39 protein-coding genes are annotated in these 51,311 nt (G+C 72.1%); 22 read left to right on the top strand and 17 right to left on the bottom strand.

Annotated features, from left to right (window positions below):
- Positions 1 to 199 precede the first annotated feature (199 nt).
- The 3 genes from ACFXGX_RS20070 (at position 200) to ACFXGX_RS20060 (ending at position 6,059) form a co-directional block, all read left to right on the top strand.
- Positions 200 to 3,364, top strand: coding sequence for a sacsin N-terminal ATP-binding-like domain-containing protein (locus tag ACFXGX_RS20070; protein WP_384792753.1), 3,165 nt, complete (start codon positions 200 to 202; stop codon positions 3,362 to 3,364).
- Positions 3,365 to 3,778: 414 nt separating this feature from the next.
- On the top strand, positions 3,779 to 4,582 hold the full coding sequence (locus ACFXGX_RS20065; RefSeq protein WP_384792750.1) for a hypothetical protein: 804 nt from the start codon (positions 3,779 to 3,781) through the stop codon (positions 4,580 to 4,582).
- Between the two features lie 544 nt (positions 4,583 to 5,126).
- Positions 5,127 to 6,059 (top strand): hypothetical protein, encoded by a 933-nt coding sequence (locus ACFXGX_RS20060; RefSeq protein ID WP_384792748.1) that lies wholly within the window; start codon positions 5,127 to 5,129, stop codon positions 6,057 to 6,059.
- Between the two features lie 14 nt (positions 6,060 to 6,073).
- On the opposite strand, the gene ACFXGX_RS20055 is transcribed toward ACFXGX_RS20060, so the two are convergent.
- Both ACFXGX_RS20055 and ACFXGX_RS20050 read right to left on the bottom strand, forming a co-directional pair.
- Positions 6,074 to 8,473 carry a cation-translocating P-type ATPase gene (locus tag ACFXGX_RS20055; protein WP_384792745.1) on the bottom strand — a complete coding sequence of 800 codons (2,400 nt, stop codon included), beginning with the start codon at positions 8,471 to 8,473 and terminating at the stop codon, positions 6,074 to 6,076.
- A gap of 111 nt (positions 8,474 to 8,584) precedes the next feature.
- Positions 8,585 to 8,860 carry a DUF2530 domain-containing protein gene (locus ACFXGX_RS20050; RefSeq protein WP_384792742.1) on the bottom strand — a complete coding sequence of 92 codons (276 nt, stop codon included), beginning with the start codon at positions 8,858 to 8,860 and terminating at the stop codon, positions 8,585 to 8,587.
- 235 nt (positions 8,861 to 9,095) lie between these two features.
- Here ACFXGX_RS20050 and ACFXGX_RS20045 point away from each other — a divergent pair, with 235 nt between their 5' ends.
- Positions 9,096 to 10,547 carry an NCS2 family permease gene (locus tag ACFXGX_RS20045; protein ID WP_384792739.1) on the top strand — a complete coding sequence of 484 codons (1,452 nt, stop codon included), beginning with the start codon at positions 9,096 to 9,098 and terminating at the stop codon, positions 10,545 to 10,547.
- A gap of 50 nt (positions 10,548 to 10,597) precedes the next feature.
- Here the strand turns inward: ACFXGX_RS20045 and ACFXGX_RS20040 are convergent, their stop codons facing one another.
- Positions 10,598 to 10,780 carry a ribbon-helix-helix protein, CopG family gene (locus tag ACFXGX_RS20040; RefSeq protein ID WP_075027057.1) on the bottom strand — a complete coding sequence of 61 codons (183 nt, stop codon included), beginning with the start codon at positions 10,778 to 10,780 and terminating at the stop codon, positions 10,598 to 10,600.
- Between the two features lie 143 nt (positions 10,781 to 10,923).
- On the opposite strand from ACFXGX_RS20040, the gene ACFXGX_RS20035 reads away from it, so the two are divergent.
- From ACFXGX_RS20035 to thpR, 3 genes are all read left to right on the top strand, one after another.
- The gene (locus ACFXGX_RS20035) at positions 10,924 to 11,361 is read left to right on the top strand and encodes a MarR family winged helix-turn-helix transcriptional regulator (protein WP_384792736.1); all 438 of its coding nucleotides are present in this window, start codon (positions 10,924 to 10,926) and stop codon (positions 11,359 to 11,361) included.
- Between the two features lie 293 nt (positions 11,362 to 11,654).
- Positions 11,655 to 13,019: an MFS transporter gene (locus tag ACFXGX_RS20030; RefSeq protein ID WP_384792733.1), complete on the top strand. Its 1,365-nt coding sequence runs from the start codon at positions 11,655 to 11,657 to the stop codon at positions 13,017 to 13,019.
- Positions 13,020 to 13,293: 274 nt separating this feature from the next.
- Entirely contained in the window at positions 13,294 to 13,884 is a 591-nt protein-coding gene (gene thpR / locus ACFXGX_RS20025) for an RNA 2',3'-cyclic phosphodiesterase (RefSeq protein WP_384792730.1), read from the top strand.
- A gap of 232 nt (positions 13,885 to 14,116) precedes the next feature.
- Here the strand turns inward: thpR and ACFXGX_RS20020 are convergent, their stop codons facing one another.
- The 3 genes from ACFXGX_RS20020 to ACFXGX_RS20010 form a co-directional block, all read right to left on the bottom strand.
- Positions 14,117 to 15,109 carry an aldo/keto reductase gene (locus ACFXGX_RS20020; protein ID WP_384792728.1) on the bottom strand — a complete coding sequence of 331 codons (993 nt, stop codon included), beginning with the start codon at positions 15,107 to 15,109 and terminating at the stop codon, positions 14,117 to 14,119.
- Between the two features lie 144 nt (positions 15,110 to 15,253).
- Positions 15,254 to 16,843, bottom strand: coding sequence for a recombinase family protein (locus ACFXGX_RS20015; RefSeq protein WP_384792725.1), 1,590 nt, complete (start codon positions 16,841 to 16,843; stop codon positions 15,254 to 15,256).
- 228 nt (positions 16,844 to 17,071) lie between these two features.
- Positions 17,072 to 17,755, bottom strand: coding sequence for an SGNH/GDSL hydrolase family protein (locus tag ACFXGX_RS20010; protein ID WP_384792722.1), 684 nt, complete (start codon positions 17,753 to 17,755; stop codon positions 17,072 to 17,074).
- A gap of 173 nt (positions 17,756 to 17,928) precedes the next feature.
- On the opposite strand from ACFXGX_RS20010, the gene ACFXGX_RS20005 reads away from it, so the two are divergent.
- Positions 17,929 to 18,927, top strand: coding sequence for a WD40 repeat domain-containing protein (locus tag ACFXGX_RS20005; RefSeq protein WP_384792719.1), 999 nt, complete (start codon positions 17,929 to 17,931; stop codon positions 18,925 to 18,927).
- 111 nt (positions 18,928 to 19,038) lie between these two features.
- On the opposite strand, the gene serC is transcribed toward ACFXGX_RS20005, so the two are convergent.
- From serC to ACFXGX_RS19970, 7 genes are all read right to left on the bottom strand, one after another.
- Complete coding sequence (gene serC / locus ACFXGX_RS20000) at positions 19,039 to 20,157, bottom strand: phosphoserine transaminase (protein WP_384792717.1); 1,119 nt, start codon at positions 20,155 to 20,157, stop codon at positions 19,039 to 19,041.
- 146 nt (positions 20,158 to 20,303) lie between these two features.
- Entirely contained in the window at positions 20,304 to 21,527 is a 1,224-nt protein-coding gene (locus tag ACFXGX_RS19995; protein ID WP_384792714.1) for a cytochrome P450, read from the bottom strand.
- A gap of 113 nt (positions 21,528 to 21,640) precedes the next feature.
- Positions 21,641 to 22,861, bottom strand: a complete 1,221-nt coding sequence (locus ACFXGX_RS19990) for a cytochrome P450 (protein WP_384792711.1) — start codon at positions 22,859 to 22,861, stop codon at positions 21,641 to 21,643.
- The gene (locus ACFXGX_RS19985; protein ID WP_384792708.1) at positions 22,858 to 23,496 is read right to left on the bottom strand and encodes an ATP/GTP-binding protein; all 639 of its coding nucleotides are present in this window, start codon (positions 23,494 to 23,496) and stop codon (positions 22,858 to 22,860) included. The genes ACFXGX_RS19990 and ACFXGX_RS19985 overlap by 4 nt, the downstream gene beginning before the upstream one ends.
- A complete protein-coding gene (locus tag ACFXGX_RS19980; protein ID WP_355764934.1) occupies positions 23,477 to 23,833 on the bottom strand; it encodes a DUF742 domain-containing protein in 357 nt (118 codons plus the stop codon). Before ACFXGX_RS19980 ends, ACFXGX_RS19985 begins: the two co-directional genes overlap by 20 nt.
- The gene (locus ACFXGX_RS19975; RefSeq protein ID WP_261701833.1) at positions 23,830 to 24,237 is read right to left on the bottom strand and encodes a roadblock/LC7 domain-containing protein; all 408 of its coding nucleotides are present in this window, start codon (positions 24,235 to 24,237) and stop codon (positions 23,830 to 23,832) included. The genes ACFXGX_RS19980 and ACFXGX_RS19975 overlap by 4 nt, the downstream gene beginning before the upstream one ends.
- Positions 24,234 to 26,108: an ATP-binding protein gene (locus ACFXGX_RS19970; protein ID WP_384792703.1), complete on the bottom strand. Its 1,875-nt coding sequence runs from the start codon at positions 26,106 to 26,108 to the stop codon at positions 24,234 to 24,236. Before ACFXGX_RS19970 ends, ACFXGX_RS19975 begins: the two co-directional genes overlap by 4 nt.
- Positions 26,109 to 26,631: 523 nt before the next feature.
- Here ACFXGX_RS19970 and ACFXGX_RS19965 point away from each other — a divergent pair.
- The 3 genes from ACFXGX_RS19965 to ACFXGX_RS19955 all read left to right on the top strand — a co-directional run bounded on the left by ACFXGX_RS19965 (position 26,632) and on the right by ACFXGX_RS19955 (position 31,846).
- Positions 26,632 to 29,577, top strand: coding sequence for an FAD-binding and (Fe-S)-binding domain-containing protein (locus ACFXGX_RS19965; RefSeq protein WP_384792765.1), 2,946 nt, complete (start codon positions 26,632 to 26,634; stop codon positions 29,575 to 29,577).
- Between the two features lie 46 nt (positions 29,578 to 29,623).
- Positions 29,624 to 30,748, top strand: coding sequence for a lipid II:glycine glycyltransferase FemX (locus ACFXGX_RS19960; protein WP_384792700.1), 1,125 nt, complete (start codon positions 29,624 to 29,626; stop codon positions 30,746 to 30,748).
- A 141-nt stretch (positions 30,749 to 30,889) separates the two neighbouring features.
- On the top strand, positions 30,890 to 31,846 hold the full coding sequence (locus ACFXGX_RS19955; protein WP_384792698.1) for a DMT family transporter: 957 nt from the start codon (positions 30,890 to 30,892) through the stop codon (positions 31,844 to 31,846).
- A gap of 483 nt (positions 31,847 to 32,329) precedes the next feature.
- On the opposite strand, the gene ACFXGX_RS19950 is transcribed toward ACFXGX_RS19955, so the two are convergent.
- Positions 32,330 to 33,100, bottom strand: coding sequence for an SDR family oxidoreductase (locus ACFXGX_RS19950; protein WP_384792695.1), 771 nt, complete (start codon positions 33,098 to 33,100; stop codon positions 32,330 to 32,332).
- Between the two features lie 150 nt (positions 33,101 to 33,250).
- Here ACFXGX_RS19950 and ACFXGX_RS19945 point away from each other — a divergent pair, with 150 nt between their 5' ends.
- The 8 genes from ACFXGX_RS19945 (at position 33,251) to ACFXGX_RS19910 (ending at position 43,446) form a co-directional block, all read left to right on the top strand.
- Positions 33,251 to 34,045 (top strand): TIGR03084 family metal-binding protein, encoded by a 795-nt coding sequence (locus tag ACFXGX_RS19945; RefSeq protein ID WP_384792692.1) that lies wholly within the window; start codon positions 33,251 to 33,253, stop codon positions 34,043 to 34,045.
- Complete coding sequence (locus tag ACFXGX_RS19940; RefSeq protein WP_384792689.1) at positions 34,042 to 35,715, top strand: acyclic terpene utilization AtuA family protein; 1,674 nt, start codon at positions 34,042 to 34,044, stop codon at positions 35,713 to 35,715. The genes ACFXGX_RS19945 and ACFXGX_RS19940 overlap by 4 nt, the downstream gene beginning before the upstream one ends.
- Positions 35,712 to 37,310 carry an acyl-CoA carboxylase subunit beta gene (locus ACFXGX_RS19935; RefSeq protein WP_384792686.1) on the top strand — a complete coding sequence of 533 codons (1,599 nt, stop codon included), beginning with the start codon at positions 35,712 to 35,714 and terminating at the stop codon, positions 37,308 to 37,310. Before ACFXGX_RS19940 ends, ACFXGX_RS19935 begins: the two co-directional genes overlap by 4 nt.
- 8 nt (positions 37,311 to 37,318) lie before the next feature.
- Positions 37,319 to 39,199, top strand: coding sequence for an acetyl/propionyl/methylcrotonyl-CoA carboxylase subunit alpha (locus ACFXGX_RS19930; protein ID WP_384792683.1), 1,881 nt, complete (start codon positions 37,319 to 37,321; stop codon positions 39,197 to 39,199).
- Between the two features lie 167 nt (positions 39,200 to 39,366).
- A complete protein-coding gene (locus ACFXGX_RS19925) occupies positions 39,367 to 40,527 on the top strand; it encodes an acyl-CoA dehydrogenase family protein (RefSeq protein ID WP_384792680.1) in 1,161 nt (386 codons plus the stop codon).
- Positions 40,528 to 40,544: 17 nt separating this feature from the next.
- Entirely contained in the window at positions 40,545 to 42,110 is a 1,566-nt protein-coding gene (locus ACFXGX_RS19920; protein WP_384792677.1) for a 4-coumarate--CoA ligase family protein, read from the top strand.
- The gene (locus ACFXGX_RS19915; protein WP_384792674.1) at positions 42,107 to 42,841 is read left to right on the top strand and encodes an enoyl-CoA hydratase family protein; all 735 of its coding nucleotides are present in this window, start codon (positions 42,107 to 42,109) and stop codon (positions 42,839 to 42,841) included. The genes ACFXGX_RS19920 and ACFXGX_RS19915 overlap by 4 nt, the downstream gene beginning before the upstream one ends.
- On the top strand, positions 42,829 to 43,446 hold the full coding sequence (locus ACFXGX_RS19910; protein ID WP_382792782.1) for a TetR/AcrR family transcriptional regulator: 618 nt from the start codon (positions 42,829 to 42,831) through the stop codon (positions 43,444 to 43,446). Before ACFXGX_RS19915 ends, ACFXGX_RS19910 begins: the two co-directional genes overlap by 13 nt.
- 55 nt (positions 43,447 to 43,501) lie before the next feature.
- Here ACFXGX_RS19910 and pdxH read toward each other — a convergent pair whose 3' ends face one another.
- On the bottom strand, positions 43,502 to 44,140 hold the full coding sequence (gene pdxH / locus ACFXGX_RS19905; protein WP_384792762.1) for a pyridoxamine 5'-phosphate oxidase: 639 nt from the start codon (positions 44,138 to 44,140) through the stop codon (positions 43,502 to 43,504).
- Positions 44,141 to 44,592: 452 nt separating this feature from the next.
- Here pdxH and ACFXGX_RS19900 point away from each other — a divergent pair, with 452 nt between their 5' ends.
- The gene (locus ACFXGX_RS19900) at positions 44,593 to 45,693 is read left to right on the top strand and encodes a citrate synthase 2 (protein WP_384792671.1); all 1,101 of its coding nucleotides are present in this window, start codon (positions 44,593 to 44,595) and stop codon (positions 45,691 to 45,693) included.
- A 41-nt stretch (positions 45,694 to 45,734) separates the two neighbouring features.
- Here the strand turns inward: ACFXGX_RS19900 and ACFXGX_RS19895 are convergent, their stop codons facing one another.
- On the bottom strand, positions 45,735 to 46,799 hold the full coding sequence (locus ACFXGX_RS19895; RefSeq protein ID WP_384792668.1) for an isopenicillin N synthase family dioxygenase: 1,065 nt from the start codon (positions 46,797 to 46,799) through the stop codon (positions 45,735 to 45,737).
- Between the two features lie 792 nt (positions 46,800 to 47,591).
- Between ACFXGX_RS19895 and ACFXGX_RS19890 the strand changes: the two genes are divergently transcribed.
- Complete coding sequence (locus tag ACFXGX_RS19890; protein WP_384792665.1) at positions 47,592 to 48,983, top strand: PAS domain-containing protein; 1,392 nt, start codon at positions 47,592 to 47,594, stop codon at positions 48,981 to 48,983.
- 73 nt (positions 48,984 to 49,056) lie between these two features.
- Here the strand turns inward: ACFXGX_RS19890 and ACFXGX_RS19885 are convergent, their stop codons facing one another.
- Positions 49,057 to 49,812: an SIS domain-containing protein gene (locus tag ACFXGX_RS19885; protein ID WP_384792662.1), complete on the bottom strand. Its 756-nt coding sequence runs from the start codon at positions 49,810 to 49,812 to the stop codon at positions 49,057 to 49,059.
- Between the two features lie 359 nt (positions 49,813 to 50,171).
- Between ACFXGX_RS19885 and ACFXGX_RS19880 the strand changes: the two genes are divergently transcribed.
- Positions 50,172 to 50,864 carry a metal-dependent transcriptional regulator gene (locus tag ACFXGX_RS19880; RefSeq protein ID WP_384792659.1) on the top strand — a complete coding sequence of 231 codons (693 nt, stop codon included), beginning with the start codon at positions 50,172 to 50,174 and terminating at the stop codon, positions 50,862 to 50,864.
- Positions 50,865 to 51,311 lie beyond the last annotated feature (447 nt).

Genomic DNA, 51,311 nt, shown 5'->3' with positions numbered 1-51,311 from the left:
CCGGTACATCGATGCCCGTCGCCACCGACGGTCACGTCTTGTCCAACGGCGACGGGCTGATGCACCGGCACGGCCCCGACCCACCCACCGACCCACGCACCCCGGACCCCGCCCGGAGCAGGCCAGAGCGCGCGGTACCTTCAAGCCGCGACCCGGTGCAGCATTCGCGGTCGCGTCAGGCGAGAGGGAGAGTGAACCCGTGAGTAAGTTCGTGCGGCCGGCTGCCGAGGGTGCGGACCCGTTCGGCACGGCCCGCCTGCGCCGCGGAGTACTGGACGCCTGGGCGGCCAGCCCGGCCAGGTTCCGCGAGGACGCCAACGCCGAGGAGGACCTCGTCCTCGGCGGGTACCGCGACCGCCTCGTCGTGGAACTCGCCCAGAACGCCGCCGACGCCTCGGCCCGCGCCGGGACCCCCGGCCGCCTGCGCCTCACGCTCCGCGACGGCGTCCTGGTGGCGGCCAACACCGGCGCCCCCCTCGACGCGGTCGGCGTCGAGTCCCTCGCCACCCTCAGGGCCTCAGCGAAGCGGGACGCCCACGACACGGCAGCCGTGGGCCGCTACGGCGTCGGCTTCGCCGCGGTCCTCGCCATCACCGACGAGCCCGCCGTCGTGGGCCGGCACGGCGGCGTCCGCTGGGCGCTCGCCGAGGCCCGCGACCTCGCCGCCGGCACCGCCGCGGACAGCCCCGGCCTCGGCGACGAGATCCGCCGACGGGACGGCCACGTACCGCTGCTGAGGCTGCCGTTCGCGGCCGAGGGCACGGCCCCGGACACGTACGACACCGCCGTGATCCTCCCGCTGCGCGACACCGCCGCCGAGGACCTCGCCGAGCGCCTCCTGCGCAACATCGACGACGCCCTCCTGCTGGCCCTCCCCGGCCTGGAGGAAGTGGTCGTGGAGATCGGCGACGCCGAGGTCCGCACCCTGCGCCGGACCGCCGCCGAGCACGGCGCCGTCATCGACGACACCCGTGACGGCACCACCCGTTACCGCACCGCCGAGGCGCACGGCCCCCTCGACACCGCCCTGCTCGCCGACCGCCCGGTCGAGGAGCGCCTGCGTCCGCACTGGTCCGTGACCTGGGCCGTCCCCGTGGACACCGAGGGAGCCCCGGGCCGCCCGAGGACCAGCCCCGTCGTGCACGCGCCGACGCCGAGCGACGAGGCCCTCGGCGTGCCCGCGCTCCTCATCGCCTCCTTCCCGCTCGACACCACCCGGCGCCACACCGCCCCCGGCCCGCTGACGGACTTCCTGGTGGAGCGCGCGGCGGACGCGTACGCCGAACTCCTCGCCGCCTGGCGGCCGGTGGACACCGGGATCATCGACCTGGTGCCCGGCCCGCTCGGCAAGGGCGAGCTCGACGGAGCGCTGCGCCAGGCGATCCTGGACCGGCTGCCGCGCACCGCGTTCCTGCCGCCCGCCGCCCCGCCGGCCCGGCTGCCGGCCGTCGACACCCCCGAGGACTGGCCCGGGAGCAGTCCCGCGGAGACCCCCGCCGCCCTGCGGCCGCGCGACGCCGAGGTGGTGGAGGGCGCGGGCGCCGAGACCGTCCGGGTGCTCGCCGAGGTACTGACCGGCCTGCTGCCCGCCGGGCTCGAACGGCGGGTGGAGCTGCGCACGCTGGGCGTCGCCCGGGTCCCGCTCGCCGAGGCCGTGGACCGGCTGGCCGGCCTGGAGAAGGACCCGGAGTGGTGGCACCGCCTGTACGACAGCCTCGCCGGGGTCGACCCGGACCGGCTGTCGGGCCTGCCGGTGCCGCTGGCCGACGGCCGTACGACGATCGGCCCCCGCCAGATCCTGCTGCCCACCCCCGAGGGGTCCCTGGTGGCCCCCGGGACGCTCGCCAGGCTCGGCCTCAAGGTCGCGCACCCCGACGCGGCCCACCCCCTCCTGGAGAAGCTGGGCGCGCTGCCGGCCTCGCCCCGCGCGGTGCTCACGACGCCGCAGGTGCGGGCCGCGGTGGCCGCCTCGCTCGACGACGAGGGCGGCGCGTGGGACGAGGACATCCTGGACGCGGAGGAGCTCGCGGACACCGTCCTCGCGCTGGTCCGTGACGCCGCGCTCGAACCCGGCGACGAGCCCTGGCTGGGCGCGCTCGCGCTGCCGGACGACGAGGGCGAACTCGTGCCCGCCGGTGAACTCGTGCTGCCCGGCAGCCCGTTCGCCCGGATCATGCGCGAGGACGAACTCGCCTTCGTCGACGCCGAGCTCGCCGACCGCTGGGGCGAGCAGCCCCTGGCGGCCTGCGGCGTGCTCGCCGGCTTCGCCCTGGTGCGCGCCACCGACGTCGTGCTCGACCCGGATGAACTGGAGCCGCGCGAGGGGGACTTCGCCGAGCCCGACGACGCGGGTCTGCTGGACGCGGTGGACGTGTGGTGCGAGGACGTCCTGGACCGGCTGCCCGACTCGCCGGTGCCGCCCGTCGCGACCGAGATCGTGGCCGTACGGGATCTGGACCTGGTGGACGACGACCGGTGGCCGCAGGCCCTGGCGCTGCTCGCCCAGCCGCCGCTGCGGGACGCGATCATCCAGCAGGTGCGCGTCCTGCTCCCGGACGGCACGCACGAGATCGTCCGGCCGCACACGGCGTGGTGGCTGCGCGGGCATCCGGTGCTCGACGGGCGCCGGCCGGCCGGTCTGCTGGCCGCCGGCGGCGATCCGCTGCTGCGCGGCCTGTACGACGAGGCCGACGCGACCGGCTTCGACGACGAGCAGGTCCTGCGGGCGCTCGGTGTCCGTACCTCCGTGGCCGCCCTGCTCGACGAGCCGGGCGGCGCGGCCGAACTGCTCGACCGGCTCGCGGAACCCGACCGTCCGGTCTCCGGTGCCCAACTGCACGGCCTGTACAGTGCGTTGGCCGATCTCGACCCCGAGCGGGTGACCCTGCCGGACGAGCTGCGGGCGGTCGTGGACGGCGAGGTGCGGGTCGTGGACGCGGCCGACGCGGTGGTCGTGGACTCCCCGGATCTGCTGGCCTTCACCGACGGGATGCCGCTGCTGCCGGTGCCTCCGGCGCGGGCCGCCGAGCTCGCCGAGCTGTTCCAGGTGCGCCGGCTCAGCGAGTCCGTCACCGGCGAGGTGACCTCCGAGGGCACCGAGCACGACGTACCGGAGTCCGTACGGGTCCTGCTGGGCCCCGCGACCCCCGCCTCGTACATGGAGCACGAGGAGCTCGTGGTCGACGGCACCGAACTGGACTGGCGCCGCACCCGGGACGGGGTCCTGCACGCTTCCACCCTGGAGGGTGTCGCCGCCGGACTCGCCTGGGCGGCGGGCCAGTGGCCGCGCCGCTTCGAGGTCGCCGCGCTGCTGGAGGACCCATCCCGCACGGAGGAGCTGGCCCGGGACCGCTGGTTCGACTGACCGCCCCCGACCGACCGTTCACGGCGGGCCGGGCGGTCGGGCCGGTCGGGTCGGTCGAGCCAGCCCGTCGGGCCGGTCGGGCGGGTCGGTCGGGCGGGTCGGTCGAGCCGGCCGGTCGGGCCGGTCGGTCGGGTTCCGACGTATTCGAGCCGGTCGGGTCCCGCCGTATTCGGACGGCACGTTTCGCCCGGTCACGGGAATTCCGGGGCCGGGCTTTTCTCCGTGTTTCGCCATCCCCGCGTAACGCGAACCTAAAAACTGCGACTTCTTCACCCCGCCCGTACAACCAGTCCCACCCCTCACTAATCTCACTCCTTGAGTCAACAGACTCACCGATCACTTGGGTCCCGTGCAGACGACGAGCCGTGAGGAACGACCACCGCCGGGACCCCCTTTCTCCACCTGGGGAACCCCATGCGTATACGAGCCACCGTGGCCGCCGTGACCGGCGCCCTGGCCCTTTCCGCTTTCGCCGTGCCGGCCGCGCAGGCCGCGGGCAACCCGCTGTCCGGCGTCACCGTCTCCAACGTCGTGATCAACGGCGGCAAGAACATCGTGGTCGGCGCCTCCGCGAAGGTCGAGGTCAGCGCGACCTACACCGTGACGCACCCCGCGAGCCTCAGCGCGAGCTCCTTCATGAGCGGTCCGCTGCTCTACCGCGGTACCTCGATCACCGAGCCGAGCGAAGCCCTCATCGGCGGCGACGACCCCGGCACCTGCACCGCCTCCTCCTCCACCGTGCTCAAGTGCACGGCCAAGATCCAGTTCCGTCCGGCCGCCACCGGCGACTACGACGACCTGGCCAACTCCCAGGCCGGTTCCTGGAAGGTCGGCGCGGTCGCGCTCGACAACAGCGAGCACTTCAAGTGGCAGAGCGACCTGGGCACCCAGAAGGTCCAGCGTCTGTCGAAGCTGACGGTCAACGCCGCGCCCGAGCCCGTCAAGAAGGGCAAGACCGTCACGGTCACCGGCGCCCTGACCCGCGCGAACTGGGACAACCACAAGTACCAGGGCTACACGGGCCAGCCGGTGAAGCTGCAGTTCCGCAAGGCGGGCAGCAGCACCTACACCACGGTCAAGACGGTCACCACGGACAGCTCCGGCAACCTGAAGACGACCACGACGGCCACCGCCGACGGGTACTTCCGCTACAGCTTCGCGGGCACCACGACCACCCCGGGCGTCAGCGCCGCGGGTGACTACGTCGACGTGCAGTAACACCGGAACACCCGGTAATACCTGAACACCCGATGCCACCAGGAATCCCCGGCCCCAGGGCCGGGGATTTCCGTTTGTCCCGGTCTCCGTCCCGATCCCCGTCCCGATCCCCGTATGCACCGCACAAAGATTTCGCTTCTCGTACGGCCATTCGAGAAGCGCCATCGGGACGGACAGCCACGGCAGCCTGAAGACGACCGCGACGGCCACCGTCGACGGCTCCTTCCGCTACGGCTTCGCGGGTACGGCGACCGCGGGTACGGCCACCATCCCGGCCGTCAACGCCACGGGCGACCACGTCGACGTCCGGTAGCCCATGAGCCGAGCTCGGCCCTGAGCCCGGCCGTGGATCCCCGGCCCACGGGCCGGGGATCCACGGCCGTTCGAAAGAGTCGTACAAAGATTTCATCTCCCGTACAACCATTCACTCGCCTGAGTGATCTCCTCTTCCGAGCCAACAGGCTCCACCAACACGTGGGCCCCGTGTGAAGACGAACCGTAAGGAACGACCACCGTCGGGGCCCCTTCTCCTCTTGGGGATTGCATGCGCATACGTGCCACTGTGGCCGCCGTCTCCGGCGCCCTGGCTCTCTCCGCCTTCGTCGTGCCGGGCGCCCACGCCGCCGACTCCTCCTCGTACCGCACCGACGTCGCCAAGGTGCGGGAGGCCGCCCACGCCGCGTCCGGCAAGACCGTCTACACCGGCTCGACCGGCGCTGTCGACGGCGTTCCGTACGACCTTGACGCCAGCTTCTCCAACATCAAGGTCAACGGCGGCAAGGCCATCACCGTCGGCATCAGCAACCACGTGGTCGTCCCGGTCACGTACACCCTGAACCACGGGGCCGACGTCGACATCACCGCCGACGACTTCCTGAACGGCCCCTACCTCTACAAGGGCTCGTTCGACACGCCGGACAACCTGCTCTTCGGCAACAACCCGGGGACCTGCACCGCCACCTCGGCGACCGCCGCCTCCTGCAAGGCGGTCATCGACATCTACCCGGCCGAGGGAGAGCTGTTCAATTCGGACGCGGGCGCCTGGAAGGCCGCCGGTCTGGCCATCGCGTACAACGGCGAGGACCCGGCCGACGAGAACATCGACCTGAGCAAGGTCGGAGTTGCGGACCAGGGCGGTTTCACCTCCCCCAACGTCCAGCGCTACTCCAAGCTGACCGTCAACGCCGCGCCGGAGCCGGTGAAGAAGGGCAAGACCGTCACGGTCACCGGCAAGCTCTCCCGCGCCAACTGGGAGGACAACGCCTACCACGGCTACACGGGCCAGTCGGTGAAGCTGCAGTTCCGCAAGAAGAGCAGCAGCACCTACACCACGCTCAAGACGATCAAGTCGGACAGCACCGGCAACCTGAAGACGACCACGACGGCCACCGTCGACGGTTACTACCGCTACAGCTTCGCGGGCACCTCGACCACCCCGGCCGTCAACGCCACGGGTGACTACGTCGACGTGCAGTAGTCGGTCACGTAGCTCTACGCGGGAACGCGGCGGTCGACCCATCTCCACAGGAACTCCAGGACGGCCGCCGCTGTCACCGAGATCAGCACCGCGATCCACGGCATCGTCGTGCCGACCAGCTTCAGCGCGAAGAAGTGCTGGAGCCCCGGCACCACGAGCACGAGCAGGAACGCCCCGCCCATCGAGGCGACGAGGCAGATCCGCCACCAGGTGTAGGGCCGGGCGATGATCGCGAGCACCCACATCGAGACCAGGAACAACGTCAGCGTCGCGGCGCTCGTCTCCGCCTCCAGCGAGCCCTCTCCCGTGTAGTAGTGGCGCGCGATCAGGTACATCGCGAAGGTCGCCGTGCCCGCGACCACGCCGCCCGGGATCGAGTACCGCATCACCCGCCGTACGAAGTGGGGCTGGGCGCGCTCCTTGTTCGGGGCGAGGGCGAGGAAGAAGGCCGGGACGCCGATCGTGAGGGTGGACAGCAGGGTCAGATGACGCGGCAGGAAGGGATACTCCACCTGCCAGCACACCACCAGCACGGCCAGCAGCACCGAGTAGACCGTCTTGACCAGGAACAGCGTCGCGACCCGGGTGATGTTCCCGATGACCCGGCGCCCCTCCCCGACCACCGAGGGCAGGGTCGAGAAGCTGTTGTTCAGCAGCACGATCTGGGCCACCGCGCGGGTCGCCTCGGACCCCGAGCCCATGCTCACCCCGATGTCGGCGTCCTTCAGGGCCAGGACGTCGTTCACGCCGTCGCCGGTCATCGCCACCGTGTGCCCGCCGGCCTGCAGGGCGCCGACCATGTCCCGCTTCTGCTGCGGGGTGACCCGCCCGAAGACCGTGCCCTTCTCCAGGGACTTGGCCATCTCCTCGCGCTCGTCCGGCAGCCGTCGCGCGTCCACGACCTCGCCGGTGAGTCCCAGCTTTCCGGCGACCGCTCCCACCGACACCGCGTTGTCGCCGGAGATGACCTTGGCCTTGACGTCCTGCTCGGCGAAATAGCGCAGGGTGTCGGCCGCGTCAGGACGCAGCCGCTGCTCCAGCACGATCAGTGCGGCGGGCCGGGCGGCCTCCGCGACGGCGGGGTCGTCGAGGTCCTTGGTGGTCCGCGCCAGCAGCAGCACCCGCAGGCCCGCCTCGTTGAGCCGCTCGGTCTCGGCGAGAGCCGCGTCCCCGGGTTCCAGCAGGACGTCGGGGGCGCCGAGCAGCCAGGCGCTGGACTCGCCGTTGCCCTCGCTGAAGCCGGCGCCGCTGTACTTGCGGGCGGAGGAAAAGGGCAGGGACTGGGTGCAGCGCCACTCCTCGCTGTCCGGGTAGGCGGCGATGATCGCCTGGAGGGAGGCGTTCGGCCGCGGATCCGACTCGCCGAGCGCGCCGAGGACCTTGCGCAGATACGACTCGTCGGTGTCTCCGAGCGGCCGTAGCTCGGTGACATCCATGCCGCCCTCGGTGAGGGTGCCCGTCTTGTCGAGGCAGACGGTGTCGATGCGGGCGAGGCCCTCGATGGCGGGAAGTTCCTGGACGAGGCACTGTTTTCGGCCGAGGCGGATGACGCCGATCGCGAAGGCGACGGAGGTGAGCAGCACCAGGCCCTCCGGGACCATCGGCACGATCCCGCCGACGGTCCGCGCGACGGAGTCCTTGAAGCCGTGCTGCTTGACGACGAGCTGGCTGATGACCAGGCCGATGGCGGTCGGGATCATCATCCACGTCACGTACTTGAGGATCGTGGAGATGCCGCTGCGCAGCTCGGAGTGGACGAGCGTGAACCGCGAGGCCTCCTCCGCGAGCTGCGCCGCGTACGCCCCCCGGCCCACCTTCGTCGCCGTGAAGGCGCCGCTGCCGGCGACGACGAAGCTGCCGGACATCACCGGGTCGCCGACGTGCTTGACCACGGGGTCGGCCTCGCCGGTGAGCAGCGACTCGTCGATCTCCAGCCCGTCGGCCTCCGCGCAGGTGCCGTCGACGGCGACCTTGTCGCCCGGCCCGATCTCGATGAGGTCGCCGAGCACGATCTGCGACGAGCGCACCTCGGAGGCGACGCCGTCCCTGCGGACGGTGGGTTTCACCTCGCCGATCACCGCGAGCGAGTCCAGCGTCTTCTTGGCGCGCCACTCCTGGATGATGCCGATCCCGGTGTTGGCGATGATCACGTAGCCGAACAGGCTGTCCTGGAACGGCGCCACGAACAGCATGACCAGCCAGAGCACGCCGATGATCGCGTTGAAGCGGGTGAACACGTTCGCCCGGACGATCTCGCCCACGGAGCGACTGCTGCGTACAGGGACGTCGTTCACCTCGCCGCGCGCGACCCGCTCGGCCACCTCGGCGGCCGACAACCCCTCGGCCCGCCGGGAGGCGGGTATGGGCACGGGGTGAACGGGATCCAGTCCGGCGCCCGCGTCGGTGTGGGTCATGCCTTCGACGGTACGTGCGGATATGCGGCTTCACCCGCCGAGTGCGCCAAAGTTCCGACCTGGGGAGGACTCGGAGCCGCGGGTCATGCTGCCGTGGGTGGAGAAGGTCCCCTACTCCGTCACGGGGGCGGCGGGGGAGCCGCCCGCCTGAGCGCGCTTGATCGCGGCGTCACGCTTGCGGACGTACCAGACGCCGATCAGCCCGAGGCCCGCGCCGGCCAGGCAGGTCCACAGCCACCACAGGTGTCCGTGGTCGTCGAACCAGCCGTAGAACGGGAGCTGCACCAGGAAGAGGACGAACCAGAGGATCGTGCCGCCCGTGATGGTGGCGACGACGGGGCCCTCCAGGGGCTCCGGCGCCTCGTGCTTGGGGGTCCACTTCGCCATGTGCACAGCTTACGAGGCTCGGCGATCGGTTGTGTTCGCACCCTGTCTCCCTTGTGCCACAGGGGTCTACGCGCGGAGATAGCGATTTCTGACTCATATGTTCATACTGAAACGGTCCGAGTCTGGCCAGTTGTATTCGTAGAAAACACCAACTGCGACCTGGGGGAACCTGCTGGTGTACGACCACTGACCAGGCTCGATCACGTCCCGTCCCCCTGCACGTTTGAGGACCCGCATGTCCACCTCGGCCGCCACCAAGGCCCCCGCCCCGCAGGAGCCGGAGTCCCGGCCCGCGCAGAGCGCTCTCGACCGCTTCTTCAAGATCTCCGAGCGGGGCTCCAGCCTTCCGCGCGAGATCCGCGGCGGTTTCGCCACCTTCTTCGCGATGGCGTACATCATCGTGCTGAACCCGATCATCCTGGGCAGCGCGAAGGACATGTACGGGCACCACCTCGACAACGGGCAGCTCGTGACCGCGACCGCGCTGACCGCGGCCTTCACCACGCTCCTCATGGGCGTCATCGGCAACGTGCCGATCGCGCTGGCCGCCGGCCTCGGCGTCAACACGGTCGTCGCCCTCCAGCTCGCGCCCCGGATGTCCTGGCCGGACGCCATGGGCATGGTGGTCCTCGCGGGCTTCATCGTGATGCTCCTGGTCGCCACCGGTCTGCGAGAGCGCGTCATGAACGCGGTGCCGCTCGGCCTGCGCAAGGGCATCGCGATCGGCATCGGCCTGTTCATCATGCTGATCGGCCTGGTCGACTCCGGCTTCGTCACCCGCATCCCGGACATCGCCCAGACGACGGTCCCGCTCCAGCTCGGCAGCGACGGCCATCTCCACGGCTGGCCCGTCCTGATCTTCATCCTCGGCACGCTGCTGACCCTCGCGCTCATCGTGCGCAAGGTGCCCGGTGCCATCCTCATCTCGATCGTCACCATGACGGTCGCCGCGGTGATCATCAACTCCGTCACCACCATCCCGTCCTGGGGTCTGACCACCCCGAAGTGGCCCGGCAACCCCGTCGCCAGCCCGGACTTCGGCCTGATCGGCCAGTTCAGCCTGTTCGGCGGCTTCGGCAAGGTCGGGGTGCTGACCGGCATCCTGTTCGTCTTCACCGTGCTGCTGTCGTGCTTCTTCGACGCGATGGGCACGATCATGGGCATCAGCGACGAGGCCAAGCTGACGGACGCGCAGGGCAACATGCCCGGCATCAACAAGGTCCTCTTCGTCGACGGCATCGCCGTCGCCGCGGGCGGCGCCTCCTCCTCGTCGGCCACCACGTGCTTCGTGGAGTCCACGGCCGGCGTCGGCGAGGGTGCTCGCACGGGCTTCGCGAACGTGGTCACCGGCGCGCTGTTCGCCGTCGCCCTCTTCCTGACCCCGGTCGCCACGATGGTCCCGTCCCAGGCGGCCACCCCCGCGCTGATCGCGGTCGGCTTCCTGATCATGTCCCACTCGGTCAAGGAGATCGACTGGGCGGACTACACGATCGCCATCCCGGCCTTCGTGACGATGATGATGATGCCGTTCACCTACTCGATCACCAACGGCATCGGGATGGGCTTCATCACCTTCGTCGTGCTGCGCCTCGCGGCGGGCCGGGGTCGTGACATCCCGGTCGCCATGTACGTGGTGGCGGCGGTGTTCACCTTCTACTACCTCATGCCGGCCCTCGGCCTGACCTGAGCGGCACCGGCCGTGCGGGGGTGATCCGACCCCCGGCGGCGCACGCGGGGTCAGGTGACCCCGTAGAACTTCTCCGTCTCCTCGACGGCGGTCTGGAACCGCTGGTCGAAGTCGTCGCGAATGAGCGTCCGGACCACATAGTCCTGGACGCTCATTCCGCGTTTCGCGGCATGGTCGCGGAGCCGGTCGAGCAGCTCCCCGTCGATACGCAGGCTGAGCACGCTGGTCCCCATGGAGTCGAGGGTCGCCGCTTCCCGACCGGATACGGGTCACTTTCCGGAGCGATCTCACTCGTATGAGTGATCCCCGCGTCCGATGGCGCGTTTCACAGGGCCCGGTTGTTCTTTAGCGAGGGTAATGAGTTACGCTAAAGAACATGCCTGACCTCACCCATGGCGACGACGAGGCCGCCGTGAACGCCTTGCGCTCCGCAGTGATGCGGTTGTCGCGTCGACTCAAGCATCAGCGAGTCGACGAGTCGCTGAGCCCCACCGAGATGTCGGTGCTCGGCACCCTCGCCCGTTGCGGCAGCGCCACGCCCGGCGAACTCGCCCGCAAGGAACATGTGCAGCCGCCGTCGATGACCCGCATCGTCGCGCTGCTCGAAGCCAAGGGGCTGGTCAGGCTGGAGCCGCACCCCGAGGACCGGCGCCAGAAGGTGGTGACGCAGACCGACAAGGCCGAGGTGATGCTCGAGGAGAGCCGCCGCCGCCGGAACGCGTTCCTGGCCGGACTGGTCGAGGTCCTCGACGAGGACGAATGGGCCAAGCTCCGCGAAGCCGCTCCCGTCCTGGAGAAGCTCGCGCACATCTGAACGACGACGGCCCTCTTTCGCTCCCCGATCCCGATCCCGGTCCGGATCACTGATCTCGGTTCGGATCGCTGATCTCGGTTCGGATCACCGGTCACGACTCGGACCACTGGTCTCGGCCGAGATCACTGATCTTGGTCCTGATCACCGGTCACGAATCGGATCACCGGTCTCGGCCGAGATCGCTGATCTCGGTTCGGATCGCCGATCTCGGAGCAACGGAGGGTCCGCCCTTCCCCGCAAGCGCCGACGCCCCATGACGCCGACGTCCTCGATCGCACTGGAGGCGAGCCCTTTTGAGTACGGGACCCGGAGCACACTCCGCCCCCGCACCAGCCACCCACGACTCCCCGGCCACCCGCGACTCCCCCCGCTCCTCCTCGATGTTCAGTTCGCTGAAGATCCGGAACTACCGCCTGTTCTTCCTGGGCCAGGTCGTCTCCAACACCGGCACCTGGATGCAGCGCATCGCCCAGGACTGGCTGGTGCTCAGTCTCACCGGCTCCTCCGCCGCGGTCGGTATCACCACCGCGCTGCAGTTCCTGCCGATGCTGCTCTTCGGCCTGTACGGCGGTGTTCTCGTCGACCGCCTCCCCAAGCGGCCCACACTCCTGGTGACGCAGACGGCGATGGCCCTCACCGGCCTCGCGCTCGCCGGCCTCACCCTCTCCGGACACGTCCAGGTCTGGCACGTCTATCTCGCCGCGTTCGCCGCCGGTATGGCCACCGTCGTCGACAACCCGGCACGCCAGTCCTTCGTCTCCGAGATGGTCGGCCCCGGCCAGCTCCAGAACGCGGTCAGCCTGAACTCGGCCAACTTCCAGTCCGCGCGGCTGGTCGGACCCGCCGTCGCGGGCCTCCTGATCACCGGCGTGGGCACCGGCTGGGCCTTCCTGCTGAACGGCCTGTCGTTCGTGGCCCCGCTGGCGAGCCTGCTGCTGATGCGGTCCCGTGAACTGCACGTCGTCGAGCGGGCGCCGCGCGCCAAGGGCCAGCTCCGCGAGGGCCTCCGCTACGTCGCGGGGCGCCCGGAACTGATCTGGCCGATCGTCCTCGTCGGCTTCATCGGCACCTTCGGCTTCAACTTCCCCGTCTGGCTGTCGGCGTACGCGGACGACATCTTCGACTCGGGCGCCGGGGCCTACAGCCTCTTCAACACGCTCATCGCACTGGGTTCGCTGGCCGGGGCGCTGCTCGCGGCCCGGCGCGGCACGGCCCGGCTGCGCGTGCTGATCGCGGCGGCGGTGGCCTTCGGCGCGCTGGAGGTGGTGGCCGCCATGGCTCCCACGCTCTGGCTGTTCTCGCTCCTGATGATCCCGATCGGCGTCTTCGGGCTGACGGTGAACGTCACCGCGAACACCTCGGTCCAGATGGCCACCGACCCGGCCATGCGCGGCCGGGTCATGGCGCTGTTCATGATGGTCTTCGTGGGCGGCTCACCGCTCGGCGCGCCGCTGATCGGCTGGGTCACCGACGTCTACGGGCCCCGTGTGAGCTTCGCGCTCGGCGGACTGGTCGCGATGGCCTCGGCGACGGCGATCGGTCTGGTCCTGGCCCGCCTCGGCGGGCTGCGGGTCTCCCTCGGGTGGCATCACGGCCGCCCCCGGATCCGTTTCGTCCCGCGTGTGCGGAGCGAGGAGCAGCTCGTCACCGCGGTGTGACCCCACCGCGGTGTGACCCCACCGCGGTGTGACCCCACGGCGGTGTGACCCCATCGCCATGTGACCCCACCGTCATGTGAACCCACCGCCGTGTGACGAGGCGGTTCGGAGGCGGTCGGCCCGCGCGCAGCGGCCGGCCGCCTCTCGCGCGTCTCCGGCCACCGCGCGGACCCGCGGCAGTGGCCCCGGCACGTTCCCGCGGGAAGGGCGGAAGCGCCCGGCCGCCTCGCATACTCCCGTGTGCCGACCGTCGTTCCCTGGAAGGCTGGGGCGCATGAGACTCTTCGCTGCGGTGCTGCCCCCCGCCGGTGCGGTGCGTGAACTGGCCCCGGACGTGGACGCGTTGCGGCGGATGCCGGGAGCGGACGCCTTGCGCTGGACGGGCCGCCCCGGCTGGCACTTCACGCTCGCGTTCTACGGCGAGGTCGCCGACGAGATCGTCCCGGACCTCACGGAGCGGCTGCTGCGGGCCGGCCGGCGCACCGACCCGTTCGCGCTGTCCCTGCGCGGCGGCGGGCACTTCGGCGGGCGGGCCCTGTGGGTGGGCGCCGCGGGGGACATCGCGACCATGCGGCTGCTGGCGGACCGGGCGGAGGCGGCGGGACGCAAGGCGGGCGTCGAGATGGAGGAGCACCGTCGCTACCGGCCGCATCTGACGGTGGCCCGCAGCCGCGACTCCGCGGACTTCAAGCCGTACGTCGCCGCGCTGGACGCGTTCGCCGGAAACCCCTGGACGGTGGGTGAGCTGTGTCTCGTCCGCAGCAACCTGCCGACGTCCGGAGTGCCCGGTGAGCAGCCCCGATACGAGACAGTGGCCGGTTGCCCGCTGGGGGCGGGCGACGGGACCGGCCCGGCGGCCCGTTAACCTCGGTGGCGTGAACCCGAAGACCCGTAACCGGATCATGGCCGGTGTGCTCGTGCTGATGTTCTTCGTCGTGGCCATGGCGGCGGCGGTCAGATAGCGACCGCCACCGCCGGACGCCGGACGCGCGGCCGCGCAGCGAGGCGAACGCCCTGCGGCCACCGCCCCGCTCCGAGGCGAACGCCCTGTGGCCGCGGCCCCGCCACGCGGCGAACGTCCTGCGGGGACGGTTCCTCTACCAGGCGAATGCCTCGGGGGACGGGCCCGGGCCCGGGAAGATCGCGTCGAGACCCTCCAGGACGTCCTCCGACAGTTCCAGCTCCACCGCGCGCAGCGCCGATGCGAGCTGTTCCGCGGTGCGCGGGCCCACGATGGGTCCCGTGACGCCGGGGCGGGTCAGCAGCCAGGCCAGCGCGGCCTCTCCGGGCTCCAGACCGTGCTTCTCGAGCAGATCCTCGTACGCCTGGATCTGGGCGCGTACGGCCGTGTCGGCGAGGGCGTCGGCGGACCGGCCGCTCGCCCGGCGGCCGCCCTCGATCTCCTTCTTGATCACTCCGCCCAGCAGGCCGCCGTGCAGCGGCGACCAGGGGATGACACCGAGCCCGTACTCCTCGGCGGCCGGGATGACCTCCATCTCGGCGCGGCGCTCGGCGAGGTTGTAGAGGCACTGCTCGCTGACCAGGCCGATGGTCCCGCCGCGGCGGGCGGCGATCTCGTTGGCCTGGGCGATCTTGTAGCCGGGGAAGTTGCTGGACCCCACGTAGAGGATCTTCCCCTGCTGTACGAGGACGTCGACGGCCTGCCAGATCTCCTCGAAGGGGGTGGACCGGTCGACGTGGTGGAACTGGTAGATGTCGATGTAGTCCGTCTGGAGCCGCTTCAGGCTCGCCTCGACCGCCCGCCGGATGTTCAGGGCGGAGAGCTTGTCCTGGTTGGGCCACGGGTCGCCCTCGGTGCCCATGTTCCCGTACACCTTGGTGGCGAGGACGGTCCGGTCCCGGCGGTCGCCGCCCTTGGCGAACCAAGCGCCGATGATCTCCTCGGTGCGGCCCTTGTTCTCGCCCCACCCATAGACGTTGGCCGTGTCTACAAAGTTGATTCCCGCATCGAGAGCGGCGTCCATGATGCCGTGGCTGGTTGATTCGTCTGTCTGCGGACCGAAGTTCATCGTGCCGAGAACGAGTCGGCTGACCTTGAGTCCGGTGCGTCCGAGCTGCGTGTACTTCATGGACCACAAGCCAACTGCTTCGAGTCCGCTCCAGGCAAGGGCATCCAGTGCTTCGTCGGGTGTCGCTTCCGAGAGTCTTTTCCGCCGCTGCTGCCTAGGGCTGCCCGGCCACGTTGCGCAGACGCTGCTTGAAGTCCGTCGGGATCAGGATCTGAACCCTCCCGACTGTGTGTTGCGACATCCCGTCATGGCCGTCGAGAGCGACGAGTTGCGCAGCGGCCGTCTCGGAAAGCGGCTCCGCGTGGATGATGGCCTTGACTCCCGCGGCGCGTAGCTCCCTGCCCTTTTCGTGCTGGCTCGACAGCGTGCTCCACCGTTCCCGGTAGGTCTCTCCTGTCGGGTCTCCTCCCAGGCGTCCGGGCGCGTGGGCTGCGCGATGAGCTGTTCACGTCGCGCGTCCAGGCGCTTGTACGCCTCCCGGTACTCCCGCTTGCCCAGTTCACTGGAGTAGAGGCCCGCCTCGCGGTCCTCCGTCAGGTCCGCCAGAGCGCGGCTCACTTCCTCGATGTCACGGGTGTAGTCCACGCCCGGCCGGAAGACCTTCCGGAGGATCTCGGTATCCCCCGCAGCGAGGAGGAACACCCTTTCCGCGGCGTTCTCCAGTGTGTGCGCCGCGATGCCCTTGCTTCCGGTCGGACACGGTCTGTGCGTGGTACGGGAGGCGCATCGGTAGTGGGGCCAGTTACGCCCAGGTCCGAGGTACGCCGGCTCCCCACATGCGCAGAACGCGACGCGGAGCAGGGGCGATCCGCCCTTGCGGTTGCCGTTGCGTTTGCTGGTGTTCTCGTCCAGCTTCTTGTTGGCCAGCTCCCATTCCTCCTGCGTGATCAGAGGTTCTGCGCGCTGGAGCGGCAGCCCGTCCCGGTCCCGGACGATCGAGCGTCGGGTCGCCTTCTTCCCGCCGACCGTCGTCTCCTCGGATACCTCCATCTGCCCCAGGACGCAGCGGGAGCGCACGACCTTGGCCGTGTTCGCCGCGGTCCAGCGGCTCCCCTTCGGAGGTCTTCCGGTGCGGATCATCTGAGCGTCGAGTGACGTCGGAGTCTTCGATGCGTCCCTGTTGAGCCACTGGGCGATGCTGTTCGCCGACTCGCCCGCGATGAGACGGCGGACGATCTCACGCAGCGTCCCGGCGGTGTCGGTCCCGTAGTCGTCAGGGACGAGCTTCCACCCACCGCCGGTCTCCTGTTTCTCCTGGCGGTAGCCGTACGGCGTGCGGCCGCCGCGCCAGCGTCCCTCCTTGACCAAGTGGTTGTACGAGGACTTGGCCCGCACTCTGATGGCCTCGAGCTCCCCTTCCGCGAAGGACGCGATCAGGCTGAGGAGGAGCTTCCCCATCTGGGTGTTGAGGTCGATCCCGTCCTCCACGGTCGCGACCTCCTTGCGGTTCTCCTGGCACCACTCCAGGAGGGCGTGCACGTGGAGCACGCGTCGCGAGAGACGGTCGATCCTCAGCGCGCAGACGATGTCGAACTCGTCGGCGCGCGACTCCTCCAACGCGATCCGATGCTCGATCGCGCTGACCTCTTTCCCGATGGTCGAGGGAAGCCACTTGCCGAACTCCGGACGCTTCCAGGGCTCGACCCCGCCGGACACGTCGATGTCCTCGGCCCACCCCACGACGACGTGCCCCTCGTGATCGGCCCATCGCTGGATGGACCGACGCTGACGCTCGGGCGATGTGGTCTCGTCGGACGCCCTCGACAGACGAACCACGCCCAGAACGCGCGCCATGCCCACCCTCACCCATGAGTAATCGGAGAATTACTCTATGTAGCGACAATCGCGATGTCAAAATTGATGCTTGGCGACGTCAAACGGGTGCGAATGGGGCGAGGCTGAGCGTCCCTCGGGATCGATCATCTATATCTGGTTCGCGAGGGCGGCCGCCGGGCGAGCGGCCGTGCCGCCGACGCCCTCGCCGGCACGACCGCACGCGGGGGAGGGTGCCGGACGCGGCTGTCAGGCCGGCTGGGCCGTGTACGGCTCGCACAGGTCCCAGGCCTGGTGCATCGCCTCGGCGAAACTCTCCGCGATCTTGTGCTCGCCGCTCGCGTTCGGGTGCGTGCCGTCGTAGGTGTCGAAGTCGACGTCGTACGAGGTGGGCGGGGACGCGAGCAGCAGCGGGGAGCGCGGTTCGTCGAGGTCGGCGACCGTCTTGGCGAGGAGTTCGTTGAACGCGGCCACCTCGGCGGCGAAGGGGGCGTCGTCCCGGGCGCGGACGTTCGGTATCACCGTGAGCAGGACCATGCGGACGCGCGGGTTCGCGGCGCGGGCCTCGGCGACGAAGACGCGGACGTTGTCGGCGGTCTGGACGGCGTTGGTGTAGAAGCCGAGGTCGATGAGGCCGAGCGAGACCAGCAGGACGTCGGCGCGCTGGGCGCGGACCGCCTCGCGGATCAGCGGGGCCATGTGCAGCCAGCCCTCGCCCCAGCCGGCCAGATGGGCGCGGGGGAACTCCGGGTCCGCGTACTCGTACGAGCCGGGGGAGTCCGTCGCCTTGTCGTGGAGCGTCTCGCGCGGGCCGACGATCTTGAACGGGCCCCCGTACGTCGCGCGCAGGTGCTGCCACATCCGGTAGCGCCACGTGTGTTCGCCCGCGCTACCGATCGTCATGGAGTCGCCGACGGGCATGAACCTGAGCATCCGATCATCATGGACGATCGGCCCGGGTGGCATGGGCCCGGACGGTGTGAGGCTGGACACGCCCGCGCGGGGTCCGGCGCGGCGCACCGGTCCGGGCGGGGAGCGGGGGCCGGGCGGTATGCGTCCGGGTGGGCGGCGGCGTGAACGGGCCGGTGGGATGGCAGGCTTGGGCCATGCGCCGATCCCACTCGTACGTGTCCGGAGCCGCCGCCGGAGCCCTTGCCGGAGCGGCCCTCGTCCTCGCTCTGGCGGCGCCCGCCCTCGCCGACGGAGGGGACGGGGGATTCACCGTCAAGGACCCCCGGATCAAGGAGTCCAGCGGCCTCGCCGCCTCACGCATCCACCCGGGCGTCTACTGGACCCACAACGACAGCGACGACGGGCCGTACCTGTACGCGGTCGACAGCCGTACGGGCGAGACCGTCGCCAGGATCACCATGAGCGGGGTCGGCGCGCCCCGGGACGTCGAGGCGATCTCCCTCGGCCCCGACGGCGATCTGTACGTCGGCGACATCGGCGACAACCTCGGCGGCAAGTGGGACCACGTGTGGGTCTACAAGCTCCCCGAGCCGAAGGTGCTCAAGGACCAGACGATCCGCGCCACCCAGTACGTCGTGAAGTACTCGGACGGTCCCCGCAACGCGGAGGCGCTGATGGTGCATCCCAAGACAGGGCGCGTCTACATCGCCGACAAGGACGAGGACGGCGGCCACCTCTACGAAGGTCCCGCCGAGCTCTCCGCCACCTCGACCAACGTCTTCAAGCCCGTCGCCACGATCGACCTGTGGGTCACGGACGGCGCGTTCTCCCCCGACGGCCGGCAGCTCGCCGTGCGCGGCTACTTCGGCGGTATCGCCTACGCGTGGAACGACGGCCGGATCAAACGCCTGGAGCGCCTGAACGCGCCCCTCCAGGGCCAGGGTGAGTCGATCACCTACACGCCCGACGGATCGAGGCTCATGTACGGCAGTGAGGGCGCGGACAGCCCCGTGGAGCCGGAGGACGCGCCGGGTGCCGCGGGCTCCGGCTCCAACTCGTCCTCCAAGGGCGGAGGTTCGGCCGCCGGGGGCGGGAGCGGCGACGGGATGAGCGGTGAGGTGAAGGTCGGCGCCATCGCGGTCGCGGCCCTCTTCGCCGTGGTGTTCGGCTTCAGGCGGCTGCGCCGCCGCTGACCCGCGGTCACGGGCCGTACGTACGGCCGAGGGGCGTCCGGCGGTCTGTGCGCACGGCGAAGGGGCGCCCCGCGCTCGCGCGCCGGACGCCCCTTCGCCGTCGTTCCGCGGTTACAGCTTCTCGATCACGTAGTCGATGCAGTGCGTCAGCGCCTCGACGTCCGCCGGGTCGATCGCCGGGAACATGGCGACGCGGAGCTGGTTGCGGCCGAGCTTGCGGTACGGCTCGGTGTCGACGATGCCGTTGGCGCGCAGCACCTTGGCGACGGCGGCGGCGTCGATCTCGTCGGCGAAGTCGATCGTGCCGATGACCTGCGAGCGCTTGGCCGCGTCGGTGACGAACGGGGTGGCGTACTTGCTGTCCTCGGCCCAGCGGTACAGGCGGGTCGAGGAGTCCTTCGTACGGGCAGAGGACCAGGCGAGGCCGCCCTGGCCGTTGATCCACTCGAGCTGCTCGTTGAGCAGGAAGATCGTGGCCAGCGCGGGGGTGTTGTACGTCTGGTTCTTGCGGGAGTTGTCGATCGCCGTGGGCAGCGAGAAGAACTCCGGGATGTGCCGGCCCGAGGCGTGGATCCGCTCGGCGCGCTCGATCGCGGCCGGGGAGAACACGCCGATCCACAGGCCGCCGTCGGAGGCGAAGGACTTCTGCGGGGCGAAGTAGTAGACGTCCGTCTCGGCGATGTCGACGGGCAGGCCGCCGGCGCCGGAGGTGGCGTCCACCAGGACGAGGGCGCCCTCGTCGGCGCCTGCGACCCGCTTGATGGGGGCGGCGACACCGGTCGAGGTCTCGTTGTGCGTGAAGGCGTAGACGTCCGCGCCCGCCTCGGCGACCGGCTCGGGGTGCGTGCCCGGGTCGGAGGAGACCACGGTCGGCTCGGCGAGCCACGGGGCGAGCTTGGCCGCCTTCGCGAACTTGGAGGAGAACTCGCCGAACGTGAGGTGCTGCGACTTGTTCTCGATCAGGCCGTGCGTCGCGACGTCCCAGAACGCGGTGGAGCCGCCGTTGCCGAGGACGACCTCGTATCCGTCGGGCAGGGAGAACAGCTCGCGCACGCCCTCGCGCACCTTGCCGACCAGGTTCTTGACCGGGGCCTGACGGTGGGATGTGCCGAGCAGGGAGGCGCCGGTCGCGGCCAGCGCGTCCAGTGCCTCCGTCCGCACCTTGGAGGGGCCGGCGCCGAATCGTCCGTCGGCGGGCTTGAGGTCAGCGGGGATCTGGATATCAGCCACGCCAGGAGCCTAGCCGTTCCGGGAAACCTCGGTGAAACGTCGTCCGTCGGCTGAGACGGCGCGTGTTGACGGGGCGTGCTGACGGCACGGCCGCCGGAGGGGCCGTGGCGGTTCCTCCGGCGGCCGTGCCGTCACACCTGGTCAGTTCACTCGGCGGTGAGCCGGACCGGCAGCTCGAACAGGTCGTTCTGCGTCACCACCGGCTTGTTGCGCAGTTCCGACACGGGGACGGCCAGGTCCAGGGACGGGAAGCGCTCGTACAGGGCGGGCAGGGCGACGCCCGCCTCCAGGCGGGACAGGGCGGCGCCGGGGCAGACGTGGGGCCCGTGGCCGAAGGAGATGTGCCGGTTCTTGCCGGTGCGGCTGACGTCGAACTCGCCCGCGGTGGGCCCGTGGGCGTTCTCGTCACGGCCGATCGCGCCGTACGACACGATGAGCGCGTCGCCCGCCGGGATCACCTTGTCGCCGACCGGGACGTCCTCCGTGGCGAAACGGATGAGGACGTGGGAGGTCGGAGTGGCGTAGCGCAGGGTCTCCTCGACGACCGCGGACCAGTCCGCCTCGCCGGACAGGACGAGGGCGCGCTGGTCGGGGTGGGCGGACAGGTTGACGACCGCGTTGACGATGAGGGAGATCGTCGTCTCGTGGCCGGCCGCGACCATGAGCTGGAGGGTGGAGACGATCTCGGCGTCGGTGAGGTGGTCGCCGTCCTCGGAGGCCAGGATCAGCGCGCTGGTCAGGTCGTCGCCCGGCTCGGCGCGCTTGGCCGCCACCGTCTCCGCCATGATCCCGGCCAGCTCGGTGAGGGTCGCGATGACCTCGGCGGGCGGGGTCTGCGTCGAGAAGAACTTCTCGAAGAGCTCCTTGAGGCGCGGCAGCCGGGATTCCTCGATGCCCATGAGGTCGGCGATCACGTACATGGGCAGGGGGTAGGCGAAGTCGGCCTTCAGGTCGACGACGTCCCCGGTGAGGTTGTCGAGCAGACTCTCCGTCAGCTTCGAGATCCGCTCCCGCATCTGCTCCACCCGGCGCGGGGTCAGCGCCTGCGCCACCAGGGTGCGCATCCGCCGGTGGTCCGCGCCGTCCACGGTGAGCATGGAGCGGCCGGGGTTGGCGAGGCCGATCAGCGGCCAGTCGGCGGCGATCTCGCCGCGCTGCCAGGCGCCCCAGACGTTGATGTCCTTCACCAGGCGGGGGTCCGTGAGCAGGGCGCGCGCCTCGGCGTGGTGGGTGACGGCCCACACCGGGACACCGCCGGGCAGTTCGACGGCGGCGAGCGGCCCCGCGGCGCGCAGCGCGGCGCTCTCGCCGTCCAGGTCGGCGACGAAGGGGTCCAGGACTATGCGGGTCTCTTCGGTACCGGTGGTCATGCGGGGGTGCCTCCAAGGGCTGGGGTGGGGGTGAAGCGTTTTCCCTCGGGGCATGGGGACAGCCCCGGGACCCGGCCGGACGAGGGGTGTGCCGGCCGGGTGGTGAAGGTGTCTCAGAGGACGGGTACGGGTGTGAACCGCACGGGCAGTTCGTTCAGCCCCCGCAGCCACGGGGAGGGACGCCGGGTCAGCGTCTCGGCGGGCACCGCCAGGTCGATGTCCGGCAGCCGGTCCAGGACGACCTCGATGCCGGTCCGCGCGATGACCTCGGCGACCTCCTGCGCCGGGAACGGGCAGCGGTGCTCCCCGTGACCGAAGGAGAAGTGGGCGTTGTTGCCGCCGGTGAGCGCCGAACTGTCGGTGCGGACCTGGGGGTCGGAGTTGGCGCCCTGGAGACCGAGGAGCAGCAGGTCGCCGGAGCGGATCCGGCGGCCGCCGAGCTGGGTGTCGCGGGAGGCCCAGCGCCCGGCCACGTTCTGGGTCGGGGTGTCCTCCCACAGGACCTCGTTCATGGCTTCGGCGACGCTGTGCCGGCCGCCGAACAGGGAGGCCGCGAACCGCTCGTCGGTGAGCATCAGCCGCAGCGAGTTGCCGATCCAGTCGGCCGTCGGCTGGTGGCCGGCGGCCATCATGACCATGAGGTCCTGGACGATCTCCATGTCGTCGAAGCCCGCGGTGTTGGCGAGCATCCGCGAGACGACGTCGTCGGCGGGCGTCTCCTTGCGGTCGGCGATCAACCGGGCCATGGAGGAGGCCAGATGCTGCTGTCCGGCCAGCGCGCCCTCACGCCCGTTGATCATGTCGTTCAGGGCGGTGACCAGGCCGGGACCCTGCTCGTCCGAGAAGCCGTAGAGCGTCGCGAGGACCCGTACGGGCAGCAGGGCCGCGTAGTCGCCGACGAGGTCGGTCTCGCCCTCGGGACAGACCGCGTCGATCAGCTCGTCGGCGAACTTCTCGGCCTGGGAACGCAGTTCGAAGGGGTCGACGGCTTCGAGGGCGTCGCTGATCATCGCGGCGCGCTCCCGGTGGCGCTCACCGACGGTGTACAGGATGGAGGGCTGCTTGCGGCCGATCATCGGCAGCAGCGGCCAGTCGTCGGGGATGCGCTCCCACTGGCTCCACAGCTCCGAGTCCCGGCTGAAGAGCTGGGGGTCGCCGGTGACCTGGTGCAGTTCGCGGTAGCCGAGCACGAGCCAGGCCGGGATGTCGCCGTCGAGGACGACGGGCACGACGGAGCCGTGGTCGCGCCGCATCTCCCGGTACAGCTCGGCGGGTTCGGTCTGGAACCGCGGTCCGCCGAGGGGGACGGGCGCGGTGGTGGAGGCGGGGGTCACAGCGCGGGCTCCGGTGATTGAAGGGCGCCTTCCGCGGCCGCGGCGCCGTGACGGGCGTAGTGGGACTGGAGGTGCTCCACCAGCGTGATCAGCACCTGCTTGCTGGACTCCCGGGAGCGGGCGTCGCAGTCGAGCAGCGGTACGTGCGGGTCGAGGTCGAGGGCCTCGCGGATCTGCGCCGGGGTGTGCGCGGGCCCGCCGAAGTCGTTGCAGGCCACGATGAAGGGCGTGCCGTGGTGCTCCAGCCGGTCGATGGCGTACCAGGACTCGTCGATGCGACGGGTGTCGACCAGGACGATCGCCCCGAGCGTCCCGGAGAACAGCCGGTCCCACAGGAACCAGAACCGCTCCTGCCCGGGTGCGCCGAACAGGTACAGGATGTTGTGCGTGTCCAGCGTGATGCGGCCGAAGTCGAAGGCGACGGTGGTCGCGGACTTGCCGCGCACCTCGCTGATGTCGTCGACGCTCTCGCCGGCCTGGGTCATCGTCTCCTCGGTGTTGAGGGGACGGATCTCGCTGACCGAGCGGACGAGGGTCGTCTTGCCGACACCGAAGCCGCCCACGATCACGATCTTGAGGCCGTTGTCGGCCGACGCGGACAGGGGCGCACGAGCGTCAGAGGTTACGGAGTCCAACGAGCACCTGCTCCAGGATGTCGGGATCGGGAAGACCGGAGGGAACCGTCGTGTGCGGGTGACGGGCGCTGACCCGGCCGGTGGAGAGCAGGTCGGAGAGCAGGACGCGGGTGATCGACACCGGCAGTTTCAGTTCCGCCGCGATCTCCACGACCGCCGTCGGCCGCTCGCACATCCGCAGGATCGCGGCGTGCTCGGACTGCATGCCCACCGCCGGATCGCACTCGGCGACCACCAGCGTCACGAGGTCGAAGGGGGTGTCCGGGCCGGACCGGGTGCGCCCTCCGGTGAGGGTGTACAGCCGGTCCGGCGCGTCGTCCCTGCCGGGACGGCTCATGACGACCGGGGCGGCGAGGTCAGGTGCTCGCCGAGTTGTTCCACGAGTTCGCTCATGTTGTGTCCCACCAGTCCGGCGTCGGCGTCCTCGGCGGTGACGACGGCGAGGTGCGCGCCGTCGCCGGCCTCCACGATGAACAGCACCCCTCCGTAGAACTCGGCCATCGCCGAGCGGACGCCGCCGCTGCCGTCGCCGAACTCCACGGAGGCGCCGTGGGACAGCGACTGGATGCCGGCGGCGATGGCGGCGAGCTGGTCGGCCTGGTCGACCGACAGCTCCGGGGTGCGGCACAGCTTCAGTCCGTCGCGGGAGAGCACGAGCGCGTGCCGTGCGCCCGGGGTGCGCTCAAGGAGGCCCTCGATGAGCCAGGTGAGCTTCTCGTCGGCGGTGATGGTGCCGGTCATGAAGTGGTGTCGCCTTCCGGGAGCGCGTGCGCGGTGGGGGTGGTGGGGGTCGGAGTGGGGGCGGTGGTGGACGCGGATGCGTGGTCCTCGGCCCGTGCCGGTGCTTCCGCCGGGGCCGGACCGTCGGCCGCCACGGGCCCGGGGGCGCCCGGCGCCGTGCCGCGGACCGCCTGGCGGAAGGTGCCGAAGCGGGCCGCCGGCCGGTTCTTGGGGTCGTCGCCGGTACGGGGTTCGGGGTCGGCCGGGGGTGTGACGTGCGAGCGGCTGCGCTCGGCGTGGGCGAGGGTGCGTCCGCGGCGGCGCTTGGGCAGGCCGCCGGTGGCCGCGAGGCCCTGCTCGTGCCGGGGCGAGTCGTGGGTCGGGACGGGGTCCGGGTCGAGATCGCCGGACGCGTGGGCCGCGGCGTACGACGCGGGGGACGCGGGCGACACGGGGAACTCGGGAGACCCGGCGGATTCCCGGTGCGTACGGGACTCCTGCGATCCCTGCGACCGCACGGGCTCCTGCGACCGCACGGGCTCCTGCGACCGCACGGGCTCCTGCGACAGCACGGGCTCCGGCGACTCCGGGCCGTCCGGGGGCCTCGGCGCGGACGTGTGGCCGTCGACGGCGGTCGGGGCGGCGGGGACGGGGTCGGGTCCGGCGGGCAGCGGGGCCGCGCCGAGGGGGATGCTGGGCTGCGTGAGGATGTCCTGCGGGATCAGGACCAGGACGCCGGTGCCGCCGCGGGCGGAGGGCCGGAAGGACACCTTCAGGCCGTGCTTGCGGGCCAGCCGGCCGACCACCGCGAGACCGAGGCGGGTGCCGGTGAGGCCGCCGAGACCCGCCGGGCCCACCGCCTCCCCGGAGACGGCGCGTTCGGCGCGGCGCAGTTGCACGTCGCCCATGACCAGGCCGCTGTCCTCGACGGAGACGATGACACCCGCCGGGACCTCCTCGACGTACACATGCACTTCGGCGGTGGGCGGCGAGAAGTTGGCGGCGTTGTCGAGGAGTTCGGCGAGCGCGTGCATGACGCCCTCGGCGGCGTGGCCGGAGACGGCGGCCTCGCTGGCGGAGTGGACGCGCACCCGCTGGTAGCCGCCGATGCGGCCCATGGCGCCGCGCAGGATGGACTCCATGACGATCGGGCGGGCCCAGCGGCGTCCCGAGCGCGCGCCGGTCAGGACGGCGACGGAGTCGGCGAGGCGGCCCGCCTGCGCGGTGCGGTGGTCGAGGTGGAGGAGGTCGGCGAGGACGTCCTCGTCGGAGTGCCGCTCCTCCATGGCCCGAAGGTCGGCGAGCATGCCGGTGGAGAGCGCCTGCATGCGGCCGGCCGCGTTGGCGGTCGCGGAGATCGCGGCGGCCCGGTCGCCGACGGCCCGCCGGGCGCGTTCGGAGAGTTCGGCGTTGCGCTCGGTGAGCCGGGCCCGGTCGCCGGTGAGCAGCGTCCGTTCCTCGGCGAACTGCTCGGTGAGGCGGGCTCGTTCGCGCTCGGCCGTCTCGGTCAGACGGATCCGTTCCTGGGCCGCGGCCTCGGCGGCGCGGGCTCGTTCGCGGGCGGCCTCGTCGGCGAGCCGGGCCCGCTCCTGGCCGAACTCCTCGGCCAGCCGGGCGCGTTCCTGCAGGAGCCGGCCGGTGTCCTTGGTCACGCTGTCGAGGCGGCGGAGCGCGATGCGTCTGGCCTGCACGGCGTGGGCGGCCACCGCGACGGCGGCGCACAGCAGTAGCGCGGCGGCGCCGGTGCCCCAGGCGAGGGGCACGCGGGCGGGCTCGGGGGCCAGCAGGACGGCGGCCACCACGGCCGCGGCGGCCGGGACGGCGGCGGTCAGCGCGGCTTTCGCCGTGGCGCGGGGGGTGGGTCGTTCGCCGGAGGGCTGGGGCGGGGTCATCAATGGGTCCTCGGTCGTGTTCCTGGGGGGAGAACGTGTCCTCGGTCGTGTCCTCGGTCGGTCCTGGGCGAGAAGCGACACATGATGCTCAACTCGCCGTCACTATATGAGAGTTCGTGATCCGATTGGGAAGCTTCGAAAAGCGGTTTCATGATCGCCCCCGCATATCGGGGCCTTTCGGGTGCGCGGCCGGAGGGCCGCCGCCGAGGCCCGGCGGCATTCTGGAGACATGACGGATCTGGGTGGACGGCCGGAAGGAAAGCCCGAGGGGAAGCCCGACGGGCAGGCCGGGGAGAGGCGGACCGGGCGCCCCGACGGACAGGCCGGGGGCGAACCGGGCGGGCGGTCTCGGCGGCGAGGGCGGGGCCGGGCCCCCGGACGGCTCGGCGGTCCGTCCGGGGACGGGCCGGACGGGCTCCCCGCAGGGGGGCCGCGAGCGCCGTCCGACGAGCTCCGGTCCGAGCTGGTGCGGGCCGTGCGCGGCGAGGTCTCCTTCGACGCGACGGCGCGGGCGCTGACCACCATGGACGCCTCCAACTACCGGCGCGTACCGCTCGGTGTGGTGGCCCCGCGGGACGCCGACGACGTGGCCGCCGCGCTCGCCGTGTGCCGCGCCCACGCGGTGCCGGTCGTGGCGCGCGGCGGCGGCACCTCGATCGCCGGGCAGGCCACGGGAACCGGCGTCGTCCTCGACTTCACCCGGCACATGAACCGGATCCTCGCGGTCGACCCGGAGGCCCGTACGGCCGTCGTCCAGCCCGGGGCCGTACTCGACCGTCTCCAGGAGGCCGCGGCCCCGCACGGCCTGCGTTTCGGCCCCGACCCCTCCACGCACAGCCGCTGCACCCTCGGCGGGATGATCGGCAACAACTCCTGCGGCTCCCACTCGGTCGCCTGGGGCACCACCGCGGACAACGTGCGGGAACTCACCGTCGTCGGCGCGGCCGGGGACACCCGCCGCCTCGGCCGTGCCTGGCAGGGCGCCCCGGACGGCCTGAGGGCCCTGGTCGAGAGCGAGTTGGCGCTGCTGCGGACCGGCTTCCCCGAGCTCCCGCGGCGGATCTCCGGGTACGCCCTCGACGCGCTCCTGCCCGAGCGCGGCGCGGACACCGCCCGCGCGTTCTGCGGCTCCGAGGGCACCTGGGGCCTGCTCACCGAGGCGGTCGTACGACTGGTCGAGGCACCCCGGGCGCCGGCGCTGGCCGTCCTCGCCTACCCCGACGAGAGCGCCGCCGCGGACGCCGCCGCCGGCCTGCTCGGGTACGGGCCGCTGACCGTGGAGGGCATGGCCGCCGATCTCGTGCCCGCCGACGCGGGGCTGCCGCCCGGCGGGGCCTGGCTGTTCGTGGAGACCGGCGGCGGATCGCCGGCCGAGGCACGCGCGCGTGCGGACACGATCGTGCGGGCCGCCGACGTACGCGACGCCCTGGTGGTCACCGACCCGGCCGGGCAGCGGGCGCTGTGGCGGCTGCGGGAGGACGCGAGCGGCACGGCGACCCGGATGCCGTACGCGGGGGACGACGCCCTGTCCGGCCGGGGCCGCGGGCTCGGCGGCGAGGCCTGGCCCGGCTGGGAGGACTGCGCGGTGCCGCCCGCCCGGCTCGGCGCGTACCTCCGCGACTTCCGCGCCCTGCTCACCGCCCACGACCTGCACGGCACCCCGTACGGGCACTTCGGCGACGGCTGCGTCCACGTCCGGATCGACTTCGACCTGATCTCCGCGGCGGGCGTCACCCGCTTCCGGCGCTTCTCCGAGGAGGCCGCCCGCCTCGTCGTCTCCCACGGGGGCTCCCTGTCCGGCGAGCACGGGGACGGGCAGGCCCGCGCGGAACTGCTGCCGGCCATGTACGGCGCCGACATGGTCCGCCTCTTCGAACGGGCCAAGGACCTCTGGGACCCGCGCGGCCTGTTCAACCCCGGCATACTCGTACGCCCGCACCGGCTGGACGAGAACCTGCGCTTCGCGGTGCTGCCGCACCGGCCGGTGGACGTGGAGTTCGGCTATCCGGCGGACGGCGGCGACTTCTCGGCGGCGGTGCGCCGTTGCGTGGGTGTCGCCAAGTGCCGTACGGCACCGGCTCCGGGCGGCGACGGGGTCATGTGCCCCTCCTTCCGGGCGACCGGCGAGGAGGCGCACTCCACGCGCGGCCGGGCCAGGCTGCTGCACGAGATGCTCGCCGGCGAGATCGTCACCGACGGGTGGCGCTCGACGGAGGTCCGTGACGCGCTGGACCTGTGCCTGTCGTGCAAGGGATGCCGGTCCGACTGCCCGGTCGGCGTCGACATGGCCACGTACAAGGCGGAGTTCCTCCACCACCACTACGCCGGTCGCCGCCGCCCCGCCGCCCACTACGCCCTGGGACGGCTCCCCTTCTGGCTCGCGGCCGTGACCCGCACCCGCTCGGCCCGGCTCGTCAACGCCCTCGTGTCCCTGCCCCCGGTGGCCGCCGCGGCCAAGCACCTGGCCGGGGTCGCACCCGGACGGGAGATCCCGCGGCTGGCCCCGGAGACGTTCAGCCAGTGGTGGTCGGCCCGGTTCCGGGAGCGGGCACGGGCGTACGTGCGTGAGCGGCGCCGGGGTGGAGCGGGCGGGAGCGAGGGGCGGCGGCCAGGGGCCGCGCTGTTCCCGGGGTTCGAGGGCAGGACGGTCCTCCTGTGGCCGGACACCTTCACCGAGCACCTGGAACCCTCCGTCGGACGTGCCGCCGTACGGGTCCTGGAGGCCGCCGGACTGGCGGTGCTGCTGCCGCCCAGGAGGGTGTGGCGCCACGGGCCCGTCGGCGACGGGGTCACCAGGGGCCCCCTCCGCCCGTCCATGTTGCTCCCGCGCCGCCGGCAGCGCGTGTGCTGCGGACTGACGTACGTCTCGACCGGCCAGCTCGACCGCGCCCGCGCCGTCCTGCGCCGCACCCTCGACCTCCTGGAGCCCTACCTCGCCATGGACGGCCTCCCGGTCGTCGTGCTGGAGCCGAGCTGTGCCGCGGCCCTGCGCACGGACCTGCCCGAACTGCTGCCCGGCGACCCGCGCGCGGCGCGGCTGGCGGCGGCCGTGGTGACCTTCGCGGAGGCACTGGAACGGCACGCGCCGGACTGGACCCCGCCCCGCCTGGACCGCCCGGCGGCCGGCCAGACGCACTGCCACCAGCACGCGGTCCTCGGCGACGCGGCCGAACGCCGGCTGCGCGAGGCGGCGGGCCTGACCGGCACCCTCGCCGGCGGCTGCTGCGGACTCGCGGGCAACTTCGGCTTCGAGAAGGGCCACGAGGAGGTGTCGCGGGCCTGTGCGGAGGAACAGCTCCTGCCGGCGGTCCGGGCGGCCGACGAGAACGCCGTGATCCTCGCCGACGGCTTCTCCTGCCGCACCCAGTTGGCCCAGCTCTCCGGCCGCCGGGGCCGCCACCTGGCGGAGGTACTGGCACAGGCTCTGGACGACGGCCCGCGGAACGGCGGGTCCGCGGGAACCGCGTAAGTACGCTGGCATTTCACCGGCCGAAGGACTTCGAGGAGCGACGCGCATGACCCTCCGCCTGCAGTCGATCACCCGTGACGAACATCTGGCGTTCGTCCGCTCGCGGCCCTCGGCCAGCCATATGCAGGTGCCGTCCTGGGGGGACGTGAAGCCGGACTGGCGGGCCGAGAGCCTCGGCTGGTTCGACGCGGACGGCCGCCTCCAAGGGGCCGGTCTCGTGCTGCTGCGCCCGCTGCCGAAGGTCAGGCGGTACCTCGCGTATCTGCCCGAGGGTCCCGTCATCGACTGGCACGACCCGGATCTCGCCGAACGCTGGCTCCGGCCGATGGTCGCCCATCTGAAGTCACGCGGCGCGTTCACCGTGAAGATGGGCCCGCCCGTCGTCACGCGCCGCTGGAGCGCGGACACGGTCAAGACGGCCATCGCCGATCCGGCGGCGCGGCGCCTCGGCGAGGTGACGGCCTCCTCGCACGAGCCGGGCGCCGCCGAGATCGCCGAGCGGCTGCGGGCCATGGGCTGGAAGCGGACCGAGCCGGGCGGCGAGGACGGCTTCGCGGCGGGCCAGCCGCGCTACGTCTTCCAGGTCCCCTTCGCCGGACGTTCCCTGGAGGAGATCCACAAGGGCCTCAACCAGCAGTGGCGGCGCAACATCAAGAAGGCCGACAAGGCCGGCGTCGAGGTGGTCAGGGGCGGTTACGACGAACTGCCCGCCTTCTACGAGCTCTACGCGGAGACGGCGGAACGGGACCGCTTCATCCCGCGCCCGCTGCCCTACTTCCAGCGGATGTGGACCTCGCTGACGGCCGAGGACCCCGACCGCATGCGGCTGTATCTCGCCCGCCACGAGGGCGACGTCCTTGCCGCGGCCACCATGCTGACCGTCGGCAGCCATGTCTGGTACTCCTACGGCGCCTCCACCGGCCGCAAGCGCGAGGTGCAGCCCAACAACGCCATCCAGTGGCGCATGATGAGCGACGCCCACGCGCTGGGCGCCGCCGTGTACGACTTCCGCGGGATCACCGACACCCTCGACGAGAGCGACCACCTCGTCGGACTGCTGCGCTTCAAGGCGGGGGCGGGCGGCGAGGCGGCGGAGTACCTCGGGGAGTGGGACCTCCCCATCAACCGGCTGCTGCACAAGGCGCTGGACGTCTACATGTCCCGTCGCTGAGGCGGTACGAACCGGCCCCGGTCTCAGCATCCAGGACAGCTGTATGAGCGGTTCACACTCCTGACGAAGTCCACTACCCTGGACTCGGTAGTGCATCGTGATGAACGCCCGACCATAGCCAGCCAGCCCCCAGGACCGCCCGTGAGCACCCCCAGCGCCACCACCTCGTCGTCCGCATCCGTTCCCGGGACGGAGCACGCCCCCGTGTCCCCGGGCGGCGCGCCCGGTCGTCTCGGTTCCCTCGGGCCCGTCGGACTGGTGCTGGCCGGGGGGATCTCGGTCCAGTTCGGCGGCGCCCTCGCGGTGACCCTCATGCCGCGGGCCGGCGCGCTCGGCGTGGTGACCCTGCGCCTGCTCGCCGCCGCGGTGATCCTGCTCGTGGTCTGCCGTCCCCGGCTGCGCGGTCACTCGCGCGCCGACTGGGGGACGGTCGCCGTCTTCGGCATCGCCATGGGCGCGATGAACGGCCTCTTCTACGAGTCGGTCGCCCGCATCCCCCTCGGCGCCGCCGTCACCCTGGAGGTGCTCGGCCCCCTCGCCCTCTCGGTGCTGGCCTCCCGCCGCGCGGTCAACGCGGTCTGGGCGGGCCTCGCCCTGTGCGGGGTCTTCCTGCTGAGCGGCGGAGGGTTCGGCTCCCTGGACCCGGTGGGCGTGGCCTTCGCACTCGGGGCGGGCGCGATGTGGGCGGCGTACATCGTCTTCAGCGCCCGTACGGGCCGCCGTTTCCCGCAGGCCGACGGGCTGGCGCTGGCCATGGCCGTGGCGGCGCTGCTGTTCCTCCCGCTGGGGATCGCCGAGTCCGGCACCCGGCTCCTTGACCCGGCCACGGTGGCGCTCGGCTCCGCGGTCGCGGTCCTCTCCTCGGTCCTGCCCTACACCCTCGAACTCCTCGCGCTGCGCCGCCTGCCCGCCTCCACCTTCGCGGTGCTCATGAGCCTGGAGCCCGCCATCGCCGCGACAGCGGGCTTCCTCATCCTCGACCAGTCCCTGTCCGCGACCCAGTCGGCCGCGATCGCCCTCGTCATCGGCGCGAGCATCGGCGCGGTACGGACCCAGGTGGGCCGAGGCAAGGCGACGCTCCCGCTCGACGCCCCCTGACACCCGCCCGGCGCGGGATCCGGTCACGGCCGCGGCCGCGGCGGCCCGGGGGCAGTCCGGGGCCCCGGGGCGGCCCCGACACCCACCCGGCCGCTCCCCGGCACGGCCACGGCCGGCCGACCCGTCGCGAGCCGCCCCGACCGCGCGATGCGACGCCCCGACGCCCACACCCTCCCGACGCCTCCGGTGTCGACGTCCACCTGGCGCCCTCGGCGCCGACTCCCGCCTGGCGCCCTCGGTGCCTGCGCCCGCGTGGCGCACCCGGCACCGACGCCCTCCCGACGCCCCCGGTGTCGACGTCCACCTGGCGCCCTCGGCGCCGACGCCCGCCTGGCGCCCTCGGTGCCTGCGCCCGCGTGGCGCACCCGGCGCCGACGCCCTCCCGGCGCCCCCGGCACCGACGTCCACCCGGCGCCCTCGGTGCCAACGTCCACCCGGCACCCCCGGTGCCACGCGCCCCGGTGGCACCCCGGGCGCCCCGGCTCAGGAAGCCGTGTCCAGCCACTCCGCGAACGCCGGGCCCGTCAGCCGGGCGTCCGCCCCGGGGAGCAGGCCGCCGTTCTCGAAGAGGTCCCGCTCCGGGTTGGCCGGGTCGCTCACGGCGATCACCTTCGCGGCCGGGTCCCGGCGGGACAGCAGCAGCCGGGCCGCCTCCTCCAGGCTCTCCTCGCGCGGACCGGCCACCTCCGGGAACGGGGCCCGCGCCCCCGGTGCCTCCTCCGCCTCCGCCATCTCCACCAGCGCCTCCGCGACGGCCCGCGCCGCGACGAGCTGGGTCCGCATCCTCGGGACGTGGACGGTGTCGCCCTGGCGCCCCCACTGCGTGAACTGCTCCACGAGCTCGTGGAACTGCGCCGCCCGCAGCACCCGCACCGGCACCGGTCCCGCCAGCACCGCGCGCTCGTGCTCCAGCTTGGCGGCGTTGTAACCGGCGACCGAGGCGTCGATGCCGATGATCGACACGACGACCAGCCGGCCGACCCCGGCCTTCTGCCCGGCCTCGTGCAGATTGCGGGCCGCGGCCGTGAAGAACTCCGTCGCCACCTCCATGTCGGGCGAGGGCGTGCTGGACGCGTCGATCACGATGTCCACACCCTCCAGCGCCTCGGCCAGTCCGGCGCCGGTGACGATGTCGACCCCGGTGGCCCGCGACATCGGCACGACGGTGTGCCCGCGCTCCGCCAGCACGTCCACGACATGCCGCCCGAGCCGCCCGGTCGCCCCGGCCACCGCGATCTTCTTGGTCTCGCTCATGCTCACGTCTCCCTCTGTTCCCTCTTGCCGCGTCGTCATCGGTATGACGGACCGGGGACAGGACATGTGACGGGTTCGGGGCGGGAAGCGGAGAAATAAATTGATGCAAGCATGCTTGATTGTTTCTGGGGGCGCTGAGATGCTCCCCCCATGTCCGATCCGACGCCCGTGTTCGACGATCTGCGTGACGAAAGCGAAGAACTCGACCGGCTCGTGGCCGAGTTCCGTCCGGAGCAGTGGACGCTCCCGACACCCGCGCCGCACTGGACCGTCGCCCATCAGATCGCCCACCTCGCCTGGACCGACCACTCCGCCCTCCTGTCCGTCACGGACGCCGACGCCTTCCACGGCCTCGTCGAGAAGGCGCTCGCGGCGCCCACGACGTTCGTGGACGACGGCGCCGACGCCGGGGCCCGGCTGCCGTCCGCCGAACTGCTGGCGCGCTGGCGCGCGGGGCGCGCCGCGCTGGACCGGGCCCTGCGGGAGGCCGTGCCGGGCACCCGCTTCCCCTGGTACGGCCCGCCCATGTCCGGCGCCTCCATGGCCACCGGCCGGCTCATGGAGACCTGGGCCCACGGCCAGGACGTCGCCGACGCCCTCGGTGTGGTCCGCGCCCCCACCGACCGGCTCCGGCACGTGGTCCGCATCGGGGTGCGCACACGGGACTTCGCCTTCGCCGCGCGCGGGCTCGCCGCGCCCGCCGAGGAGTTCCGGGTGGAGATCCTCGCCCCCTCCGGCGACACCTGGACCTACGGTCCCGAGGACGCCCCCCAGCGCGTCACCGGCACCGCCCTCGACTTCTGTCTGCTGGTCACCCAGCGGGCGAACCGCGCCGACGTCGACGTGCGCGCCGAGGGGCCCGACGCCGACCGCTGGCTCGACGTCGCCCAGGCCTTCGCGGGCCCGCCCGGCGACGGACGCCCGCCGAAGGAGGACGCGGAGTGACGCTGCGCATCGGCAACGCCTCCGGCTTCTACGGCGACCGCTTCGACGCCCTGCGCGAGATGCTCACCGGCGGGGAACTCGACGTCCTCACCGGTGACTACCTCGCCGAGCTGACCATGCTGATCCTGGGCCGGGACCGGATGAAGGACCCCGCCGCCGGATACGCCCGTACCTTCCTGCGGCAGCTCGAGGACTGTCTCGGTCTGGCGCACGAGCGGTCCGTGAAGATCGTGACGAACGCCGGGGGCCTCAACCCGGCGGGGCTCGCCGACGCCGTACGGGAACTGGCCGGCCGGCTCGGCATCCCGGTGCGCGTCGCCCACGTCGAGGGCGACGACCTCACCGCCGCGTTCCCGGGCAGTCTCGCGGCCCACGCCTACCTCGGCGGCTTCGGCATCGCCGAGTGCCTGTCGGCGGGCGCGGACATCGTGGTCACCGGACGGGTCACCGACGCGGCCCTGGTCACCGGGCCCGCCGCCGCACACTTCGGCTGGCGGCCCACGGACCACGACCGGCTCGCGGGAGCCGTCGTCGCCGGGCACGTGCTGGAGTGCGGGACCCAGGCCACCGGCGGCAACTACTCCTTCTTCGGCGACGGCGACGTACGCCGCCCCGGCTTCCCGCTCGCGGAGATCCACGAGGACGGGAGCTGCGTCATCACCAAGCACCCCGGCACCGGCGGCTTCGTCGACGTCGGCACGGTCACCGCGCAGCTTCTGTACGAGACCGGGGGCGCCCGGTACGCGGGACCCGACGTCACCGCCCGCCTGGACACCGTACGGCTCGTCCAGGACGGCCCCGACCGGGTGCGGATCGAGGGCGTGCGCGGCGAGGCGCCGTCCCCCACCCTCAAGGTCGGCCGCAACAGGCTCGGCGGCTTCCGCAACGAGGTGACCTTCGTCCTGACCGGACTCGGCATCGAGGCCAAGGCCGCGCTGGTGCGGGAGCAGATGGGCGACGCGCTCGCCAGGACGCCGCCCGCGGACGTGCGGTGGGAGCTGGTGCGCACCGACCGGGCCGACGCGGACACCGAGGAGACGTCCAGCGCCCTGCTGCGGCTCGTCGTCCGCGATCCCGACCAGGCCACCGTGGGACGCGCGCTGAGCGGGGCGGCCATCGAGCTGGCGCTCGCCAGCTATCCCGGATTCCATGTGCTGGCGCCACCGGGGAAGGGCGCGCCCTATGGGGTCTTCGAGGATGTGTACGTCCCCCAGGGCGCGGTGAACCATGTGGCCGTCCTCCACGACGGGAGCCGCCTCTCGGTGATCCCGGCCCAGGACACGCTCGTACTGGAGACACTCGAAGAACCGCCACTGCCCGAGCCGTTGCCCGCGGGTCCGGCCCGCCGCGCCCCCCTCGGCCTGATCGCCGGCGCCCGCAGCGGCGACAAGGGCGGCAACGCCAACGTCGGCGTCTGGGTCCGCACCGACGAGGCCTGGGGCTGGCTCGCCCATGAACTGACGGCCGACCGCTTCCGGGAACTGCTCCCGGAGAGCCGCCCGCTGAAGGTCGTCCGGCACGTCCTGCCCGGCCTGCGCGCCCTCAACTTCGTGGTCGAGGGCATCCTCGGCGAAGGCGTCGCCTCCCAGGCCCGCTTCGACCCACAGGCCAAGGCGCTCGGCGAATGGCTCCGCTCCCGTCACCTCGACATCCCGGAGGTCCTGCTATGACGGTCCTTTCGTCCGCCCTGGACGTGGGCGGCCAGGACTACCGGGCGAACCGCGAGGTCATGCTCGCCAAGCTCGCCGACCTCGACACCGAGCACGCCAAGGCCCTCGCGGGCGGCGGCGAGAAGTACGTCGAGCGGCACCGGCAGCGCGGCAAGCTGCTCGCCCGCGAGCGCATCGAGCTGCTGCTCGACCCCGACACGCCCTTCCTGGAGCTGTCGCCGCTCGCGGCCTACGGCAGCGACTACACGGTGGGCGCCTCGCTCGTCACCGGTATCGGCGTGGTCGAGGGCGTCGAGTGCCTGATCACCGCCAACGACCCGACCGTGCGCGGCGGCGCCAGCAACCCGTGGAGCCTGAAGAAGGCGCTGCGGGCGAACGACATCGCCCTCGCGAACCGGCTGCCCTGCATCAGCCTGGTCGAGTCGGGCGGCGCCGATCTGCCCTCGCAGAAGGAGATCTTCATCCCCGGGGGCGCGATCTTCCGCGACCTCACGCGGCTGTCGGCGGCCGGGATCCCCACGGTGGCCGTGGTCTTCGGGAACTCGACGGCCGGCGGCGCGTACGTCCCCGGCATGTCGGACCACGTGATCATGGTCAAGGAGAAGGCGAAGGTCTTCCTCGGCGGCCCGCCGCTGGTGAAGATGGCCACCGGCGAGGAGAGCGACGACGAGTCGCTGGGCGGCGCGGAGATGCACGCGCGCGTGTCGGGCCTCGCGGACTACTTCGCCGTCGACGAGCGGGACGCGCTGCGCCAGGCCCGCAGGGTCGTCGCCCGGCTCAACCACCGCAAGGCGTACGGCGATCCGGCCCCGGCCGAGCCCCCCAAGTACGACGAGGACGAACTGCTGGGAATCGTCCCCGGCGATCTGAAGCACCCCTTCGACCCGCGCGAGGTGATCGCCCGGATCGTCGACGGCTCGGACTTCGACGAGTTCAAGCCGCTGTACGGGACGAGCCTGACCACCGGCTGGGCGAGCCTGCACGGCTACCCGGTCGGCATCCTCGCCAACGCGCAGGGCGTGCTGTTCAGCGCCGAGTCCCAGAAGGCCGCCCAGTTCATCCAGCTGGCCAACCAGCGCGACATCCCGCTGCTCTTCCTGCACAACACCACCGGCTACATGGTCGGCAAGGAGTACGAGCAGGGCGGCATCATCAAGCACGGCGCGATGATGATCAACGCGGTGAGCAACTCGCGGGTCCCGCATCTGTCGGTGCTCATGGGCGCCTCCTACGGTGCCGGGCACTACGGGATGTGCGGACGCGCCTACGACCCGCGGTTCCTGTTCGCCTGGCCCAGTGCCAAATCGGCCGTGATGGGACCGCAGCAGCTCGCGGGTGTCCTGTCGATCGTCGCCCGGCAGTCGGCCGCGGCGAAGGGCCGCCCGTACGACGACGACGCGGACGCGGCGCTGCGCGCCATGGTGGAGCAGCAGATCGAGTCCGAGTCGCTGCCGATGTTCCTGTCCGGGCGGCTGTACGACGACGGGGTCATCGACCCGCGCGACACCCGCACCGTCCTCGGCCTGTGCCTGTCCGCGATCCACACGGCGCCCTTCGAGGGCGCGCGCGGTGGCTTCGGCGTCTTCCGGATGTGAGGGATCACTTGATTGCGAGTCTGCTGGTCGCCAACCGGGGCGAGATCGCCTGCCGGGTCTTCCGCACCTGCCGTGCGGCCGGGGTGCGCACCGTCGCGGTGTATTCCGACGCCGACGAGAACGCCCTGCACACGCGCGAGGCGGACGCGGCGGTGCGGCTGCCGGGTGCGACACCCGCCGAGACGTATCTGCGGGGCGATCTCGTCGTGCGGGCCGCGCTGGACGCGGGCGCGGACGCGGTGCACCCGGGGTACGGGTTCCTGTCGGAGAACGCGGATTTCGCGCGGGCGGTGATCGACGCCGGGCTGGTGTGGGTCGGGCCGTCTCCCGAGGCGATCGAGGCGATGGCGTCCAAGACGCGGGCCAAGAAGCTGATGGGGCTCGCACCGCTGGAGCGGGTCACCGCCGAGGACCTGCCGGTGCTGGTCAAGGCCGCCGCGGGCGGCGGCGGCCGCGGGATGCGGATCGTCCGTGAACTGGCCGACCTGGACGGCGAGCTGGAGGCGGCCAGGGCGGAGGCGCTGAGCGCCTTCGGTGACGGCGAGGTGTTCGTCGAGCCGTACGTGGAGGGCGGCCGGCACGTCGAGGTGCAGATCCTGGCCGATACGCACGGCACGGTCTGGCCGCTCGGCACCCGCGACTGCTCCCTCCAGCGCCGCCACCAGAAGGTGATCGAGGAGGCGCCCGCCCCCGGGCTCGGGAACGAACTCACGCGCACGCTGTACGAGTTGTCGGTGCGCGCGGCCCGTGCCGTGGACTACGTGGGTGCCGGCACGGTCGAGTTCCTGGTCGCCGACGGCACCGCGCACTTCCTGGAGATGAACACCCGACTCCAGGTCGAACACCCGGTGACGGAGGCGGTGTTCGGGGTCGACCTGGTGGCCCTGCAACTGCGGGTCGCGGAGGGGGAGCGGCTGGAGAGCGAGCCCCCGCCCGCGCGGGGCCACGCGGTGGAGGCCCGGCTGTACGCGGAGGACCCGGCGGGCGCCTGGGCGCCGCAGACGGGCATCCTGCACAGGATCGCCGTCCCGGACGGCGTCCGGCTGGACACCGGGTTCACCGACGGCGACTCGGTCGGCATCCACTACGACCCGATGCTCGCGAAGGTCGTCGCCCACGGCGCCACCCGCGCGGAGGCCGTGCGGAAGCTGGCCGGCGCCCTGGAGCGGGCCACGCTCCACGGCCCGGTCACCAACCGCGATCTGCTCGTACGGTCGCTGCGGCACGAGGAGTTCACCGGGGCCCGGATGGACACCGGGTTCTACGACCGTCACCTCGCCGCGCTGACCGAGCCCGCCCCGGATCCGTACGCCCCGCTGGCCGCGGCCCTGGCCGACGCGCACGGGCGTTCGCGGTTCGGCGGCTGGCGGAACCTGGCGTCGGCTCCGCAGACCAGGCGCTACCGGATGCACGGCGCCGAGCACGAGGCCGCCTACCGGCACACGCGTCAGGGACTCGCGGCCGACGGGGTGCGCGTGCTGCACGCCGACGCCGGCCGTGTCGTCCTCGAAGTGGCGGGCGTGCGGCGGACGTTCGAGGTCACGCGGTATGACGGCGGCCGGGTCTTCGTGAACGCGACCGCGCTGACCGAGCTGCCCCGCTTCCCCGATCCGGCCGCGGACCGGGCTCCGGGCTCACTGCTCGCCCCGATGCCCGGAACCGTGGTCCGGGTGGCCGAGGGGCTCGCCGAGGGTGCCACCGTGCGCGCCGGGGAGGCGCTGCTGTGGCTGGAGGCGATGAAGATGGAACACAGGATCTCGGCGCCGACGGCGGGGACGCTCACGGCCCTGCACGCCGTGGTCGGACAGCAGGTGGAGGTGGGCGCGCTGCTGGCCGTCGTGCGCGAGGAAGCGGCACCCGGGGAGGCGCCGACGGACGACGCCGGGTGAACCGGCGCCCCGCACCTCCCGTACCTCGCGCACCCTTCGTACCTCGCGCACCCTTCGTACCCCGCGCGCCCCTCGTACCTCGTACCTCGCACACCGCTCGTACCGCTCGTACCGCTCGTACCCCTCGTACTCCCGCACTTTCCGTACTTCCGTACCGAGGAGCCCTCATGAGCCCTGTCACAGAGACCGACGAACACAAGGCGCTCCGTTCCGCGGTCGCCGCTCTCGGCAAGCGCTACGGCCGCGAGTACCTCACCAAGGCCGTCGCCGAGGGCGGTCACCCCGACGAGCTGTGGGCCGAGGCGGGCAAGCTCGGCTATCTCGGGGTGAACCTCCCGGAGGAGTACGGCGGCGGAGGCGGCGGCATCGCGGAACTGTCCATCGTCCTGGAGGAGTTGGGCGCGGCGGGCTGTCCGCTGCTGATGCTCGTCGTCTCGCCCGCCATCTGCGGGACGGTCATCGCCCGTTTCGGCACCGAGGAGCAGAAGCGCACATGGCTGCCGGGCCTGTCGGACGGCACCCGCACGATGGCGTTCGGCATCACCGAGCCCGACGCCGGCTCCAACTCGCACCGCATCACGACCACGGCCCGCCGTGACGGCACCGACTGGGTCCTGACCGGCCGCAAGGTGTTCATCTCCGGCGTCGACATCGCCGACGCGACGCTCATCGTGGGCCGTACGGAGGACGCGCGCACCGGCAGCCTCAAGCCCTGCCTGTTCATCGTCCCGCGTGACGCCGAGGGCTTCGGCCGGCGCCAGATCGACATGGAACTGGCCAGTGCCGAGAAGCAGTTCGAGCTCACCCTGGACGAGGTGCGGCTGCCGGCCGACGCGCTGGTCGGTGACGAGGACGCGGGACTGCTGCAACTGTTCGCCGGTCTCAACCCGGAGCGGGTGATGACGGCCGCGTTCGCGATCGGCATGGGCCGTTTCGCGCTCGCCAGGGCCGTGGAGTACGCGCGGGAACGCACCGTCTGGAAGGCGCCGATCGGCGCGCACCAGGCCATCGCCCACCCCCTCGCGCAGGCCCACATCGAGCTCGAACTGGCCCGGCTGATGATGCAGAAGGCCGCGTACCTGTACGACGCGGGCGACGACATCGGGGCGGGGGAGGCCGCCAACATGGCCAAGTACGCGGCCGGGGAGGCCTGTGTACGGGCCGTCGACCAGGCCGTTCACACCCTCGGGGGCAACGGCCTCACCCGGGAGTTCGGCCTCGCGTCCCTCATTACGGCGGCGCGCGTGTCTCGTATCGCGCCGGTGAGCCGGGAGATGATTCTCAACTACGTCTCCCACCAGACCCTGGGCCTGCCCAAGTCGTACTGAGCGCTCTAGGAGGAACCGTGTTCCGCAGCGAGTACGCAGATGTACCGGCCGTCGAGGAACCCATTCACGACGCCGTCCTGGGCCGCGCCGCCGAGCGCGGCGAGACACCCGCGCTCGTCGACGGCGTCGACGGCACCACGCTCAGCTACGCGCAGGTCGACCAGTTCCACCGGCGGCTGGCCGCCGCGTTCGCCGAGGCGGGGCTGCGCAAGGGCGACGTGCTCGCCCTGCACAGCCCCAACACCATCGCCTTCCCCGTGGTCTTCTACGGGGCCACGCGCGCGGGGGCGTCGGTCACCACGGTGCACCCGCTCGCCACGGCGGAGGAGTTCGCCAAGCAGCTCCTGGACTCCTCGGCCCGCTGGATCGTGACCGTCTCGCCCCTGCTGGAGACGGCCCGCCGGGCCGCCGAACTCGCGGGCGGCGTACGGGAGATCTTCGTCTGCGACCAGGCGGAGGGCCACCGGTCCATGCTCGACCTGCTGGGCAGCACCGCGCCCGAACCGCGGGTGGACATCGACCCCGTCGAGGACGTGGCGGCGCTCCCGTACTCCTCGGGCACCACGGGCGTCCCCAAGGGCGTGATGCTCACCCACCGCTCCATAGCCACCAACCTCGCCCAGCTCTCGCCGGCCATGCCGATGGGCCCGGGTGAGCGCATCCTCGCCGTGCTGCCGTTCTTCCACATCTACGGACTGACGGCCCTGATGAACGCGCCCCTGCGGCAGGGCGCCACCGTGGTCGTGCTGCCCCGCTTCGACCTCGACACCTTTCTCGGCGCCATCCAGGAACACCGCATCACCGGTCTGTACGTGGCGCCGCCGATCGTCCTGGCGCTCGCCAAGCACCCCGCCGTCGCGGAGTACGACCTGTCCTCCCTGGAGTACATCGTCTCGGCGGCCGCACCCCTGGACGCCGCGCTCGCGGCCGCCTGTTCGGCCAGGCTCGGGCTGCCGCCGGTGGGCCAGGCCTACGGCATGACCGAACTGTCGCCCGGCACGCACGTCGTCCCGCTCGACGCCGAGAACGCGCCCCCGGGGACGGTCGGCAAACTCGTCGCGGGCACCGAGATGCGCATCGTCTCCCTCGACGACCCGGACAAGGACGTCGGCGTCGGAGAACGCGGTGAGATCGTCGTCCGGGGACCCCAGGTCATGAAGGGCTATCTGGGCCGGCCCGACGCGACCGCCGCGATGATCGACCCCGACGGCTGGCTGCACACCGGGGACGTCGGTCATGTCGACGAGGACGGCTGGTTGTTCGTCGTGGACCGCGTCAAGGAGCTCATCAAGTACAAGGGCTTCCAGGTCGCCCCCGCCGAACTGGAGGCACTGCTGCTCACCCACCCCGGCATCGCTGACGCCGCCGTCATCGGGTCCTACAACGAGGACAACAACGAGGTCCCGCACGCCTTCGTGGTGCGCCAGCCCTCGGCCGCGGACCTCTCCGCGAACGAGATCATGCTGTACGTCGCCGAGCGCGTCTCCCCGTACAAGCGGGTCCGGATCGTCACCTTCATCGACGCCGTCCCGAGGGCCGTCTCCGGGAAGATCCTGCGCCGCGAACTGCGAGGCCTGTCATGACCGTCGTCCGCACGGAACACGAGCGCGGCATCACCACGCTCACCCTGGACTCGCCCGCCACCCGCAACGCGCTGTCGGCCGTCCTCGTGGGCGAGCTCGCCGACGGGCTCACCCGCTGCGGCAAGGACGGCGACGTACGCGCCGTCGTCCTGACCCACACCGGGAACACCTTCTGCGCGGGCGCCGACCTGCGCGACCCCCCGCCGCCGGAGGCCTTCGTCGGCCTGCTCCGGCAGATCGTCGAGCTGCGCAAGCCCGTCGTGGCCCGGGTGGAGGGACACGTCCGGGCGGGCGGCCTCGGCCTGCTCGGGGCCTGTGACATCGCGGCGGCGGGCGAGGAGGCGAGCTTCGCCTTCACCGAGGTACGGATCGGGGTCGCCCCCGCCGTCATCTCGCTGCCGCTGCTGCCCCGCACCGACCCGCGCGCACTCGCCCGGTACTACCTCACCGGCGAGCGCTTCGGCGCCCCCGAGGCGGTCCGCACCGGGCTCCTCACGGCGTCCGGGGACGACGTGGACGCCGTCCTCGCGCCCATCCTCGACGGGCTGCGCCGGGCGGCCCCCGACGCCCTCGCCGAGACGAAGGCGCTGCTCACGGCTAAGGTGCTGGAGACCTTCGACCGGGACGCGGCGGACCTCACCGCGCTCTCGGCCCGGCTGTTCTCCTCCGCGCAGGCCCGCGAGGGCATGACGGCCTTCCTCGAACGACGGGATCCCGCATGGGTGGTGTGAGCGCGACGGAACACGCGGCACGTACTCCGCACGTCCCCAAACAGGACCGCAGCCGGGCCACCCGGCAGCGGCTCCTGGCCGCCGCCGTGGCCTGCCTCGCCGAACACGGCTGGGCGGGCTCCACGGTCTCCGTCGTCGCCGAGCGCGCCGGGGTGTCCCGGGGCGCCGCCCAGCACCACTTCCCCACCCGCGAGGACCTCTTCACGGCGGCCGTCGAGTACGTCGCCGAGGAACGCTCCAGCGCCCTGCGGGACCTCTTCCCCGACGGCCCCGCCGACCGGCGTGCCGTCGTCGAGGCCCTCGTCGGCCTCTACACCGGGCCGCTGTTCCGCGCCGCCCTGCACCTCTGGGTCGCGGCCTCGAACGAGGACCAGCTCCGGGCTCGGGTGACCGAGCTCGAAGGGCGCGTCGGCCGCGAGAGCCACCGCATCGCGGTGGACCTGCTGGGCGCGGACGAGTCGCGGCCCGGGGTGCGCGAGACGGTGCAGGGGCTGCTCGACATGGCGCGCGGTCTCGGCCTCGCGAACCTGCTCACCGACGACACCGCGCGCCGGGAGCGGGTCGTGGCGCAGTGGGGGACGATCGTGGAGGAGACGCTCGGCTGAGCCGCGGCCCCGCGCTCGGCCGAGCCGCGGCACCGCGCTGTCCCCGGCCCCCGGGTCAGGGGCTCAGCCGCTCGATCCGCCAGCCGCCGTCGGGCCGGGCCACGTAACGGAGCCGGTCGTGGAGACGGTTCTCGCGGCCCTGCCAGAACTCGACCGCCTGCGGGGCGATCCGGAAACCGCCCCAGTGCGGCGGCACGGGCACCTGCTCGCCCTCCGGGTAGCGGGCGTCCAGCTCCGCGTACGCGACATCCAGCTCGCCGCGCCCGGAGATGACCGTGGACTGGGTGCTCGCCCAGGCGCCGAGCTGGGAGCCGTGCGGCCGGGTGCGGAAGTACGCGGCGGTCTCCTCCCGGCCCGTGCGCCGCGCCGTCCCGGTGACGATGACCTGCCGGGCCAGCGGATGCCACGGGAAGAGCAGCGAGATGTACGGGTTGTGGGCCAGCTCGCGGGCCTTGCGCGAGTCGTAGTTCGTGTAGAAGACGAAGCCCTGGTCGTCGTACCCCTTGAGCAGCACCGTGCGCGAGCTGGGCCGGCCCTCGGCGTCCGCCGTGGAGACGACCATCGCGTTCGGTTCGTGCACGAAACCGCGGACCGCCGCCTGCGCCGCCTGCTCGAACCAGCGGGAGAACTGTTCCATGGGGTGCGCGGCGAGATCGCCCTCGTCGAGTCCCTCGGCGCGGTAGTGCGCCCGCATGGACGCCGGGTCGGCGGCGATCTCCTCGTGCGCGGCTTCGGCGGCCTCGGCCGCGGCCTTGATGAGGGGCTCGTTCGTGGATTCGTCCGGGACACGATCGTTCACGCCGTCATCCTGCCGTATCGGGACCCCGCGCGGGCCGGGTGCGCGGGCGGGTGTGCTTCGTCACGCAGTGGCACTCAGTGCCGCGTTCTCTCCCTGAAGATGGCACTCGGGGATATCGTGCTGGTGCCGTTCCGGTTGGAGGACCAGTCGTACGGGGCATCACCGGGGTGACCGCTTTCGGACCGCGAGTCGGCGGAGACGGACCGAAGAACATTCGGGAGTCTTCGCGGAAGACCGTGGAACCGGCCGGCGCAGCGCCTCACCGTCGACCGTCACCCCCACCGGGGCGCAGGGTCACCACCACCCCGACAACACCATCCGTCGCACACATCACGAGGAGCCGCCTGATGTCCGACTTCGTACCCGGACTCGAAGGAGTCGTCGCGTTCGAGACGGAGATCGCCGAACCCGATAAGGAGGGCGGCGCTCTTCGGTACCGGGGCGTCGACATCGAGGACCTCGTCGGCCACGTCTCCTTCGGCAACGTCTGGGGACTCCTCGTCGACGGCGCCTTCAACCCCGGCCTGCCGCCCGCCGAGCCGTTCCCGATCCCCGTCCACTCCGGCGACATCCGTGTCGACGTGCAGTCCGCGCTCGCGATGCTCGCCCCCGTCTGGGGTCTCAAACCCCTCCTCGACATCGACGCGGAGGAGGCCCGCGAGGACCTCGCCCGCGCCGCCGTCATGGCGCTGTCGTACGTCGCCCAGTCCGCCCGCGGGCAGGGCCTTCCCATGGTCCCGCAGAACGAGATCGACAAGGCCCACTCCATCGTCGAGCGGTTCATGATCCGCTGGCGCGGAGAGCCGGACCCCAAACACGTCGCCGCCGTCGACGCCTACTGGACGTCGGCCGCCGAGCACGGCATGAACGCCTCCACCTTCACGGCCCGTGTGATCGCCTCGACCGGCGCGGACGTCGCCGCGGCGCTCTCCGGGGCCGTGGGAGCCATGTCGGGCCCGCTGCACGGCGGCGCCCCCTCCCGTGTCCTCGGCATGATCGAGGAGATCGAGCGCACCGGGGACGCCGACGCCTACGTCCGGCGGGCCCTCGACAACGGCGAGCGCCTCATGGGCTTCGGCCACCGCGTCTACCGCGCCGAGGACCCGCGCGCGCGGGTGCTGCGCCGCACCGCGCGCGAGCTGGGCGCCCCCCGCTTCGAGGTCGCCGAAGCCCTGGAGAAGGCCGCCCTCGCCGAGCTCCACGCCCGCCGCCCGGACCGTGTCCTCGCGACGAACGTCGAGTTCTGGGCGGCCATCGTCCTGGACTTCGCCGAGATCCCGGCGCACATGTTCACGTCCATGTTCACGTGCGCCCGTACCGCGGGCTGGTCGGCGCACATCCTGGAGCAGAAGCGCACCGGCCGCCTGGTGCGCCCCTCCGCGCACTACGTGGGCCCCGGCACGCGCGGTGTCGAGGAGATCGAGGGCTTCGGGGACATCGCGCACTGACCCGTGCGGGGCGCACCGACCCGGTGCGGGGCCGTCCGTCATCACGCGGGAGCGAGCAGCTCCGCGTGGTGGCGGGCGGCGACGAGCGGGTGCGCCCGCAGCTTGCCCTTGAGCTCGTTGAAGCCGTACTCGGCGAAGAGCGGATTCGACGGGTCGTCGGTGACGCCGGGCGCGGCGGAGGCGTGCGGGAACGGCAGCGGCTCGATCCGGGCGTCCAGGCGCGGGTTGTAGAAGAACGGCACCGAGAACCGCTCGGTGGCCCCGGCCGGACTCACCACCCGGTGGTTGGTCGCCACGAGATAGCCGTTGGTCGCGACCTCCAGGAGCTCGCCCAGGTTGACCACGAAGGCACCCGGCAGCGGCGGCACGTCGTGGAAACGGCTGTCCTCGCGCTGCACCTGGAGCCCGCCGATCCGGTCCTGGAGCAGCAGCGTCAGGAATCCGTAGTCCTTGTGCGCGCCCACGCCCTGATCGGCCCCGTCGCCGGCGCTCCCCGGGTAACGCACCAGCTTCAGGTGCGGGTGCGCGCGCTCGCCGAAGATCGGGTCGTAGAAGCCGGCGGGAGCCCCGATGGCGGTCAGCAGCTCGCGCAGCAGCCGGGCCGCGACCGCGCTCAGCCGTTCCATCCAGGCCAGCGCGGCCGTCCGCAGCTCCGGCAGCGCGGCCGGCCACTGGTTCGGCCCCTGGAGCCACCAGTACGCGGGCTCGCCGGGACGAGGAGTCCGCGCGGGCCGCTCGGCGCCGATGTCGAGCTGGTCCCGCCAGTCCCGGCTGCCGCCGGTGCGCTCGTCGCCCGTCCGCGTGTACCCGCGGAAGTGCGGTGAGAAGACGTTGTCGAGGGCCAGCCGGTCGGCCTCGGGGAGCGCGAAGAACCGGTGCATGGCCCGCAGCAGCGCGTCGGTCTCGGCCTCGGTCACTCCGTGCCCGACGAGCTGGAAGAACCCCACGTCGTGGGCGGCGCTGTGGAGCTGCGCGTGCAGCAGCGCCCGTGCCTGGGGACCGCGGTCGGCCGCCGAGAGGTCGATGATCGGAAGCTGCTGGTACGGGGCCGGGGGCCGCTCGTTCGGGGCGGCGGTGGAATACGTGGAAGACGTGTTCGTCGTCATGGGGTGCGTCCGCGGGGTCTACGGGTGCCCGGGCGGCCGCCGGGGGTGGGGCGGGGGCCACGGGTGCCGGGAAGGGAAGAAGCCGTGCGAAGGGGGCCGGTCAGGCAGAAGGCCGACAGCCCATGCTCGTGACGCGCACGAAATCCACGTGGCGGCGTCGGACGAGCATCGGAAGCATGGCCACAGCGTACTGCTCTCCCCGCGAACCATCTGTGACCTGGATCACCCGAGGGTCTGCGCTCACCCGGAGGCCTGCGATCGCCCGGGGTCTGCCCGGAAGCGACGGGTGCGATCACTCGGGGTCTGCCCGGAAGCGACGGCTGCGATCACTCGGGGTCTGCCCGAAGGTGACGGGCGTGGGCCGGGAACGCGGACGACCCGTGAGCTCGGGTCCCTGCGCCTCGCGGCGACGGGGCCGGCCGGACGTACCGGCGAGCTCACGGGTCGGGTGACTGCGTTGGATTGGGCCGGCTGCATGCGTGTCGCATGCCGGTCCGGCGCCGAACCGAGTCCGACAACGGGCCGTCAGCCCGCAGCCACCTCGTATGTCCGGGTTTCCGTCATGAGCCGAACCACCTCCTCTCCTACGTGTGGAGAACTTTAGGAACCCGTCCCGGAAGGCTCAAGCGATTTATTCGCGTTGTTCGCGCTGTTCGCGGCACACAGGGATTTCCCTCGTCTTCGTGCATCTTCGGGGAACGAGGTGTGGGCTGGGTCACGTTCGAGTTGAATGGTGACGAGTGAGCGAACTGTCGCGCCGTACACAACGGACGCAGCCTGCAGGGGGTCCAGGTGAGTGCTTCCCGGCGTAGTGGGACCACCGACGAGCTGGGGCCGGACGAGCCCGAGCCGGACGGCTCCGATCTGCTTGCCGCGCTGCTGGACGGCATGGACGCGGCCCTGTGCGCCTTCGACGCCGACGGCGTCCTCACCCACTGGAACCGCGAGGCCGAGCGCATTCTCGGGTGGACGGCGGCCGAGGCGGTGGGGCGGCGCGGATTCGCCGGCTGGGCCGTGCGCACAGCGGACGCCCAGGAGGTCGAGAGCCGGCTGATGTCCGCCATGGAGGCGCCCGGCCGCCAGGTGCACGAGTTCGCGCTCCTCACCAAGGACGGCGGACGGGTCCTCGTCCGCACCCAGTCCGCCGCCGTCCGCGGTCCGGAGGGCAAGCCCGCCGGGGTGTACTGCGCCTTCAGCGAGGTGCACACCCAGATCGACCTCGAACGGTCGATCGCCCTGAGCGAGGCGCTCTTCGAGGACGCCGGCTGGGGCGTGGTGCTGGTCGACGCGGACCTGCGGCCCGCCGTCGTCAACGCGTACGCCGCGCAGGCCCTCGGCACCGGACGCAGCTCCGCCCTCGGCCGGCCTCTGGGGGACCTGCTCTCCCAGGGCGTCGAGGAGCTGGAGAGCGCCCTCACCCACGTCCTGTCCGAAGGTGCGCCACCGGCCCCCGCGGAGATGTGGGTGAGCCTGCGCACGCCGGAGGGGGAGAAGCGGCGGTGCTGGCGCAGCGGCTTCGTGCGGCTCGCCTCGCCGCTCGCGGAGGAGCCCGTACCGCTCGGTGTCGGCTGGCTCTTCCAGGACGTCACCGAGGCCAAGCAGACCGAGCAGGAGGCGGCGCTGCTGCGCTTCCGCGCCAACCAGCTGCACCGTGCCGCGCGGGCCGCGGCCGAGTGCGAGAACCCGGGCGAGGCCGCCGCCGTCCACCTCGACTTCGCCCTCGCGGGCTTCGCCGACCACGCCCTGGTCGACCGGGTGGCCCCGGGTGGGCCGGCGAACGGGGAGGGGCCCGTCCGGCTCGTACGGACCGTCGCCACGCCCGCCGGGTCGCCCGGACCGAGCCACATCACCGGCAAGGCCGGACTGCCCCTGCGCTACGGGGAGGGACACCCCGCGCTCCAGTGCGTGGACCGCGCCGGTTCGGTCCGGGCCGACGCGGCCGCCGCCGAACCCGAGCAGGCGCGCGAATGGGCCCTGGCCCGGCAGTGGCCGCGCGACTCCGTGTACGCCCTGTGCGCCGTGCTGCGCAGCCGGGGCCGGACGCTCGGCGTCGTGACGTTCCTGCGGAGCGCGGGCCGCAGCCGGTTCGAACGCACGGACGCGATGTACGCGGAGGACGTGGCCGTACGGATCGCGATGGCCCTGGACCTGGAGCAACTCGCGGACAAGCCTTCGGGCCCGTGAGCTCCGGGCCCGTGAGCTTCCGCCGGCCCGATCCGCCGGACACGCTCCTCCGGCCCGATCCGCCGGAAACGGTCTAGCGGCGGTAGAAGATCCGGTCCCCGTACTCCGTCATGACCCGGCCGTTCCATTCGTGGCCGCCGTCGACGTTGCCCGAGCGGAGGAGGGGCGGCTCGATGCCGCGGTCCGCGAGGGCGCCGGCCGCGGTGGCCATCACGGCCTGGAGGAGGGCCGAGGTGACGACGGTCGAGGCGGGGGCGAAGGGCGCCTCGATGGAGTCCAGGGTGAGTTCCGCGTCGCCGACCGGGATCCGCGAGTCGAGGACGACGTCGCAGTGGTCCTTGAGGTAGGTCCCCGACACGTGCCGTGACGTCGTCTCGGTGGCGTAGGCGACGGAGGTGACGCCGATGACCTTCACGCCCAGGGCGCGGGCGTTCATCGCCATCTCCACGGGGAGCGCGTTGCGGCCGGAGAGCGAGATGATCACGAGCAGGTCGCCGGAGCGCAGCGGGCTGGAGTCCAGGACCGCGCTCGCCAGACCGTCGACCCGCTCCAGGGCGGAGCCCAGGGTCGCGGGCATGACGTCGACGCCCACCACTCCCGGTACGGCGAGCAGGTTCATCAGGGCGAGGCCGCCCGCGCGGTAGACGACGTCCTGCGCGGCGAGCGAGGAGTGACCGGCGCCGAAGGCGAAGAGCCGGCCGCCGTCCACGACGGTGTCCGCGATCAGGTTCCCTGCCGCCTCGATCTCCCCGGCGTCCTCGTCCCGTACCTGCCGCAGCAGGCCGATCGCGGCGTCGAAGAACTGCCCGGCCAGCTTGCTGTCGCTCATCGGCGAAGCCCCTTAGAAGTCTCGTCGGCTTGGAGATCTCGTCGGCGCCGGGTCGGCGCGGGGCGGGCGGACGGCTGAACCGGTCGCCCGGCGCGGCCGTACTCCCGTCGTGTCGTGGATCACGTTGCGGTCTGGACCACTGCCCTGTCAATACGGCTTCCGGGGCGCCCGCGAGCACGGCGGCGGGGGCGCCCGACGGCCGGGCGGGTCCTCGTCCGCGCGGATTCCGGGGCGATCGTTGCCAAGCGGTTCGGACGGCGAGGCACGGTTGTCAGTGCTATGCGTCAGAATTGAGTCCAGGGCCAGCGCACAAGCCGGTGGGCCATCGAGTCTCCGGCAGAGCTAATCGAGGGGCACGAATGTCCGGACTGATCGACACCACGGAGATGTATCTCCGCACCATCCTCGAGCTGGAGGAGGAAGGCGTTGTCCCCATGCGCGCCCGGATCGCGGAGCGGCTCGACCAGAGCGGCCCGACGGTGAGCCAGACGGTGGCGCGGATGGAGCGCGACGGTCTGGTGGCGGTGGCGAGCGACCGGCATCTGGAGTTCACGGACGAAGGGCGGCGGCTGGCCACCCGCGTCATGCGCAAGCACCGTCTCGCCGAGTGCCTGCTCGTCGACGTGATCGGCCTGGAGTGGGAGCAGGTGCACGCGGAGGCCTGTCGCTGGGAGCACGTGATGAGCGAGGCGGTGGAGCGGCGCGTGCTGGAACTGCTGCGCCACCCGACCGAGTCGCCGTACGGAAACCCGATCCCGGGCCTGGAGGAGCTGGGCGAGAAGGACGGCGCGGACCCGTTCCTGGACGAGGGCATGGTGGCGTTGTCCGAGCTGGACCCGGGTGTGGACGGCAAGACCGTGGTCGTCCGGCGGATCGGGGAGCCGATCCAGACGGACGCCCAGCTCATGTACACGCTGCGGCGGGCGGGCGTGCAGCCCGGTTCCGTGGTCAGCGTGACCGAATCGGCCGGCGGGGTCCTCGTCGGCAGCGGCGGTGAGGCCGCGGAACTGGAGGCGGACGTTGCCTCGCATGTGTTCGTCGCCAAGCGCTGACGCATCTTCCGGTACCCGCGAGGGGCAGTTCCCGGGCGTTGACCGAGAGGCCGGCAGTCGCTGACCTCCACGTCGGCGTCCGGGAGCACGCCGGACACCGCGGGACACCCCCGGTCCGTACCGCCCCGGACGGGTCAACTGCTGTGGCGGAAGGGGCAGTTGTGATGTTTCCGCGACCATGTCGAAACCAAGATTCAGTGTGCCGAATCGCAGCGCCGAGACCGTTTGCGTGCAAGGCTGTCGCGTGAGGCATATGACCTGAGGGCTCTTGACCGTGTCCGGGAGCGATCGTGCACGGTCGGGGAGGGGGCGTGAGGATGTGCCGCAGATGCGGAGAGGGCCCCCGGGGGGGGCGGGGGCCCGGGGGGTGCTCGCCAGGGTGGTTACCCGGGCCCCCGCAACCCCGGGGATTTACCAGGGGTACGGTGTAGCCAGACGGGGGGCCCC

It is taken from the genome of Streptomyces sp. NPDC059371, from assembly GCF_042751995.1.
Lineage (GTDB): Bacteria > Actinomycetota > Actinomycetes > Streptomycetales > Streptomycetaceae > Streptomyces.
Note: the sequence above shows the minus strand (reverse complement) of the source record. Positions and strands in the feature narration are given on the sequence as shown.

Bases quoted from the DNA above. Each gene is read 5' to 3' on its own strand.
- ACFXGX_RS19975 (WP_261701833.1), bottom strand. From the start codon at position 24,237: ATGACCGGCACCATCACCGCCGACGAGAAGCTCACCTGGCTCATCGAG.
- ACFXGX_RS20040 (WP_075027057.1), bottom strand. From the start codon at position 10,780: ATGGGGACCAGCGTGCTCAGCCTGCGTATCGACGGGGAGCTGCTCGAC.
- ACFXGX_RS20050 (WP_384792742.1), bottom strand. From the start codon at position 8,860: ATGGCGAAGTGGACCCCCAAGCACGAGGCGCCGGAGCCCCTGGAGGGC.
- ACFXGX_RS20045 (WP_384792739.1), top strand. From the start codon at position 9,096: ATGTCCACCTCGGCCGCCACCAAGGCCCCCGCCCCGCAGGAGCCGGAG.
- ACFXGX_RS19895 (WP_384792668.1), bottom strand. From the start codon at position 46,799: ATGACGACGAACACGTCTTCCACGTATTCCACCGCCGCCCCGAACGAG.
- ACFXGX_RS20020 (WP_384792728.1), bottom strand. From the start codon at position 15,109: ATGAAGTACACGCAGCTCGGACGCACCGGACTCAAGGTCAGCCGACTC.
- ACFXGX_RS19970 (WP_384792703.1), bottom strand. From the start codon at position 26,108: ATGACCCCGCCCCAGCCCTCCGGCGAACGACCCACCCCCCGCGCCACG.
- ACFXGX_RS20005 (WP_384792719.1), top strand. From the start codon at position 17,929: ATGCGCCGATCCCACTCGTACGTGTCCGGAGCCGCCGCCGGAGCCCTT.
- ACFXGX_RS19915 (WP_384792674.1), top strand. From the start codon at position 42,107: ATGACCGTCGTCCGCACGGAACACGAGCGCGGCATCACCACGCTCACC.
- ACFXGX_RS19995 (WP_384792714.1), bottom strand. From the start codon at position 21,527: ATGACCACCGGTACCGAAGAGACCCGCATAGTCCTGGACCCCTTCGTC.
- ACFXGX_RS19910 (WP_382792782.1), top strand. From the start codon at position 42,829: ATGGGTGGTGTGAGCGCGACGGAACACGCGGCACGTACTCCGCACGTC.
- ACFXGX_RS20015 (WP_384792725.1), bottom strand. From the start codon at position 16,843: ATGGCGCGCGTTCTGGGCGTGGTTCGTCTGTCGAGGGCGTCCGACGAG.
- ACFXGX_RS19935 (WP_384792686.1), top strand. From the start codon at position 35,712: ATGACGGTCCTTTCGTCCGCCCTGGACGTGGGCGGCCAGGACTACCGG.
- ACFXGX_RS20055 (WP_384792745.1), bottom strand. From the start codon at position 8,473: ATGACCCACACCGACGCGGGCGCCGGACTGGATCCCGTTCACCCCGTG.
- ACFXGX_RS20035 (WP_384792736.1), top strand. From the start codon at position 10,924: ATGCCTGACCTCACCCATGGCGACGACGAGGCCGCCGTGAACGCCTTG.
- ACFXGX_RS19960 (WP_384792700.1), top strand. From the start codon at position 29,624: ATGACCCTCCGCCTGCAGTCGATCACCCGTGACGAACATCTGGCGTTC.
- ACFXGX_RS19965 (WP_384792765.1), top strand. From the start codon at position 26,632: ATGGACGCCTCCAACTACCGGCGCGTACCGCTCGGTGTGGTGGCCCCG.
- thpR (WP_384792730.1), top strand. From the start codon at position 13,294: ATGAGACTCTTCGCTGCGGTGCTGCCCCCCGCCGGTGCGGTGCGTGAA.
- ACFXGX_RS19980 (WP_355764934.1), bottom strand. From the start codon at position 23,833: ATGAGCCGTCCCGGCAGGGACGACGCGCCGGACCGGCTGTACACCCTC.
- ACFXGX_RS19900 (WP_384792671.1), top strand. From the start codon at position 44,593: ATGTCCGACTTCGTACCCGGACTCGAAGGAGTCGTCGCGTTCGAGACG.
- ACFXGX_RS20065 (WP_384792750.1), top strand. From the start codon at position 3,779: ATGCGTATACGAGCCACCGTGGCCGCCGTGACCGGCGCCCTGGCCCTT.
- ACFXGX_RS19925 (WP_384792680.1), top strand. From the start codon at position 39,367: ATGAGCCCTGTCACAGAGACCGACGAACACAAGGCGCTCCGTTCCGCG.
- ACFXGX_RS20010 (WP_384792722.1), bottom strand. From the start codon at position 17,755: ATGCTCAGGTTCATGCCCGTCGGCGACTCCATGACGATCGGTAGCGCG.
- ACFXGX_RS19885 (WP_384792662.1), bottom strand. From the start codon at position 49,812: ATGAGCGACAGCAAGCTGGCCGGGCAGTTCTTCGACGCCGCGATCGGC.
- ACFXGX_RS20060 (WP_384792748.1), top strand. From the start codon at position 5,127: ATGCGCATACGTGCCACTGTGGCCGCCGTCTCCGGCGCCCTGGCTCTC.
- ACFXGX_RS19945 (WP_384792692.1), top strand. From the start codon at position 33,251: ATGTCCGATCCGACGCCCGTGTTCGACGATCTGCGTGACGAAAGCGAA.
- pdxH (WP_384792762.1), bottom strand. From the start codon at position 44,140: ATGCGGGCGCACTACCGCGCCGAGGGACTCGACGAGGGCGATCTCGCC.
- ACFXGX_RS19950 (WP_384792695.1), bottom strand. From the start codon at position 33,100: ATGAGCGAGACCAAGAAGATCGCGGTGGCCGGGGCGACCGGGCGGCTC.
- ACFXGX_RS19880 (WP_384792659.1), top strand. From the start codon at position 50,172: ATGTCCGGACTGATCGACACCACGGAGATGTATCTCCGCACCATCCTC.